We start from the raw sequence: 57,310 nt of genomic DNA, 5'->3' as shown, positions 1-57,310 counted from the left end.
GAACACCTGCTTCCAAAAGTTGTTTCATTGAAATAACGCTCATGTTTTTTCCTCCATTTGTTTGTGGTTTTACTTCCGCATGTTTCTGCCTCCCGGAACCGGATGAAACCTGGCACCGCCGGAAGTAACCGCATGCGTGTTTTTTTGCAACATTCGTAGTATAACATAGAAAAAACGGCTATGCAAGCCGTTTTTTCATCAAACTCAATATTTGAGTAACGATTCAGCCACAAGAACAGATTTAACTATGAAGCTACAGCTCTGATCTGTATGGATGAATTGTTGAATATTGTAACTTTCTTTTACCAGTATCTTCTGTACCACGGTGTACCGCAGGAATAAACACTTGAAATCTTAACAACGTCTCCCGGCTGAGGAGCATGAATCATCTGTCCGCCTCCGATATAGATACCAACATGTCCAGGATAGCACACTACATCTCCCGGCTGCGGACTGGATACTGCCCTGCCGCCTGCTCCTAACGCGGAAGAAGTCCTATCCACGCTGATTCCCGCAACGCTGTGACAATATTTTACAAGTCCGGAACAATCAAGCCCTACACCTGGTGTGTTTCCTGCCCATACATACGGTGTACCAAGACAGCTTCTTGCCGCGCTGACGATCCTGCTCGCCGCACTGGTATTTCCTGTACTTGTGGAAGTATTCGAGCCGGAACCTGTGCTCGGCTTAGATGCGCTTGGCTTGGATGTACTTGGCTTCTCAGCAGTATCGTTCTTATTCGTATTCGATGTTCCACCGCCTGACGGCCGATTGGTAGTATTACCGGAAGCCGTATTCCCACTCGTCTGATTGCCGGACGTACTTCCCTGACCGGATGTCGTATTAGAATTCGACGCGCTCTCCTTGGATGCCGCTTCTTCCTCAGCCTTTCTCTGAGCCTCTTCGGCAGCCTTTCTTCTTGCCTCTTCTTCCGCCGCAGCCTGTGCGATCGCTGCCTGAAGCTCCTGGTCAAGGTTTGCAACCTCTGCCTGCTTCTGCGTCAGCGTCTCACTCAGCGCTTCCTTCTGACTTTCAAAGGAAGCCTGCATCTTCTCAAGCTTCTCCAGATCTTTTTCCAGCGACTCTTTCAAACTGGCAATCTGCTCTTTTGTCTCTACATATTCTTCTAATTTTTCTCTGTCATAGTTATGTACCGTCTCGATATAGTCTGCCTGATTCAGAAAATCAGCGATACTATTCGATGTAAACAGGTCTTCCAAAGCCTTGGTGTCCCCCTGCTCGTACATATATTTAATCCGGACTTTCATCGATTCATACTGCTGTTCCTGCTTCTTTTCCGCCTCGGCAAGATCTTCCTTTGCTTTCTGAATCTCTTCACCTTTGGTGATCAGCTTTTCTTCTGTCTCGGAAATTTTGGAAACCATCGTCTGTAACTGTGCCTGTACAGACTGTACTTCTTTTTCTTTCTGTTCTTTCTCAGCTTGAATTTCATCAGTATTCGGTGCCGCATAAACCGGAGTCGCAAGCATTGAAGCAGCCATCAACGCTACCACCAGTCTCTTCCCAAATTTGTTCATTCTATTCTCTCCTGTCTAAAACTGCATGTCCGAACTCTTTCGGTCCTTCTTTTTTATACTACATGGTCTAGTATATCTTATTCTTTTTTATTTTGCAATGATTTTTAATAGTTTTGTAACATTTTTTTAGAATTCTCTAAATTCCGGATAAGGACAAAGAAAACGGAAGCCGTAAACGCACAGATTACAGTAACCATTCCCATCCGAAGCGGGGTATGGAAAATCCATCCATATCCGTTCCCCTCCGTCAAAAGGACGGAACCTAGATTAGCTGAGGCGTGAAGAATGATCGGCGCTTTGATGCTTTCAAAACTTTCGTATACATAGGACAGAAGAAGTCCGAATACAAGGGCATACAGAAACTGTACGATGTTTCCGTGGATAATCGCAAAGATCACAGCCGAAAAGAGGATCGCTTTCTTTGCCGGCATCAGATCCCGCAGTCTCCTGAAAATCACACCCCGGTACAGACATTCTTCCAGAACCGGTACAATCACTCCCAATCCGATGATCTCTATGATCACCGGAGCAGCATAAAGTCCCGCGGACGTCGTTTGGTAGGAAACGCTGATACTGCCAAGATTACTCAGAATAAGAATATTGTTCAGTGCAATCCCTGCTGTCACCCCAAGCAGTACCGTATACACATAACTGACCGCAGGAGCTTTCCATGGCGTCTTATGTTCCTCCGGTTCAACAAACATCTTCCGGTATCTTTCGTCTTTCCGCATCATATAAATATAGAACGGAAGTGCAAGCAACGCTGACGCTGATGTGATCTCTGTGGAATGACCCAGGATAAAAGTCATTGTCTCTTCCATAAATGTCTGAAGTGCGCTCTGGCTTTCATACGCCTGCATCAGCTCCTGACCGTGGGCGGTCAAATATGCCGCGACAACCACCATATCCACCAGAAAGCTGATGCCCCAGTAGATCAAAATCGGAACAATAATTCCCACAATCGGATTTCCCGGTCTTCTGTTTGACTGATTATTGAACATTGATTATCTCCTCAAAATATGCTTTGATTGTCTTTTCTTCTCCAGTTAAGGATCCCTGGATCATGGCAGGCTTACCGCCTCCCCGTCCATGGAATCTCACATTGAGCTTCTTCCCCAGTTCCCGGATGTCCCGATCCCGGCTCCCGATCACATACTGGTACTGCTCTCCCCGTTTCAGAAATACCCCGCAAATCGGAACCCCCCGTTCCAGTACCTTGTTCATCAGATCCCGCATCCCGTTCTGATTCAGGTTCGTCTCAAATAGACACTGATACCTGGAGTCCTCTGGAATCTGCTGGACTTTCAGTTCATTCATCCTTTTCTGAAGCTCGATGATCTGACACTTTCTGTCTTCATTCTCCTCCATCAGCCTTCTTACTGCTTCCGGAAGCTCATCCTCCTTTGCAGAAAGCATGGCCGAAATCTCTTTCATATCCCGTTCCCGTTTCTCATGATCTAAAAGTGCCCGGTCGCCGCTCACCATCGTCACACGGACGCCGCCCTTATAATTCATCATGGCAATCACCTTGATCTGTCCGATCTCTCCTGTGCTCCCCACATGGGTCGCACAGCAGGCACAGCGGTCATACCCAGGAACCCAGACGATCCGCACCTGACCATCGATCTCGATCTTACTGCGGTATTCCATCTTCTGTAATTCTTCCTCAGGCGGGTACAGAATGTGAACAGGAAGATCCTCGTAAACCGCCCGGTTGGCCTCCTGCTCGATCTCTTCCATCTCTTCTCTCGTGATCGGACCGTTAAAATCCATGGTACAGATATCGTCTCCCAGATGAAATCCGACGTTCTGATAGCCGAAACGGCCATGAACCAGACCAGAGAGAATATGCTCCGCCGTATGTTGCTGCATCCTGGAGAAACGGACCTTCCAGTCAATCTCTCCCTCGACTGTATCTCCCTCCTGAAGTGGTCCCTCAGTATAGTGTAGGACCTCTCCATCTCTTTCCTTGGTATCTCTCACACGGACGCCGCCAAGCGTTCCAATATCACCATACTGGCCGCCTCCCTCCGGGAAGAAAGCCGTGCGGTCCAGTATGACCTCATACCCTTCCTGCCCGGGCACCTCCGTACAAGAACGCACTGTCCCGGTAAAAGTCTTTGTATAGACGTCCTGATTATATAATCGTTCTGTCATGTTTCATTACATCCTTTCCGGCGCTTCAAAACCAAGCAGGCCAATAGAAGTCATAAGAATGTCTTTTACAAGATCCAGAAGAGCAAGATAACCTTGCTGTTTCTCCTTATCTTCTTCTCCAAGAATCCGGTTCTCGTGATAGAAACGGTTGAAGCTGTTGGCCAAATCAAAGATATATCCGCAGATCTTGTGTGGAGCCAGCTCTTCGTAAGCCTGTTCCATTACCGCGGTAAATTTTGCTGCTTCCAACATCAGTCCCCGCTCAGATTCTGAATGTGGCTCACTGATTCTGCATTCTGCCATGTCTCCGCCATTTTCTTTATATTTATTGAGAATGGATTTGATCCGCACAATCGTATAAAGGATATATGGACCAGTATTTCCCTCAAAGGAAGCGAATTTGTCCAGGTCAAAAACATAATCCTTGGCTGCCTGATTGGATAGGTCTCCATATTTTAGTGCCGCAAGACCTACCATTTGCGCCGTCTTCTCGGCTTCCTCCGGTGCAACGGTTCGGTTTTCCGCGATCTTTTTATACATTTCCTCATTAATTCCATGAATCAGATCAGACAGACGCATCACCCCACCGGCTCTTGTCTTAAACGGCTTTCCGTCCTTTCCATTCATCGTTCCAAATCCGATAAATGTCAACTTCGTATCTTCCGGAACAATTCCCGTTTTCTTTGCACATCGGAATACTTGTACGAAATGCAGCTCCTGACGTTTATCTGTCATATAAATGACCTCATCTGGATGATAAAGCTTTTCTCTCTCTACCAGAGTTGCAAGATCTGTTGTATCATAAAGTGCCGCTCCATCTGACTTCAGGATCATGCAAGGAGGAATCTCTTTTGTATCCGTCTCCTCTTTGACGTCCACAACCAGAGCGCCCTGATCCAGATAAGCAAATCCCTTTTCTTTCATCATCTTTACCATATCCGGAATATATGGCTGTGCATCCGCTTCCCCTTTCCAGAGATCAAACGTTACATTCAGATTCTCATAGTTACGTTTCAGATCGGCGATAGATACACGCATAATATGCTTCCAAAGGGCACGATAGCCTTTTCTGCCATTTTGTAATTCAAAAGTCGCCGCAAGCGCTTCTTCCTTATAATCCTCATGCTCCTTTGCATATGCGCTCGCATATGGATAGATCTCCTCCAGATCATTAATTGTAAACGGAGCTTCTTCTGGATACTCTCCTTCATACTGCTCATCAAAGTAAACAAGTTCTGGATTACGCTTGCGAAGCTCTGTGATAACAAGACCCATCTGATAGCCCCAGTCCCCCAGATGCACATCCCCAATCACCTCGTGTCCTTTAAAACGAAGAATCCGTTTTAAACATTCACCGATGATTGCCGAGCGTAAATGGCCTACATGAAGCGGCTTTGCTACATTGGCCCCACCATAATCTAAAATAATACATCTTTTCTGAGAATCATGCTCTACACCGAGTTGATTTGCCTCTCTCATTTCCTGAGTATAAGATCCCAGGAACTCTTTTTTTACTTTCATATTGATAAATCCCGGATTTACTGCCTGCACATCTTCAAGGGCTTCACTTCCTTCTAAATGAACTGCCACATCGCCTGCAATGATCATCGGAGCCTTATGATAGGTCTTCGCCGCCGCCATCGCTCCATTGCACTGATATTCGCATAAATCCGGACGATTGGAAACAGTCACCTTTGCAAAGTTCGGGTCATATCCTGCTTTTTCAAATGCTGCTTTCATTTCTTCTTCCAGAAAATCTACCAGTTTTTTCATCTCATTTGTCCTTCTTTCATCTAAATAAAATTACATATATTTCTTATTCTAGCATACGAGAGAAAGGCCAACAACTATATTTTTATGGTCTTGCGCTTTTTTTATTTTTCATATATAATAATAGAAATTATTACTGTTTCGAGAGGATTGATTATGACAAAAGAAAAAAGGACCGCTCCGCTGCTTGGCTCCCATGTAGGAATGAGCGGAAAAGATATGCTTCTTGGCTCTGCCAGGGAGGCAGTCTCCTACCATGCTGAGACTTTTATGTTTTATACCGGAGCACCGCAAAACACGCGCCGGAAGGAAATCAGTGAACTCCGGATTCCGGAAGCATGGGACTATATGAATACCCATCACATTTCACAGATCGTCGTCCACGCACCTTATATTATTAATCTGGGAAATTCGGTAAAGACAGAGACCTTTGATCTGGCCGTCCGGTTTCTTGCCTTGGAAATTGAGCGGACCGCTGCCTGTAACAGCAGCACCCTCATTCTTCATCCGGGCGCCCATGTGGGAGCTGGCACAGATGCCGGGATTTCCCAGATCATCAAAGGGTTAAATGAAGTTCTGACTCAAGATACCCCTTGCCATATCGCTCTGGAGACGATGGCCGGGAAAGGTTCGGAACTTGGCAGCTCTTTTGAGGAGCTGGCGAGGATTTATGATGGCGTCACCTGCAATGACAAGCTCCGGGTCTGCTTTGATACTTGTCATACCCATGACAGCGGTTACCCTGTACGAGACGACTTTGACGGTGTCATAGAGGAGTTTGACCGGATTCTTGGAAAAGACCAGATCGCTGTCTTTCACATCAACGACAGCAAAAATCCACAGGGAGCCAAAAAGGACCGACATGCCAATATTGGGCAGGGTGAGATCGGCTTTGACGCTCTGGCATACATCGTCCATCATCCGGATTTTATGGAAATCCCGAAAATTCTGGAAACTCCTTATCTGCCATCTGTGGATGACCCTAAAAAGACGCTTCCGCCGTACCGGCATGAGATCGAAATGCTGCGGAAATATAGAGAAAAAACAGTTCTGTAAAACAAAAACCTGCCGGAATTTCCGACAGGTTTTCTACACACCTAGGCGGATTCGAACCGCCGCACCCGCCTCCGGAGGGCGGTGCTCTATCCCCTGAGCTATAGGTGTATCCTACGTCTTGTGAACGCGTAAATTATAATACCATATCTTTCTGAAATTGTAAAGAGAAAAAAATCGACAATTTTCCGGATATTTTTCAGTTTATCATTGAAATTTTATCTCTGATTCAGTATGATAGATGATAAATAAAATCTTGTAAGGAAGGATTTATCATGCAGCTTCTTAAAGAACGTATTTTAAAAGACGGGGTTGTCAAGCCGGGAAATGTATTGAAAGTTGACAGTTTCCTCAATCACCAAATGGACATTGACTTAATAAATGAAATCGGAAAGGAATTCCGCAGACGGTTTCCTTCTGAAAAGATTACGAAGATATTGACGATTGAAGCTTCCGGAATCGGGATTGCCTGCATTGCGGCACAGTATTTTCATGTTCCGGTTGTATTTGCGAAGAAAGCACAGAGCATCAATATCGACGGAGAGGTCTATCACTCTAAAGTAGAGTCTTTCACACACAAACGTACATACGATGTGATTCTCTCCAAAAAGTTTCTGGGGCCGGAAGATCACGTTCTCATTATCGATGATTTCCTTGCCAATGGCTGTGCCCTTATGGGACTGATCTCCATCGTCAAAGATGCGGGCGCTACGATCGAGGGCGCCGGGATTGTCATTGAGAAAGGGTTCCAGCAAGGCGGCGATCAGATCCGCAAGCTTGGCGTACATCTGGAGTCTCTGGCAATCATCTCTTCCATGACCGATACGTCACTGACATTTAAAGAATAGACGAAAGGGCCGGACTCCGGCCCTTTTTGCTTCGATATCTTTTCTGTTACTGTCTATTTACTCCTGCTTCCATCAGCACCCTGACTTGTCCACCGCACACAAGGCCTTCCTCTGCCGCGTCCCGGTTGTTCAAATCAGAAGATTCTATCCGGATCCTTTCTCCGTGGGTTATCATTTCCATCGCTGCCTGCACGATGTCTGCTTCCAATTTGCCTCCGCCGATCGTTCCAAAACACTGTCCGGATTCTCCCACGATGAAATGGGTGCCTTCCTTTCTTGGCGCCGAGCCCTGTCTCTCCAAAATTGTGGCAAGAACAAATCTCTCTCCCTCTTTCAGACACGTAAGCGCCTGACGAAACACCTCGTACCCGGCACGGAGGGGATTTCCTACCCTGCTTCTCTCGGAAAGAATCTGCGCCAGCACAGCAACTGCTATTTCCTCCGGCGTCTGGGCGCCAATAGAAAGTCCGATCGGTGCGTGAAGCCGGTTGATCCATTCTGCGCTCACTCCTGCCAAACGAAGTTCCTCCCGCATCATGGCAGACCTCGTCTTGCTTCCCATCATGCCGACATAGTAGGATTCTTTCTTTGCGATCTCCAGCAGACATTTCTCATCGTAAGCATGGCCTCTTGTCATAACGACATAGGCCGTATTCGCCTCCTCAGTCAGATCCCGAATCGCCTTGTCAAAGGGGCGGCAGATGATCTCCTGAGCGCCGGTCTCTTTGGCACGGTCGGCAAAGTCCTTCCGATCCTCCAGAAGAATCGTATGGATCCCCGCAAAAACAGAAAGCTTTGCAAGGGCGGATCCGACATAGCCTGCTCCGCAGATCACCATCCGATCTTCCTTTCCCACTGTCTCCAAAAACAACATCTCTCCCGATCCTCTTTTTCGCAACGCGGTCCCCCTCGCCCATGCCTCTTTTGCAAGATCACAGATTTCTTCTTTCATTCTCTGATCATCAGAACCTACAATCGAATCCTTGCCTTCTTCCTGCTCCCAAATCCAAGTTCGGATCTGTTGTTTCCTATCAAGCAGACGGACAATCAGCCCGCCCTCCTTTTCATATAATGCCTTCATCCGGCATAAAAACGCTCTGTCTGTCATCGCTTCGCTCCCATACAAATGCAGGAACACCCTGCTGCCCTATTAACAGAAATTCTTTTCGGTATCGTGCAAAAAAGCACCGTCCCTCTCCCATCGCAAACCCACTTACAAGTGCGACCTTTTTCGCCTGACAGTTCTGGAAAATCCCATCTCTTTTGCAAAACAATACCACAAGATCAAACATATCCACCAGATCTTCCTGATTTTTTCCCAGACTGCCCGCACAAATCTGTGGGCGGTGCGCCACTTCTGAAAAAGGATGCCCTACTGCTTTTTGGTTCAGGATACCCACTACCGTCTCCGCAAAGTCCGGAACGACCGGTTCGTTTGCTCCTGGTCTCTTGATCCATTTCCCTTTGGCCCCATCCGCCTCCACAAAAAGCCGGATCCCGGCTTCAGCCAACCGGGCGAGTATCTGCTCCGGGACGGGGCCAATCTTCCCATTTCCGAAATCTGTTCCGATGGTAAGAGGAAGTGTCCCGCAGCCCCTGATCTTTTTCCGGATCTCGTCGACAGAATCTCCTGCTTTCCATTCCACAAATCCTTTCTTAGGCTTCCACATCTTCGTCGTCGTTACAGCCGCCGCCAGAAGTCCTTTCTGGAGGCTTTCCCCGACGCAGGTGTAGACTGCCGTCGTCTTGCCTCCGGCTCCGACAAACGCTGTACAGCGATTCTCCTCCAGACCTAATTCTCCAAGCATCTTCTCTCCCATTCTTCCAGAGCCCTGCACACACTGCCTCCGATGGCAAGCGCCTTATCGGAGATCAGGAAACAGCGTGCGTTGCTGTCTGTCCTCGGCTCAATATCCATAATCTTTAATCCTGTCGTGACCGGATAGCCTTCCCGGATGGCTCCCCGCAGCAATCCCGTCAGGGTCGCACATACTGTCTGTCCGTCGATCACCGCCAAAGGTTCCCCCTTTTTTACCAGATCGCCCACCTGTCTCAGATATCGAATCTCGCCGGAACACGGCGCATAAATCACCCTTTCTGAGGCATAACCGTCAATAACACCCGGTACTCCCGTATTCGGCAGCGCAGTTCCGCTTTGATAAACCCTTGCAAGGCTCTCTCCCCGCATCGTTTCAATAACCAGATCCGTATCCACTCCAGCCGTAAATCCAGGTCCCAGCCCGATCGTAAGCGGAGCCATATCAATACGAGTACCCAGATTTTTCTTGGCCAGAATCCCGTCTACCAGCGCCAATGGCTGAAGCCAGGAAAGACAGGTACAGCCCGGATCTACGAGCACAGGTATCTCCCCACGTTCCCAGGCACGAATCGTCTTTTCTCGGTTTGTCACCTTTCTTGCAGTGATTCCTTCTACCTCACAGCGGCCTTCATAGACGGCCTCGCAAAACGCCACCTGACGGCGAATACAGGCTGGATGCTCTGTCTCCAGCACAAGAACACGATAACCCCGTTTCGCCAGAAGATAGGACGTCCCTGTGGCAAGATCTCCTCCGCCCCGCACAATCACAGTCCGTTTCTCGTCCATATCCCAGACTTCCTCTTTTTCCGCCTTCTGTCGATAGACGTCCTCCGGATGCCGGCACAGCACCTTTTTTCCACCAACGTCTCCGGAAAGACTGCGAAGCTCTGGAAAATACTGTTCTCCAAAAACGCATGGATTCTTCGGACCGCCCCGGTCAATACATCCAATGCCTTTCCCACTTTTCAGATAGCCTTCCAGCATGTTCTCCAGTGTACCCTGTTTTAAAAAAGGTTGATCACACACACAGAAACAGACTGCATCCCCTGGCATCCAGTGGGGACTGTTCTGAACCACGTCCAGTGCCAACTGTATCGAGTGGGAAATCCCCCTCTTTGGATCCCCATTGACCACACAGATCTCCGGTCCATCCGTGCACAGCTTGGCAAGTTCCCTGGAAACGACCAGCACGGTGCATCCTTTCCAAGGTGCGGAAATTCTCTGTATTTTCTCGAGCAGGATGGTAAGGAGGCTTTTTCCTCCCACCTGCTCTGACAGTTTGTCCTCACTGCCATAGCGCAGACTTTGCCCTGCGGCAAGAATCGCAACATGTATCCTCATCATTTCGTATGTTTCATTCCCATATAGACTTTTTCGGCTGTAATCGGAAGCTCGCGGATATGAACTCCGGTTGCGTTTGCTACCGCAGCCGCAAGAGCCGGTGACGGTGTATTGATGACAATCTCTCCGATGGACTTCGCGCCAAACGGCCCGGTCGGTTCATAGCTGCTTTCAAATTCCACCCTGATTTCTCCGGTATCCTGTCTGGTCGGAATCTTGTACTGCATAAACGAATTACTGAAATTCCTTCCCTGTTCATTGTAGACAATATCCTCATAGAGCGCCATTCCGATTCCTTGGACGATTCCCCCCTCGGTCTGGACTCTCGCCAGACTTGGATTGACGACTGTTCCACAGTCCACGACAGCCACGTAATCGATCGGAGTCACTTTTCCGGTCTCCACATCGACTTCTACTTCCGCCATGCCAACCATAAACGGTGGCGGAGACGTCGGAGAATAATGCGCCTCCGAAGCCATCAGCGCCTCCTCATTCGCACACATCACCCGGTTTCCGATATCTTTTAACGAGATCTCCTTTCCATCCTTCGGGCACCAGACGCGCTTACCATCAAACTCTACATCCTCTGTCCGGCATCCGAGATACTCGGCCCCTTTCAAAAGGATCTTTTCTTTCAATTTTTCACAGGTCTTTACAACGGCCATACCTGTCACATAAGTCGTACTGGAAGCATAGGATCCGGTGTCATATGGAGAGGTATCTGTGTCTACACCGGATACGATAATATCCTCCATCTCACAGTCCATGCAGTCTGCTGCCATCTGCGCCAAAATCGTATCACATCCGGTTCCCATGTCCGAGGCTCCGATCATCAGACTGTAGAATCCATCATCATTCACCTTCATCGCCACAGACGCTGTATCCACACCGGAAATTCCGGACCCCTGCATTGCCATGGCAACGCCGATGCCATGCACTTTGCCGTTTCCCATATCTTTTGCCGGATATTTTTCATCCCATCCGATCATTTCCTTCGCACGCTGCATACAGCGATCCAGGGCACAACTCTTGACCGTCTCTCCATAATATGCAGGCATGATCTGGCCTTCTTTTACCATGTTGAGTTCCCGTAAACGTACCGGATCCATCTTCATCTGCTCCGCCAGCTCATTAACAGCGGACTCTACCGCAAAAATCCCCTGGGTCGCTCCGTAGCCACGGTAAGCTCCGGCTGACATCACGTTCGTATAAACCACATCGTACTGAAAACGGAAAGCGTCTGTCTTTCCATAAAGCGGGATGGACTTGTGTCCGGAAAGTCCTACGGTTGTCGGGCCATGTTCTCCGAAAGCTCCTGTATTAGAAAGTGTGTAAACGTCAATCGCCCGAATCCGACCGGCCTCATCTGCCCCTGCCCGCACATGGACTTCCATCTCATGGCGCGGAGAGGAAGCAATCTGTGACTCCTCTCTTGTGTAGATAATCTTAGATGGCCTCCCGGTCTTCCAGGTCACAAACGCCGGGTAGACCTCAGACACTATCGTCTGTTTCGCCCCGAATCCTCCTCCAATCCGTGGCTTTATAACACGAATCTTTGATTTTGGAATTCCAAGGGCATGGGAAAGAATCCGTCTGGCATGAAATGTCACCTGGGTGGACGAAACAACATTGAGCCGTCCATAGACATCCATATAACAATAGGTACGAAAGGTCTCCATCATTGTCTGCTGATTGGCCTTCGTATGGTAAGTCTGATCTACCACATACCGGCACTCAGAAAGTACCTGATCAACATCGCCGTTCTCTTCTTTTCCGCTGGCACATAAGTTCCTCTTATTATCCGCCCCCACATTGCAGAGACTTCGCCAGCTTTCCTCCGGATGAACAAGGATCGCATTGTCTTTTGCCTTTCTGAAATCCAGAAGAGGCTTCAATACTTCGTATTCCACTTTTATCATTTTCATCGCCCGATCCACTGCTTCCGCCGTCTCTCCCGCAACAATCGCCACAGCATCCCCAATGAATCGAACTCTCTGATCCAGAATCAGTCTGTCATAAGGACTTGGCTCCGGATACGTCTGTCCTGCCATCGTGAATCGCTCCTTCGGACAGTCCTCATATGTGTAGATCGCTACGATCCCCGGTACTTTCCTTGCTCTGGAGCTGTCGATATTACGAATCAGGGCGTGGGCGTGAGGACTTCTCAGTACTTTGACGATGAGGCAGTCCTTCGGCGCCAGATCATCAGTATAGACCGGTTTCCCCGTCACCAGCGCCTTGGCATCAATCTTTGGTATCGCCTGATTTACCTTTTTCATACGTCTATCCTCTTCTTTCTCTCAGATACTTTTCCACTGCCCGGAGTTGTCCGGCATATCCCGTACACCGACAGAGATTTCCTGCCAGGTACTCCCGGATCTCTTCCCGGTTTGGTGTCTTGCCGTCCGTACAGAGCTCCCGCTCCATGGCCAGCACATTCATAATAAATCCAGGAGAACAGTACCCACACTGCTCTGCTCCTTCTGCCGCCAGATAAGCCCCAAATCTTGCCGCTTCCTCCTGAACACCTTCAAGTGTCGTGATCTTGCAGCCTGCCGCTCTTGCCGCCAGGATGGAGCAGGACAGCCTCGGTGTCCCGTCCACCCAGACGGTGCAAAGCCCGCAGTTTGTCGTCTCACATCCACATTTCACACTGTAGCATCCGAGGCTTCTCAGTATATCGAAGAGCACGGCTCCCGGTTCTATTTCTGTACAAACTGGTTTCCCATTTAATTCAAACTGTACTTCCATCTACACATTCCCCTCTTCCAATGCTTTTTTTGCACGGCACAGCAAAACCTCAGCCAGGTGCTTCCGGTACTCTCTGCTGCCCCGCATATTGCTTCCATAGTCGAAGGCGTCTGCTATATGCTCCATTTCATCTAGTGTCGTCTCTGTCACCGTTGCCCGCATCGGTCTCGCTCCGATGGACACCAGTACAATCCCCTCATAACAGGACGCCGCACAGGTCAGCACCGGGAAGTCCGTCTGACTTCTGCGCTCCGACAGATAGACGGCACGTCTTCCGTCCTTTGCCACAATGATCTCTTCCAGAATATCTCTGTCCCGGTCCATCGTGATAAATTCAGAGAGCGGAATGATCCCCTTTTTGTACAACTTCACCTTGGTATCAAACACAAGAAACGCGGTCAGAATATCGGAAAATCCGTATCTTCCGAAAATACTGCCTCCTACCGTGGCTCCATTTCGGAACTGCACTCCCACAATATGTCTCGTACATTCTTTCCAAACCGATCCGAATGACTTTGCAAGTCCCGGATGGGTTTCCAACTGGCGCAAGGTACACATACTGCCGATGTGAAAGTCTGTGTCCGTCTCTGTGATCTCTCCAGATAAAAGCCCGGAGAGGTCGATGGCCGTAAGGATATTCCCCTTGCCCATACGAAGCCACATCATTCCCCCTATAATCCGGTTGGCCCGTTTCTGATTCAGCTCGTAAGCCGCCTCCAGCGTATCAGGCTTTATATAGTTTTTCACTGTTATCAAAATGTTTCTCCTCCCGTCCTCTGAAAGTATCCATAGTTCTTTTTATTTTAACATAATCGTACTTTAATATCTACATACAAAGCTCCTTTTTCCTGCAATTATAGTAATATACAGTGTCGGAGAGGAACTCTTCTTTTGTCAGTTCTGTCCTGTTAATACTAAATACTGCTTCCTTCAGCTCGGAAAGCCCTGGATTTTTGCTCTCCGGTACCAAAAGTACTTCATGGATACTGCTTGGGAGAATATAAAAATTTTCCTTCCACTCCTCTCCGATCATCTCAAGCAGTCCTGGATACAGCAAGACTGCCGCCCCATAATTTCTCTGCATGTTTGTCAGCACATACATAAGCCCATGAAGCAGTTCACTCCTTCCGTATCCCGGAAACATTTCCAAAACCAAATTCTGAACATCCGCAATCTCCGCCGGAAGCAAACGCGGCGTGTTCCACCTGGCAGCCTGAATGATCTCTTCCTTTGCAATCCCCCAGAGTGATAAATGTCCGTTTGTAATCAGCATTGAGATAGCGCTGTACTTTTGCACGGAAAACTGCACATAAAATACGACGCTCAAATCCAGATATGGCAGATGCGGCACCTGGGTCAAAATCTTCCGATTTCTCTCTGTGTTGATAATCCGATAGACGATCTTTTTCCTTATCCTCTCAAAGTCTCTCAGATGCTCTGCCTCCATCACCGGATCAGGAATCTGACGGGCGTGTTCATACCAGTTGATTAAACTGTCTATTACCCGTTCCATTTCCATCCCGTGAAAATAACGTTCGTAGTACTCTTCCATATAGATAACCGGGGAAATTCCCTCCTTCTCTGTCTGAAATACAAAGCCCTGCCGCTCTTCTCCATTGTTCTTGAGCGTCCTGTAATCCTCCACACGGACTTGACCATGTAATTCCTCTTTCAATCTTTCTTTGACATTTGCTAAAAATACCTGATACTCCATCGAAACTCCTTTCGAGCCCGCGAAGTTTTCCATGATCTGATAAAGTTCTGATAAAAATGAGTTTATGAATTGTATTTTGATTGGTATTAGGTACATTATACGTGCCAAACAGGCGCAATGCAACTGTTTTCGACAAAAATACAGGACACAGGTTAAATTTCTGTGTCCTGTAAGTCTTCTGATTCTAATAGATCGTCACCTTATACTCTGGATAAGTACTCTCCTGTACGTGTGTCAATCTTTAATACATCACCTTCGTTTACAAACAACGGTACCATAACGGTAGCTCCCGTCTCAACGGTGGCCGGCTTTGTAGCGCCTGTTGCTGTATCACCCTTTACTCCTGGCTCAGTCTCTGTTACAACGAGCTCTGCGAATAACGGCGGCTCTACCGCAAATACTTCTCCTTGGTAGGAGCAGACCTTCACTTCTTCGTTTTCTTTGACGAACTTCAGCGCATCCCCAATTGTCTCCTCGTTAAGTGCAATCTGATCATATGTCTCGCCGTCCATGAAATGGTACAGATCTCCATCGGAATACAGATACTGCATGGACTTTCTTTCAATATGTGCTTTCGGAAATTTCTCGGTTGGTCGGAATGTCTTTTCAACCACACCGCCGCTGATTACATTTTTTAATTTTGTTCTGACGAACGCTGCTCCTTTTCCTGGTTTTACATGCTGGAATTCCAGAATCTGGTAAACGTTTCCGTCAATCTCGACGGTTAAGCCGTTTCTAAATTCGCCTGCTGAAATCATCTTTAAATCCTCCTTAAACGAATACAACCGTATTCTTTTCTAAATTCTTATCTTTCATTATGTCTTATTTTATATGATTCCTGCCCTTTTTTCAACTGTAAGTTACGAAAAATACTGTCATCTTACAAATTTCTCTGTACTAAATAGAGCTAACCATGAAGTTTCCCCAGGATCTCATACAGCTCTTCCACTGAAATCTGACCTGGCGCAGACGCCTTATCATAAGCTCCAAATGTCACACAGGAACCAAAAAGCTCTCCGCCCAGCCGACTTAATGCTCCCTTCTTCCCCATGGAAATCGAAATCACCGGAGTATCCGGATGCCGGATTTTCATCTCCCAAGTCACTTTTAAAAGCTCCACCACGTCTTCGTCACACTTTGGCATTACCGCAAGCTTTATAAGATCCGCCCCTGCCTGCTGCATGGAGCATAATCTCTGTATCATCTCTTTTCCGTCCGGCGTCTTTTCAAAATCATGACTTGAGAGTACCGTCTGCACTCCCTTTACTTTTGCCGACCGAAGTAGTCCGTCACGAACACTTTTCCCTTTGAGATACTCAATATCGACCAAATCGATATAGCCGGAGGCGATCAATGCCTCATTCATCTCACAATAGAGTTTTGGGGAAACAGCCATGTTTCCACCCTCCTCCTTCGTGCGAATAGTAAAAAGCAGAGGCATCTCTCCCAAAATGTCCCGCAACGCTCTTGCTGTCTTTAAGGTTTTCTCCACACATTCTGCCTCCGGGTCTGTATCAATACGCCACTCCACGAGATCGGCATGGGTTTTCTTTACCTTGTCTGCTGCCGCAAGCACCCCTGTTGCATCCCCCATCAGAGGAACACAGATTTTCGGTATTCCTTCTCCGATCACAAGATTTCTGACTGTGACTGTTTTCATGTCTGTCCGATTTCCTTTCTTACCAGAGTCTCTCAAAATCGAGCCTTGTAAACACACAACTCCCATACTGACCGTCCCGGATACAGATCAGATCCAAACCGTTTTTCTGGAAAGAACTGACCACGCGATCCATCTGATCCAGATCCTCCTCAAACAAGATGACGACACTGTACCGCCCGCTGTTTTTGCGGATCTTTTCAATCACTTTCTCAATGGCACATTCCTTCTGAAAGAAAATAAGCACCAGTTCCGGCTCTCTATCTATTTTATCCAGACACTGTATCTTTGTGATCTGATATCTATTCTTCAACTGTTTTTCTATAAACTCCAGTAGTTCCATTTTCTTCTGCCCTCTTTTGTTACATTTTCTTCTCATTATACCCCCCCCCCCCGAAAATTTTCGTCAAGCAATTTTCAGGGACGGTTTTCCAATGAGCTTCCCCGGGGCAGGTTTTTATACAAGTTTCTTTTTCTTCTTCAGATAAAAATGAAGTACGATTTTCTCCAGATATCGCTTCAGAACAATCTGGATTTCCTCTTTCGGATGAATCGGCCGGACGAGGATATTGTGGATACCTGACCGCTTTGCCCCCCATACATCCGTAAATAACTGATCACCCACGAACAGTGTCGTATTCCGGTCCGTCCCCATAAGCTGCATGGCTCTGCGGTAATTCTTTCCGGCCGGTTTGTGTGCATTAAAAATGTAAGGTACACCGATTTCTTCATTGAACATCTTTACACGCAGCTCCTGATTGTTGGAAAGAAGACAGCACGAATATCCCAGCTCTTTCAGATCGCGAAAGAGCTGCTTTGCCCTCTCGTCTGCTGGGGCCCCGTGGGGAACGAGGGTATTGTCAATATCGAAAATGATTCCTCTGTATCCCTCCTCGTACAATCTGTCAAAAGGAATCGCATAGGTTGACGATATATACTCATCCGGGAAAAAGCGCTCTAGCATGTTCTCTCCTCCGCCCTCTTAATCAACGCATTTACCTCTTCTTTCTCCGGCATAGAACGAATTGCGCCTTTTCTCGTCGTTATGAGTGCCGCAGCTGCATTGGCAAAGGTCAGCATCTCTTTTAAATTTTCATCCGTGAGATGTTTGATCCCATGCTCCGAAAGATAATTTAACACACTCCCGCAGAACGTATCTCCTGCTCCCGTCGTCTCAATCGTCTCGCAGGAAAAGCCTTTGCAGTCCACTCTTCTGCCTTGATAGTATGCACGGCTTCCCTCTGATCCCAGAGTTAAAAGCACAAGCGGAATCGGATACTGGCTTGTCAGCCATTGAATTCCCTCATCATAGTCCTCCTTTCCAGAGAGGAACTGGATCTCATTGTCGGAAATCTTTAAGATATCACAGTATCCGAGTCCGTAATGGATCTGCTCCTTCGCACTCTCCAGACTGTTCCAGAGCGGCGGACGTAAGTTCGGATCAAAAGAGATCAGCACCCCTGCTTCCTTTGCCGCTTGTAATGCCTTTTTCGTTGCCTTGCGAACTCCCTCATGTGTCATAGAAAGCGTGCCGAAATGAAAGATTTTCGCTTTTTTTAGGAAATCTGGTTCCACTTCCTCTTCCGTCAGCATCATGTCAGCTCCTGGATTACGGTAGAAAGAAAAATCGCGGTCTCCATTTTCCAGTGTATGGACAAAAGCCAATGTCGTATGAATGTCCGGATCCAGATACAGATACTCTGTACAGATCCCTGCATTTTCCAGTGTTTGCTTCAAAAGCAGTCCAAACTGGTCCTGTCCCACTTTTCCGATAAATGCCGTCTTCTTTCCAAGTTTATTGAGCATGGCAAGAACGTTGCATGGTGCCCCGCCGGGACACGCCTCAAACACCTGATTCCCCTGACTGCTCGTTCCGTTCATTGTAAAGTCAATCAGTAATTCACCTAATGCAATCACGTCAAATTCTGTTTTCATATCTATCGATCTCCTTCGTCCACTTGTGGTTCCTTTTTCGCCTTTCTTTATCATAACCAGTTTACCGCATTTTTTCAAGCATTTTCCCGACATCAGCCTGAAACTGTGTCCATTTTTCCGGGTAGTCCACGAAATATTTCGGGCAGATTTTTCCTGTGACGTCATAGTGTCGAATCAGATCGTTTTCCGTCAGGTTGAATTTCAGGCACAACCATGCTGAAAGCCTCACCATGGAATCATATGTTTTCTGATTGAAAGATCCCGATTCATCTGGGTGGCAGCACTCAATAGATACAGTATCTCCATTCCGGTTATTGGAAGCATAGGCTACTTCCCAAGTAGGGATACACTGAACAATCTCCCCGTCCAGCCCGACAATAAAATGGCTGCTCGCTTTCGTCAAGTGGGTGTCTTTGAGTCCCTCAAAGTAATCCCGGTTCTGCTTAGCTGTGGCGCCTGGATTAGCCGTATAGTGAAGTACAATATTACGGATCCGGGATGTCCCCGTCTCCGGACGGGAGTAAGAATTCGGTGTCAGAAGATCCACTGTCATATCCGGCCGAAAGGCGTCCACCGCCTCCCCCTCCATCTCCCGGTATCCATCAAAAAACGGGCCCGCCCCCGCAAGCTTCATTCCACCCAGTACAAATACCAGGATCATCAGAACTAAGAGACCTGCTTTCATCAGTCCTCCTCTTCCATTTCCTCTTCTTCTCTGTCTTGTCTTTCGCACGTCATTATTCCCTTTCTCGTCTTGTAGCTTCCTTCTATTATAATCAAAAAAACGGGTCTGTTTTTTAAAAAAACTTCCCAAATTTCTTAAACTTTTCTTATCCAGAGTGAGGAACAAAGCGGACAAGTCCTCCTCCAACTCTCTAAATTGTTCCATCCTTGAAAGACTTTCCTATGATATAAAATGCCCCTGCTCTTCCCCATCCAAGGAAAAGCAGGAGCTCGTACATACATTCTTATTCGTCTACACTGTAGTTCGGCGCTTCCTTTGTAATATGAATATCGTGCGGATGACTCTCTTTCAGAGACGCGGCAGAAATCTTGACAAATCTACCGTTTTCTTTGAGCTCTTCGATCGTATGAGTTCCACAGTAACCCATACCAGAGCGAAGGCCGCCCATCAACTGAAATACTGTGTCTTCCACAGTACCTTTATATGCAACACGTCCTTCCACGCCTTCCGGAACAAGCTTCTTCGCGTCCGACTGGAAGTAACGATCCTTGCTGCCGTTTTCCATAGCGGCAATGGATCCCATACCACGATATACCTTGTACTTTCTTCCCTGGAATAACTCGAACGTTCCCGGACTCTCATCGCATCCGGCGAAGATACTTCCCATCATACATACATTTGCTCCGGCAGCAATCGCCTTGGTCATATCTCCCGAATACTTGATGCCTCCGTCGGCGATAATTGGGATACTATATTCCTTTGCCATCTCGTAGCAGTCCATCACAGCGCTTACCTGTGGCACACCGATTCCGGCAACGACACGGGTCGTACAAATGGATCCTGGTCCGATTCCAACCTTGACCGCATCTGCTCCAGCCTCAATCAGTGCCTTTGTCGCCTCTGCTGTAGCGACATTTCCCGCAATCACCTGAAGATCCGGATACTGCTCCTTAATCATACGTACGCAACGCAGTACATTCGCAGAATGTCCATGTGCGGAGTCAAGAACAACAACGTCCACTTTTGCGCGGACAAGTGCCTCCACTCTTTCCAGGCAGTTTGCTGTGATACCGACTGCCGCGCCGCAGAGCAGACGTCCCTGCTCGTCCTTTGCTGAAAGCGGATACTTGATCTGCTTTTCAATATCCTTGATGGTAATCAATCCCTTGAGATTAAAATCCTTATCTACAATCGGGAGTTTCTCCTTTCTGGCCTTGGCAAGAATGTTCTTTGCCTCCTCCAAAGTGATCCCTTCCTGAGCTGTGATCAATCCTTCTGAAGTCATGGATTCTTTGATCTTCTTTGAGAAATCCGTTTCGAATTTCAGATCCCGGTTGGTGATGATCCCCACCAGCTTACCATTCTCGGTAATCGGCACACCGGAAATTCGGAATTTAGCCATCAGATTGTTCGCGTCTTCCAGTGTGTGTTCCGGCGACAGATAAAATGGATCTGTGATGACGCCGTTCTCTGAGCGTTTCACCTTGTCCACCTCTTCTGCCTGAGCCTCAATCGACATATTCTTATGGATGATTCCGATACCACCCTGGCGTGCCATCGCAATCGCCATCCGATGTTCGGTAACTGTATCCATCCCAGCACTCATCATCGGAATATTTAAGCGAATCTTTTTTGTCAAATGTGTAGACAGGTCGACCTGGTTCGGAATCACTTCCGAATAAGCCGGTACCAGTAATACATCGTCAAACGTAATACCTTCTCCAATAATCTTACCCATGACTTCATTTCCTCTCTTTCTCTGACTGTTTTTAGTTTAAAAGATATGATACATAAAAAAAATTGCGATGTCAACTCTTTCTTTTTTCTTACAAGATGACTTTTCTTGGAGCAAGCATCCGGATCCCGTCGAGAATCACCTGCTCCGGCTCAAAGATCACCTTGATTTGCTGTCCATTCTTAGAAATCACCATCACATAGCAACGGGTATTCGGCATATGAGAACTGTAATCCAGCACTTTGCCCCCCTGATAGTGATTCAGCTCTCCTGCTCCTCTTGGCGCAAGTAGTTCCAGATCGTTGACATTCATGGAAAATACACGCTTTCTCTTCTGCTTTCCCATGATCTTATCGATATCCAGATCCCCGTTCACATACAGATACTCGTATTCCAGGTCCAGTCTGCGGAACAAAAACACGTCCAGCACGATCAGAAGGACCGGAAGAATCATTAAAAACGGCATCAACAAAACGAGGAAAAAGGAAAAGACTGTGCAGAAAATCAGCAGAATCTTAATCACAATATCTTTCCCATCCGCTTTCTTTTTCACTAATTGTTCTGTGTAGTAATCGCTCATACACGTTTCCTCCATCTGTTTATTCCTATCCAGTATATCATTTTACGAACAAAAAGAAAACTCCCCTTGCGAGGAGTTTTCTTTTTTTTTAGATTTACATCATTCCCATACCTGGATTTCCTGCCGGTACCGGTGTTTCTTCTTTGATATTCGCAACGACGGATTCGGTTGTCAGAAGAGTAGATGCCACGCTGGTTGCATTCTGTAATGCGCTTCTTGTTACCTTGGCCGGATCAAGAATACCTGCCTCTACCATGTCCACGTACTCTTCTTTGTACGCATCAAATCCGACGCCCGGTTCAGACTCTCTGACTTTGTTGATGATAACAGATCCTTCCAGCCCTGCATTTGCCGCAATTCTGAATAACGGAGCTTCCAGTGCCTTTACGATAATGCGGGCACCTGTCTTTTCATCGCCTTCCAATTCGTTTACAAGGTCTTCCAGAGCTTTGGTTGCATGTACATATGCGGATCCGCCGCCTGCTATGATTCCCTCTTCTACTGCTGCTCTTGTCGCTGCCAATGCGTCTTCCATACGAAGCTTTGCTTCTTTCATTTCTGTTTCTGTCGCTGCTCCGACACGAATTACTGCCACTCCGCCTGCAAGTTTTGCAAGTCTTTCCTGCAGCTTCTCTCTGTCAAAGTCAGATGTCGTTTCCTCAATCTGAGCCTTGATCTGAGCAATCCGTGCATCGATTGCGGATTTTTCTCCCATACCGTCTACGATGGTAGTGTTTTCTTTCTGAACCTTTACGGACTTTGCACGTCCAAGCTGATCCAGTGTCGTCTCTTTCAGATCCAGTCCCAGTTCCTCAGATATCACTTCACCACCTGTCAGGATCGCAATGTCACGCAGCATTTCTTTTCTTCTGTCACCATATCCCGGTGCCTTTACCGCAACGACATTGAACGTACCACGCAGTTTGTTGACAATGAGTGTGGTGAGAGCTTCGCCTTCTACGTCCTCTGCGATAATTAAAAGTCTTGCTCCTGCCTGAACAACCTGCTCCAGAAGTGGAAGGAGTTCCTGAATGTTGGAGATCTTTTTATCTGTGATCAAAATGTACGGATCTTCCAGATTTGCCTCCATCTTATCCATATCTGTTGCCATATATGCGGAAATGTATCCGCGGTCAAACTGCATACCTTCTACCAGGTCAAGCTCTGTCTTCATAGTCTTGGATTCTTCGATGGTGATGACACCGTCGTTAGATACTTTTTCCATTGCGTCGGCAACCATATTTCCAACTTCATCATCACTGGATGATACAGCCGCTACTCTTGCGATCTGTGCTTTATCTTTTACCTTGCTGCTCATCTTTGCGATTTCTTCTACAGCTAGATCTGTCGCCTTTTTCATACCCTTTCTCAGTACGATCGGGTTTGCGCCTGCTGCCAGGTTTCTCATACCTTCGTGAACCATTGCCTGAGCAAGAACGGTTGCCGTTGTCGTTCCATCTCCTGCCACGTCGTTTGTCTTAGATGCAACTTCACGAATAAGCTGTGCGCCCATGTTTTCAAATGCATCTTCCAGCTCGATCTCCTTTGCGATTGTCACACCATCATTTGTAATCAGCGGCGCACCGAATGATTTGTCCAATACAACATTTCTTCCTTTTGGTCCAAGTGTCACTCTGACTGTATCAGCAAGCTTATTCACACCTGTTTCCAGCGCTGTTCTGGCTTCTGCTCCATATTTGATTTCTTTTGCCATTTCTAATCCCTCCATAATGATATTTCAAATTATTTTCTGTCTGATTTAGGCTTCAATCACTGCGAGAATATCGCTCTGTCTTACGATGATATATTCTACATCGTCAAGCTCTACTTCTGTACCTGCATATTTTGAATAAATGACTTTATCTCCTACAGACACTTTCATTTCCACTTCTTTTCCGTCTACCAATCCGCCCGGTCCTACAGCGACAACTTCTGCCTGCTGCGGTTTCTCTTTATTCTGCCCTGGAAGTACAATTCCGGATTTGGTGGTTTCTTCTGCTTCCATCTGTTTTAATACAACTCTGTCACTTAATGGTACTAATTTCATGCTTGTTCCTCCTTCACTTTCTATCACTTATCAGCACTCGTTGTATTGGAGTGCTAAAACGCTCTAGTAATAAAATAGCACTCTCCATTTTATTTGTCAACATCCATTCTTATTCTTTATAATTCGTTTATAATTCTGTCCGTAACAGTCCAGCTATACACAAAGTCACAAAAGCTCAAGCTGTCATGGCCAAACTGCTCTATTCCATCCGGTTATACTTTATAAAAGCCGTTCTGGATCCGAAAGACGATCTGATCTTTCTCCTGGTCGCGGAAACGTTTCAGAATCACACCCTCACATCCAAACCGTCCTTCCTTCACCTCGAAGATACATTCATAGACGGCGTCTAGTGAAATTTCATTTACATCACCCCTGCTTGTGTAAAGTGTCATCTCCTCCGCCTCCTTGTCAAAGGAACGAATTCTTGTCATATATTTTTTTCGATTATATTTTTCCGCCTTTAAAAACACACGCTTCATCTGCAGAACTGCTGCTCCGTCCTCGTACATCTTTTGTTTCTCCTTTCCCAAAAGGGAGCCTCAGAATACTGACGCTCCCTTTCCTTTTGCATATCCTACTGTTCCAATGCCTTTTATTTTTGCTTTTCCTTTTTTATCTTCTCAAGCTCAGTGAACACATAGTCGTTTACGACTTTAATATATGTTCCTTTCATTCCGGAAGACCTGGATTCGATAACACCCGCACTTTCAAACTTCCGCAGTGCGTTTACAATCACAGATCTTGTGATTCCTACCCTATCAGCAATCTTGCTTGCGACCAGAATTCCTTCCATTCCGTCAAGCTCATCAAAAATATGAATGATAGCTTCTAATTCCGAGAAGGACAGGGTACTGATTGCCGACTGGACAATGTGCTCTTTTCTCGTCTCTTCCGCATTTTCTTCATTGACTGAACGGAGCATCTCCAGCCCTACTACCGTCGTCCCGTACTCGCTGAGAATGATATCGTCGATCTCATACTCTTCATCCTGCTTGTAAATAAACAGGGTTCCCAATCTCTCCCCCGCAATTTCGATCGGAGAAATAATCGCCTGATATCCTTTTGCCGTCGCGGCATCAAATCCCAATGTCTGAAGATTGACATTCTCCTTCGTTGATAATACGCTCAGAAGCCGTTCGTTCAGCATAGTATCAATATGTCCGCCCACTTCACCTTCGATCAGCTCTGTCAGCGGACGGATCGCTTCTTGCTTGCTGATTCCCAGAACTTTTCCCTTTTTACTCACTACAAGGATATTTGAATTCAGAATTTCTGTAAGCACTTCACAGATATCGTTGAAAACAACTTTGCTGGAACTATTATTGTGAAGCAATTTGTTTATCTTCCTTGTCTTATCCAATAATTGTACACTCATAATTTTCCTCCATTCAAATTCACGACGTTGTCCCATGTAATTGTACGAACAAATTATAGAATATGCGGATCATATTTTAATATTATCATACAATTCCAGTATTATCAATGAATTTCGGAAATTAATTTTTTTCTTTCTTTTCCACATAACCGCAGGTGCTGTCAGAACAAACCAGCCTGTTCCCCTTTTCTACCATATAGCTGCCGCATTTGGGACATTTCTGGTCGGATGGCTTCTGCCAGGACATAAAATCACACTCCGGATTATCCTCACACCCATAGTAACGTCTTCCCTTTTTCGTCTTGCGGATCACCACGTCTTTACCGCATTTCGGGCAGGATACTCCTGCCTTTTCCAGGTACGGCTTCGTATTGCGACATTCTGGAAAACCCGGACACGCCAAAAACTTTCCGTGGGGGCCGTATTTAATTACCATATTTCTGCCACATTCTTCACAGATGACGTCGGTCACTTCATCCTCGATCTTGACTTCCTCCAGTTCCTTCTCCGCCACTTCCACGGCATCTTCCAGATCCGGATAAAAATTACTGATGACCGATTTCCACTGCACCTTCCCTTCTGCTACCTTATCCAGTAAACCTTCCATGTTTGCCGTGAAGTTCACATCCACAATGCTTGGGAAGGACTGCAGCATCATATGATTGACTACCTCTCCCAATTCTGTCAGATAGAGGTTCTTATTTTCCTTTGCCACATAGCGTCTGGCGATGATGGTGGAGATGGTCGGTGCATACGTACTCGGGCGTCCGATGCCCAGCTCCTCCAACGCCTTTACAAGGGACGCCTCCGTGTAGTGCGCCGGTGGCTGTGTAAAATGCTGCTTGCTGTCAAACTCTTCTTTTGTCAGAACAGAATGTTCATCCAGTCCTTTTAAAAGGACATTATTCTCCGCCTTCTCCTCATCCGGCTGTACATAAACAGAACGGAACCCATCAAAAGCAATCTTGGAAGCCGCTACCGTAAAGCGGTATTCTCCTGCGTCGATCTTGACAGATGTCGTCTCAAATCTGGCCGCCTGCATCTGACTCGCTACAAAACGTTTCCAGATCAACTGATAAAGACGGAACTGATCTCTGGAGAGAGACTCTTTCACCATAGCAGGTGTTCTGGATATATCCGTCGGACGGATCGCCTCATGGGCATCCTGGATCTTCTTTCCACCGTCCTTTTTCTTCTCCGCGTCCGCCACGTATTCCGGGCCATAGGTTCCTGCGATATAATCTCTTGCCGAAGCTTCCGCCTCCTCGGAAATACGCGTGGAATCCGTACGCAGGTAGGTGATGATACCGATAGTGCCCTGCCCCTTGATATCGATCCCTTCATAGAGTTGCTGTGCGATACGCATGGTCTTCTGCGTGGCAAAGTTCAGGACCTTGGACGCCTCCTGCTGCAGAGTACTGGTTGTAAATGGAAGTGGGGACTTCTGAGTCCGCTCCCCTTTTCTTATTTCGGCAACCTGGAATTGGGCATCCTCGAGCGCCTTTCTGATCTTTTCTTCCTCCTCGGCAGAATGAATCACCAGCTTCTCCTGTTTCGTCCCATAAAACTTGGCGCGCAGAGGCTTTTTCTCTCCCTGTACTTTCAGAATCGCATCCAGCGTCCAGTACTCTTCCGGAATAAAGGCGTCGATCTCCGCCTCCCGATCCGCAATGATACGAAGAGCAACAGACTGAACACGACCGGCGCTTAATCCTCGCTTTACTTTCTTCCACAGAAGCGGACTGATCCGGTATCCTACGATCCGGTCAAGAGCTCTTCGCGCCTGCTGCGCGTCCACCAGGTTCATATCAATCTCTCTGGCATTCTTGATGGATTCTTTGACCGCATTTTTCGTGATCTCGTTAAAGCTGATCCGGTACACCTTTTTGCCCTCAAGCTTCAAAGCCATGGTCAGATGCCACGAAATCGCTTCCCCTTCCCGGTCGGGGTCAGTCGCAAGATAAATCTTGTCCGCCTTTTTGACCTCTTTGCGAAGCTGTGCGAGAATATCTCCCTTACCCCGGATCGTAATATATTTCGGCTCAAAATCATGCTCTACATCGATACCAAGCTGACTTTTTGGCAGATCCCGCACATGTCCCTGGGACGCCATTACCACATAATTGCTGCCCAGAAATTTTTTGATTGTCTTCACTTTCGCAGGTGACTCTACGATCACCAGATATCGTGCCATAATTCCTATTCCTCCATCCAACATCCATTTTTATTTCAATCGGATATAATCATTTTTTGAAACTTCCTGGATCCATCCATTCATCTCCAGATTCAGCAGACCCTCCATGATCTCGCCTCTTGTGAGGGAAAGCTCCTCCTCGATCTTTTGGATATTTTTTGGCTCCAAACTCAGAACACTATACAACAATTTTTCAGGACTTTCAAGCATTATTTCATTTTCATTGGATTTCTCACTGAATTTTATGAGTAATTTCTGTAATTTATACGGCAAATCCGAGAGGAATTCTTCCGGGGAAATGAGAATACCTGCTCCCTGCCGAATGAGCTGGTGACATCCCTGGCTTAACGAACTGGTGACAGGTCCTGGAAGGGCGTAGACGTCGATCCCTTGTTCCAAGGCAAAATCCGCCGTAATCAAAGAGCCACTTCTTTTCCTGGCCTCCATCACAAGTACCACATCTGAAAGTGCGCTGATAATCCGATTTCGGGGTGGAAAATTTCCTGCCAGGGGCGGCGTTCCGGGTACATACTCAGACAGCAGCGCCCCCTTTCTCTGGAGTTTCTGATAGAGCATCCGGTTTTCCTTAGGGTAACAGAGATCCACTCCGCATCCAAGGACCGCACAATGTCTGCCTCCCGCCGCAAAAGCACCCTCCAGACCTTTTGCATCGATTCCTCTTGCCATTCCGCTTACGATCTCCATCCCTGCTTTTGCAAGCTCCCTGCCAAACTCATATGCCATCTGCCTGCCATAGGCTGTCGCGTCTCTTGCGCCGACGATGGCCGCTGTCACCTTTGAAAATGAAAAACAGTCCGTCCCTGTACCAAAGAAAGCGTAAGGGGGCTTGGCGATCCCGATCAGCTTTTCCGGGTAATCCAGATCACCCCAGCAGGTAAGACAGATCCCTTGTTTCCTCGCCCGCTCCCAAGCTCTGCACTTATCATCCAGAATCGCCTCTTTTTGCTGGGCTTTCAGAGTTTCCTTCTCCGTTTCCGTCAAAAACCAGCAGGATGTTCGTGCCGTTTCTTCTATATTAAACACTGCCCTGGCTGAATGAAAGATCTCCTTTAATAAACGCTTTTTTGCAGAGGAAAGCCCATGTAAAGACGCAAGCCAATATTCATACTCTTTCTCTGTTTTCATCGTTTCTGATTCCCCCATATCTTCTGATCTACCATGCGGTAGCTGATGGCCTCCGCCAAATGACACCCCCGTATCTGTTCGCTCTCCTCCAGATCCGCAATCGTTCTTGCCACTCTCAATGTCCGGAAGTACGTCCTGGCGGTCAGCCCAAGCATCTCAAACGCACGTTCCATCATCCGCTGTGCTTTTTCTTCCAGACAGCAGAAGCGGCGGATCTCATCCAGATTCATTCCGCTGTTTGTGGCATACATTCTCCCCTGATAGCGTTCCCGCTGGATTTCCCTGGCTTGGATCACTTTTTTTAAGATGCTTTCCGAAGTCACATTTTGATTGTCCGACATCAGTTCCCGGTAGGAGACTTTGGGCGTCTCCACGCAGAGATCCATCCGATCCAGAAACGGCTGGCTCACCTTGCTGAGATACCGGTGGATTTCCCCGGGCGTACAACGACACCGGTCCAGGTCAGGATAGTTGCCGCAAGGACAGGGGTTCATGGCTGCTGCCACCAGCACATTAGCCGGAAAAAGATAAGTGCCTTGCTTTCTCGTAATCCGCACCTGCTTTGTCTCCAGCGGTTCCCGAAGCGCATCCAGTACCGGTCTTTGAAATTCCGAGAGTTCATCCAGAAAGAGGACACCGCCGTTTGCCAGACTGAGCTCTCCAGGCGATGGATATCTGCCGCCGCCAAGCAATGCCGCCTTTGTCACCGTGTGATGGACTTCCCTGCATGGCGGGCGCACAACAAGTGGGGACGTTTCATCGAGAAGCCCCGCCGCACTGTAGATCGTTGTCGTCTCCATACTGGTACGCTCATCCAAATCCGGAAGAATCGTCCCAAGTCTCTGTGCTGCCATCGTCTTCCCGGAACCCGGAGGCCCGATATAGAGAATATTATGCCCGCCGGCTGCCGCTACCTCCGAGGCCCGTTTTAAAACACTCTGTCCTTTTATATCCGCATAGTTCAGTCTGCCTGCCGTTCTTTTCTCTTTCCTAACCGAAACAGAAACCCAATGAGGCTTTTTCCCCTCTTCCAGAAACTCCCATACTTCGGAAAGGGTGGAGACTCCGATCACCTCAATACCGGGGACGAGATGCCCCTCTGCTTCATTTTCCCGTGGAATCACACAGATCTCAAACCCGTGCTTCCTGGCAAAAGAGACGGTAGGAAGGATGCCTTTGACTTTCCGCACTTTAGCGTCCAGACTGAGTTCCCCGATCATCAATACCTTGTTTTGGCACCTGTTCTCGATACTTCCCGATGCCAGTACCAGCGCCGCCGCAATCGGCAGGTCAAAGGATGCTCCTTTCTTGCGGATATCCGCCGGTGAAAGATTGACCACCATCCTCTGTGGCTGGAGGCGTACTTTTGTATGCCGAATCGCCGTCCGCACCCGCTCTCCTGCCTCCTTGACTTCGGAGGACAGATATCCCACCATATGAAAGACAGGCAAACCATTTCCTATGTCTGCCTCCACACAGACTTCTCTTACCTCAAGTCCGTCTATCACTGCTGATTTAACCATTGCAAATCCCATATTCTTTTTCTGATTTTCCCTGGAAATACCGGTGATTTTCCGGTCCGCCAGAACGGCAGATGAATTCAGATCTGATTTTATGGTAGTCTCTCTGTCCCTAAATGTCAATTCTTATTTAGGAAAAGCACAAAAATTCTCGCGTTTTCATAGACTGATAGCAAACATGTTAAGAGGTGCGTATTCCCTTGAAATCATTTCCACAACCCCTCACGGCCGACGAAGAACAATACTATATGCAGAAATACACTGAGGGAGATCTGGAAGCAAAATACATCCTGATTGAACATAATCTGCGCCTTGTAGCACATGTGGTCAAAAAATACCAGCATCTTTCCGAAGATACGGAGGATCTTATCTCTATCGGAACGATCGGCCTGATCAAAGCTGTAATGACCTTTAACCCGGACAAAGGCGTGCGGCTTGCCACTTATGCGGCACGCTGTATCGAAAATGAACTGCTGATGCTGATGCGTTCCCGGAAAAAGCTCTCCGGTGAAGTCTCTCTTTACGAACCTATCGGAACCGATAAAGAGGGAAATGAAATCCGGCTCTTTGATATCATGGAATCGGACGCCAAAGAGGTAGATGAACAAATTTCACTCCAGGATGATATCGGGAAACTCTATCAGAAAGTGGAATCAGAACTGTCAAAGCGGGAACGCCTTGTCCTGAAACTCCGTTACGGGCTTTACAACGAGGAGATCCTGACGCAGCGGGAAATTGCAAAGCAGCTTGGTATTTCCAGATCTTATGTCTCTAGGATTGAGAAAAGCGCCATTGAAAAGCTCCGCACCTTTTTTGACTCCTGAAAAACGAAAAACACGGCGTCTGCTGCCGTGTTTTACATAATCGTTTCTTCTTTTATTCTTCCCTTTTTCTCAGAAGATCGTATCGGGACGCTTCTCTGTCAAGCTTTACCCAGAGAATCTGCCTTGCATGTGGAGCCGAATCCTGCGCCTGCCGCTCACTGTCATAGATTGCAAGAACCTTTGTCGTCACATCCGTCCCATCCGGTTTCATAATCTCGATTTCCTCACCTACTGAAAATTTATTTTTTTGCTCCAGACGAATCAGGTCATCTTTTGTTTCCTCCACAATACCAAGGTAGGTGTAATTCTTCAGGTACGTATTATTGTCGTAAATCTGAGTTTCCTCGCTTGGCTTTCCAAAAAAGAATCCGGTAGTAAATTTCCGGTATGTGCAGTTTGCAATCTGCTCTTTGTACCATTCCATATGCCCCCCATAACATTCCGGGCTCTCCTTATAATCGTCGATGGCTTTCCGGTACGTTCTTGCTACCGTAGCCACATAAAGGGCCGTCTTCATCCTTCCTTCGATTTTGAAACTGTCAATCCCAGATTCCATCAGTTCCGGAATATGTTCAATCATACAGAGATCTTTAGAGTTGAAGATATAAGTTCCCCGCTCATTTTCAAAGACCGGCATATACTCTCCCGGCCTTGTCTCCTCGACGATAGAATATTTCCATCGACACGGGTGAGTACATGCTCCTTGATTGGCGTCCCGGCCGGTCAGGTAATTGCTCAGAAGACATCTGCCCGAATAAGAAATACACATCGCTCCATGGATAAAAGTCTCGATCTCCATATCCTTCGGAATCTGTCTTCTGATCTCCCGAATCTCTGCCAGGGAAAGCTCCCTTGCCGTCACAACACGCTCCGCTCCCTGGCGGTACCAGAACAGGTATGTTCCATAATTCGTGTTGTTTGCCTGAGTACTGATATGGCGCGGAATCTCCGGGCAGACTTCTTTTGCAATGTCAAAGACACCCGGATCCGCGATAATCAGCGCGTCCGGACCAATTTCCTTTAACTCCTGAAAATACTCCCGCACCCCATTCAAATCCGTATTATGTGCAAGAATATTCGCAGTCACATAGACCTTTACCTGGCGCTCATGGGCGAAAGCAATCCCTTCTTTCATCTCCTCCATGGAAAAATTCTTCGCTTTCGCCCGAAGGCCGAAAGCTTCTCCACCAATATAAACGGCGTCTGCTCCGAAAATCACTGCGGTCTTTAACACTTCCAGACTGCTGGCCGGTACTAATAATTCCGGATAGCGCATCTTATTCACTCCTTCTTGATACTGACAGACGCCCCGTCCCCGATCGGTACGACGGCTGTCTCCAGTCGTTTGTCATGTTTGATCAGATAGAGATACTCTCTCATTCGACTGTGAATGGTTCGATCACGGCGTTCCACGGCAAACCGTGACTCCATGATCCCTCCCTCCTGCAGTACATTATCCGAGATCAGCATCCCGCCTTTTTTCAAAAGACGTATCACCTCTGTAAAATAGGAAAGATACTGAGCCTTTGCCGCATCGACAAAAATAGCGTCGTAAGGCCCGGACAGCTTTCGCATCCACTCCATGGCGTCCCCTTCTAATAGGTGAATCCGCCCTTCCTTCCCGGCACAGCGGATATTTTCCTTTGCCTTTTGAATTCGTTTCTCATAATTTTCAATCGTATCGATGATACAGTCTTCTTCTGTATATTCACTCATCAGAATCGCGGAAAACGCAACAGCGGTTCCGATCTCCAGAATCCGCTTTGGCCTTTTCAAAAGCAGAAGCACTTTTAAAAAGCTCTGCATTTCCTTTCTGATAATCGGAACCCGCTCTTTTAGTGCTTCCTGCTCAATCGTCTCCAGTATATCACTGTTTCGCGTTTCCAGTGAATGAATATAATCGACGATCCTCTCATCCACTATCATCGTTCATTTCCTCTTTATACATTCACATCCATAATGATCGGAAGGATCATCGGTCTTCTCTTCGTCCGTTTCCAGATGAACTCATTCATCGTATCCCGGATCACCAGCTTGATCTTGCTCCAGTCCGCGTTTCTGCTGTTTAAGCAGCCCTCAAGAGCTACGTTTAAGACTTCCTTTGCTTCTTCCATCAGTCCCTCGGACTCCCGCACATAGACAAATCCTCTTGATACAATGTCCGGTCCTGCAAGAAGATGGTTCGTACCCTTGGCAAGAGTCAGCACAACGATCAGGATGCCATCCTCCGCCAGATGCTGACGGTCTCTGAGAACGATATTCCCAACGTCTCCCACTCCCAGTCCGTCTACCAGGATCGCTCCGGTCTGCACATGACCGGCTACTCTTGCACCCTTGTCATCAAGTTCCAGCACATCTCCTGCCTGAAGAATGAAAATATTTTCTTTCGGAATTCCAAGCTGCTCCGCAATGCCCGCGTTTGCTTTCATATGGCGGTACTCTCCGTGTACCGGAATCGCATATTTCGGCTTCACGAGGGAATAAATCAACTTTAATTCCTCTTGGCAGGCATGTCCGGATACATGGGCATCCTGGAAAATGACATTCGCCCCTTTGGCAGAAAGCTCATTGATGACCTTGGATACAGACTTTTCATTGCCCGGAATCGGGTTGGAACTGAAAATAACGGTGTCTCCCGGCATAATGGTCACTTTCTTATGGATATCCGCCGCCATCCGGGAAAGAGCCGCCATGGACTCACCTTGGCTTCCGGTCGTAATCAATACCGTCTTCTCTGGCGGATAGTTCTTCAGTTTGTCGATCTCGATAAGCGTGTTCTTCGGAATATCCAGGTAGCCAAGCTCCGCCGCGGTGGAGATGATATTGACCATGCTCCGTCCTTCCACGACTACCTTTCTGCCGTACTTATAGGCAGAATTGATAATCTGTTGCACCCGATCCACATTAGACGCAAAGGTGGCTATGATAATTCTCGTATTGCTGTGCTCCGCAAACAGGTGGTCAAAGGTTCGTCCCACCGTACGCTCCGACTGGGTAAACCCTGCACGCTCCGCATTCGTACTGTCAGACATCAGGGCAAGCACACCTTTCTTTCCGATCTCCGCAAACCGCTGCAGATCGATAGCATCCCCGAACACCGGAGTATAATCCACCTTAAAGTCTCCTGTGTGTACGACGATTCCCGCCGGGGAATAGATCGCAAGGGCCGATGCGTCCTGAATACTATGGTTTGTTTTAATAAACTCAATGCGGAATTTTCCAAGATTAATAGACTGTCCGTGCCGTACGACTTTGCGCTTCGTACTTCTCATCAGATTGTGTTCTCTTAACTTATTTTCGATAATGCCCATCGTAAGTTTTGTCGTATAAATGGGAAGATTCATCTCTTTCAAGATATACGGCAGCGCTCCGATATGGTCCTCGTGTCCGTGGGTGATGACAAACCCTTTCACTTTTGAGATATGATCCCGTAAATAGGTGACATCCGGTATGACAAGATCAATCCCGAGCATGTCGTCCTCCGGGAAAGCCAAACCGCAGTCCACCACAATAATACTGTCTTCGTATTCAAAGGCAGTAATGTTCATTCCGATCTGCTCCAGTCCGCCTATCGGAATAATACGCAATTTTGAATTGTTCGTTCTTTTCAACTTTACACCTCCATTATTTTTTCGTCCGCTCATTCTCTGACTGGTATTTAAGATCCGCAAAAGCTTACAGCTCGATCCCTACATCTTCCAGAAGCTCTTCAAACACCTTCGATACGGCCTGAAGTTCCACTTCGTCCTCTACGATCTCATACAGGGCGTCTTCCCCTTCGCTTTTACTCTTCTCTTTTAAAATCAGACACTCGGCATCTCCTTCTTCTCTGTCTGTCACAAGAATATAGGAAAACCCTCTGATTTTCGTCTGCTCCAACACATAGAATGATGCCGGCTTATCCGAACCTTCCGGCATAAACATAATTTTTTCCATTCTAAACTCCTCTCATACCAACGGAATCCAGATATCCCTGCAGTATGAATACTGCCGCAATTTTATCTATATAGCGTTTCCTCTCTTCCCGGCGCACACCACTCTCCATCAGCACTCTCTCGGCAGACACTGTCGTAAGTCTCTCGTCCCACAGATCCACTTCAAGGCCCGTCCTTCTCTCCAGCATCTCTTTAAAAGAGAGCGTCTTTTGGGCACGCTCGCCGACGTCATTATTCATATGCTTCGGGAATCCAAGGACAATTTTTTCCACCTCAAATTTGCCGGCAAGAGTCTCGATCCTCGCCAGTGTCTTCCTCAGCTTATTTTCCTGCGTCCGTGTAATCGTCTCGACTCCCTGAGCAGTCAGACCTAAGGGATCGCTGATCGCGACTCCTACGGTCTTTGCTCCAAAGTCCAGTCCCATAACCCTCATACTTACTCCCAGCCGTTATGCTCAATATATGCCTTGAGCATCTCTTCGACCAGCTCATCTCTTTCCATCTTCATCACAAGACTTCTTGCACCATTATGGCTCGTGATATATGTCGGATCTCCGGACATGATATATCCGACCATCTGATTTACCGGATTGTATCCTTTCTCACGCAGCGCCTTATAAACGATCTCAAGAATATCTCTTGCCTGAATCTGCGGGCCCTGGCCCACCTGGAAAAATTGTGTGTTTGATAAATCTTTCATCGTTGCGACCTCCAATACTACTACTCTATTCTAATATAATCCCACCTAAAATTCAATCCAAAATTTGTAACTCAACCATTATTCAGCCATACGGCCGAAAAACAATAAGGTCTGAAGCAAATTTGCTTGCTGAACCGTTACTCATTCCCCATGGTGAGTTCTACGATCTGATTTTCCCGTGTACCATCGGCCGTTACCTCAACTTTGACGTATTCTTTTGTAAAGCCTGTCCGGTAAAGAATTCCCTCCCTTTCAACGGTCTCTTCCAACAAAACTTCTACCTTTCTTCCGATCATACCGTCTTCAAATTCTTTCTTCTTCCGCTGGCAGAGATCCAGCAGGATCTGACTTCTTTTAGCCTTCTCCTGATCCGGCACCTGATGCGGCATCTGGGCCGCTTTCGTCCCGTTTCTCCTGGAATATTTAAAGACATGTGTCTCATAAAAGCCCACTTTTTCTATAAATGCCCGGGTGGTCTCAAATTCTTCATCTGTTTCCCCCGGAAATCCGACAATCACGTCTGTTGTAATAGCCGGATATGCAAAATACTTTCTTAGCATCTGACACTTTTCAAAGTACTCTCCGCTTGTATAATGGCGGTTCATCCTCCTCAGAGTAGTGTCGCATCCGCTCTGCATGGAGAGGTGAAAATGCGGACAGACCTTCGGAAGCTCAGACAGTGATTTTGCAAAGTTCTCTGTGATGATACGCGGTTCAATGGAGCTTAAACGGATTCGCCGGATCCCGTCCACTTTATGGATCTGTCGGATCAGATAGAGCAAGTCCCATTTCTCTCCCTCCATGCCAACCCACGTCTCCAGATTCATCTTCGGGTTTACAAAGTCCATTCCGTAGGAACTTGCGTGGATCCCGGTCAGAACCACCTCCTGATAGCCGGCCTTAGCAAGCCGTTCTACCTCTTTTACGATCTCCTCCGGCTTGCGGCTACGGATTCTTCCCCGTACATACGGGATAATACAATAGGTACAGAACTGGTTGCACCCATCCTGGATTTTGATGTAGGCTCTTGTATGATCCCCGGCAGAATCCACATAGAGCTCTTCAAACTCTCCGGTGTGATTGATATCAATCACAGCTTTTACATCCTCATGCTGTTCATAGTCATGGAGCAGTGCGATGAGATTCTTCTTCTGGTTGTTGCCGATCAGGATATCAATTCCTTCGATCTTTGTCCCCGCCTCCTCCTGGGCCTGGACATAGCATCCCGCCGCTACAATCACGGCGTCCGGATTGAGTTTTCTGGCCCTGTGAAGCATCTGCCTGGATTTTCTGTCTGCAATATTCGTTACGGTACACGTATTGATCACATACACGTCCGCTTTTTCATGGAATGAGACGATTTCATACCCGTCCTCCTCCAAAAGCTTCTGCATGGCTTCTGTCTCATATCCGTTGACCTTACATCCGAGATTATGCAGCGCTGCTTTTTTCATTTTTTTCCTCCGTCCTTTTCTAAGTTTTATAAAATATGACGAAATTTCTTCCCATTCTTTGGCAAGTTGTTTCTTGACTTTTTAATTGTACTATCATAAGATATTCATATAAACAAAGAGAGAGGAGTGTGTTTCCAATGAAAACAGTCAAGATTTCATTAAACTCGATTGACAAAGTAAAATCATTCGTAAACGACATTACAAAATTCGATTATGATTTCGATTTAGTATCCGGCAGATACGTGATCGATGCAAAATCCATCATGGGTATCTTCAGTCTGGATTTATCTAAACCGATTGATTTAAACATTCACGCTGACGCAGGCGCTGATGAAGTTTTAGAAGTTTTAAAACCTTATCTTGTTTAGATGAAATCGAATCCCCCACGGAGAACGCGGGGGATTTTTTCATAGGAAACTACATTACCTAAGGTTCCCCTCTTCTATCCTTCGACCTCGATAATTTCTGTCGTCTCAAGCGCCGCTTCCACAAGGTGGTCGATATCTTCCGAAAGGTGGTCGATATCTTCCGAAAGGCGCTGTTCGGAACGCTGAATCACATCCAGTTTCGGCTTTGTCACCGGATGTTTGGCAACAAAGATCGTACAACAGTCCTCATACGGAAGAATCGATGTCTCAAACGTATCAATCTTTTCCGAAATCTCCACAATCTCCTGTTTATCAAATCCGATCAGCGGACGATACACCGGAAGGGTGCAGACCTCGTTTGTCACAAGGAGACTCTGCATCGTCTGGCTTGCAACCTGTCCGATACTCTCTCCTGTAATCAGTCCGAGGCACCCGCACTTTTTCGCAAGCGTCTCCGCAATCCGCATCATATATCTCCGCATGATGATCGTCAATTCATCGTGCGGACATTTGTCATAAATAGAAAGCTGGATATCTGTAAAGTTCACCACATGAAGCCGGATCGGCCCGGTATACGCAGCCACCTTTTTTGCCAGATCCACGACCTTTTGCTTAGCACGCTCGCTCGTATACGGCGGCGCATGAAAATAAACCGCATCCAGCCCGACGCCACGTTTTGCTACCATATACCCTGCGACCGGACTGTCAATTCCGCCGGAAAGAAGCAGCATAGCTGTTCCGTTCGTACCAATCGGCATTCCTCCCGGTCCCGGAATAATGTGGGAATAGATGTATACCTCTTCCCGTACTTCGACATTCAAAAGGACATCCGGATGATGTACGTCTACCCGCATCTCCGGAAATGCGTCAAGGATTGCTTCTCCCAGATCACAGTTCATCTCCATGGAGTTGACAGGGTAGGTCTTCTTTGCACGCCGCGATTCTACCTTAAAGGTCAGGTTCTTATCCGGATACGCTTTCTCTACATAAGCGACAATGTCCTTTTTCAGCTCCTCAAATTCCTTCACCTCTGTCCGTACGACCGGGCAGATGCCGACAATGCCAAACACTTTTTTCAGTGCCTCCACCGTCTCCTCATAGTCATAATATCCATCACAGTCTACGTAGATGCGTCCCTGACATTTGTGGACACGAAACGTACCTTCCGCACTCCGGAGAGCAAAACGGATCTGACGCACCAGTGCGTCTTCAAACATGTATCGGTTTTTTCCTTTGATCGCAATCTCCCCGTACTTTATCAAAAAAGTCTGATATGTCATTCTAATCTCCTTTATCTCCGTCTGTATCTTCTAAGCATCGGTATACAATTATATAATGTTTTAAGCGTATAGTCAATTTCTTCTTCTGTTGTAAATTCCGAAAGACTGAACCGAAGTGTCGCATCCAGATATTCCCGTTCCACTCCGATTCCTTTTAATACGCCGCTGATTCCAGGATGATTCGAGGAACATGCGGATCCTGAAGATACATAAATTCCTTTTTCTTCCAGCGTATGAAGAAGCACTTCACTTCGGACGCCCGCGATCCCGACGCTTACAATATGCGGTGCGCTGGTCTCGTCTGCCAGACCGTGTACGGACACGTGTTCCATCTTAGTCACGCCCTGAATGAACCGCTCTTTTAAGTTTCGCATCCGCATCGTCTTTTCTTCCAGATTAGTGTAGGCCATTTTGGCCGCCAGGGCAAACCCTGCGATTCCCGGCACATTTTCCGTCCCGGAGCGGATATTCTTCTGTTGTTCCCCACCGAAGACAATGGGACGGATCTTCACCCGGTCACTGATATACAGTGCTCCCATCCCTTTCGGGCCGTGGATCTTATGACTGCTGATAGTCAGAAGATCAATTCCCTCTCTCTTTGGGAAGATCCGGTATTTTCCAAAGCCTTGTACCGCATCGGAATGGAAAATGATCTCCCGGTTGTATGCCTTGACAATGCTGGAAGCTTCCTTGATTGGCTGGACACTTCCCACCTCGTTATTGACGTACATAATAGAAACAAGAATCGTCTCCTTACAAAGTGCCTCACGCAGAGCCGATAGCTTCACTCTTCCATAACGGTCAACCGGAAGGTAGGTGACACGAAATCCCTCTTCCTCCTCCAAATACCGCATGGTATTCAGGATAGCCGGATGCTCGATCACTGTCGTAATCAGATGATTGCCTCGTCTTTTGTACGCTCTTGCCGTCCCGATCAGTGCAAGGTTATCGCTTTCTGTCCCACCGGAAGTAAAGAAAATCTCTTTCTCCTGCACTTTCAGAATCCTTGCGAAAGTCTCCCTGGCGCCGCGTACATACCACTCCGCCTCCATTCCTTTTCTGTGCAGGGAGGATGGATTCCCATAATCTTCACACATGACTTTGCGAACCAGATCGCCCACCTCGTCAAATGCTTTTGTCGTTGCTGAATTGTCCAAATATACTTCCATCAGTTCTTACCTTTCCACCTTTTTTATTACCATATGTTTTCCACCGGGTTCTTGACACCTGGTTTTACGGTTCCATTAGATATGAGAGGACTGAAAGTACAAATAATCCGGCTGTCTCCGTTCTGAGAATCCGTTTTCCAAGAGTGACTGGAACAGCTCTTGCCATCTCCATAGCCTTTTCCACTTCCTCCACCTCAAATCCCCCCTCCGGGCCGATCAAAATCCCGATGGACCCCCCGGCTCTCAGAGAGGAAAACTGCCGTCTCGTCTCTTCCATTCCCTCAGCAAGCTCGTAAGGAATCAGGACGTGATCCAGTGTGCCGGCGTAGGTGAGAGCCTCTGAAAAGCCCATGACCTGCTTTACTTCCGGAATCTTACCCCTGCCAGCTTGCTTGGCCGCGCTCTCAGAGACTGCCTGCCAACGCTCCGTCTTCTTCTTTGCCTTTTTTTCGTCCAGCTTCACTACTGCCCTTGCTGTTGCCATCGGTACGATCTCCGAAACACCGAGCTCCACCGATTTCTGAACAATCCAGTCCATCTTATCGCTCTTTGGTAACCCCTGGAAAAGTACGATCCGACAAGATGATTCCGTATCCGTACAGAAAGTTTCCAAAATCTTGACCCTGACGCTCTCCTTCGTCATCTCTTCCACCGCACAGAGATAATTTTGATTGTTCCCGTCGCTGATTTTCAACTCTTCTCCGATTTTCATGCGAAGGACATTGCAAATATGATTCACATCCGCTCCGGTGATCCAAATCTCCTTGTCACCCACCTGGTTCGGAGTCACAAAAAAATGCTGCATCGTAGATTCTCTCCTATCTGTTACTCAGACTTTCTGGCCGTAACACAGACCCACTCTCCCTGGTAAGTCACATCTAAAAGCTCCAGGCCAGCATCTGCTACCGCCTGTTTTACAACTTCTTCCTTGTCGTCGATGATTCCACTCGTAATGTAAATGCCACCTGGCTTTAACTGGCTGACAATGACCGGAGTCAGCATAACCAGAACATCCGCCAGAATATTGGCTGCCACGATATCATAACATGCGTATCCAACCTGATCCTGAATGGCCTTATCATCTATGATATTGCCGATCATCACCTCATACTGTTCTTTTGGTACGCCGTTTTCTTTCATATTTTCGTGGGTTGCGTCGATCGCGCATGGATCCAGGTCCGTCCCAACCGCATAGGCGGCACCAAATTTTAATGCTAACATTCCAAGGATTCCGCTTCCGCATCCCACATCCAGAATCCGCGTCGTATCTGTCACATACTTTTTGATCTGACGGATGCAAAGCTGTGTCGTTTCATGCATTCCGGTCCCGAAAGCAGTGCCCGGATCGATGTGGATAATCATCTTCCCCTCATCCTCCGGTTTCACCTGCTCCCAGGACGGAATAATCAGGATATCATCCACATAGAACTGATGGAAATACTGCTTCCAGTTGTTGACCCAATCTACGTCCTCAGTCTGGGATTCCTCAATAGTACATGGACCCAAATCCACAAATTCCCGCATCCCGGCAAGTTCCTCCAAAACCTTGGCAAGAACAGCGTCCTTATCCTCCCCTTCTTCCAGATAGAAATTGATAAATGCCGTCCCATCATCCGGTATTGTCTCCGGAAGAATATCGACAAACATCTGCTCCTTTTCCTTCTGTGTAAGCGGAACCTTGTCCTCAATCTCCACTCCCTCGATTCCAAGGTCCGAAAGAATACTGCTAACAATATCCTCTGCCGCAGTAGTCGTCTTTAATCTGAATTTATTCCATTTCATCTTGTTTTTGTCTCCTTATTCTCGTGCTGCACACTTCATCCTGTCACACAGTTTCCGGCAGGCCAAAAGTAGGATGGAGGCATGATCGGACGCCAACCCGCCTCGGTTCTTAATCTCAATCCGTTGTTCCCGGATCAGCGTCCCGTTCGTCAAAACTGTCAGCTTAGGACGCAATATCACACCATTTTGCTCGTTTTGAAGCTCTATCTGATACCGAAGCTTTTCCCCTTCTTTTTGCCTGTTCATCGTGATTGTAAACCACGCCGCGTCACTGGCATCATCTCCGGCCTTCGCCTCCACCTCATCGAGGCAGACAAGCGACATAAAGGCAGTTGTAATCACCCTTGCTCTTGGATCCCGTCTCACTTCTCCAAAGACACCGATCTGCTCTGCACAGACGTTCCGAATATTCGTTTCCTCAAAAAGCTCCCGTTTAGCGGATACTTCCAGATCTTCTTTTAACTCAATAAACCCTCCCGGCAGGGCCCAGTCCCCGATGCTAGGATGATTCTTCCGACGAATCAGAAGGATCCTGAGATCCTCCAGATTCTCAGGATCTTTCCCGGAATAACCAAACACCGCCATATCAACCGTGCAGCATGGATTTTTATATCGGTATGGATCGTAGTTCTCCAAAAATTCCTCCAGTGTCTCTCCTTTTTCGTTTCTGCTTCCGTCTCCCCGGAACACTTCGATGTCCTGAAAAAAGGCCGGCATCTTCTCACCTGCTTTCTCTGTCTCCTGGCTTTTTATCATTCTGCTATTCTTTTCATCTTTTCTAGCGGCATCCTTCACCAACCATGATATCGATGATCTCCACGTTGGTCTCTCTCATCCCTTCTTTCCCCAGACGTCCGATATTTTTGATCGTCTCATCTACTCCCTTGGTCACGATACCGTCTCCGGCGTAGAACTGCTGTCCGCACTTGTACATATTATATCCAAGGATTCCGGCCTCTACAGAGGACGCGATCTTGGCCGCACAGGATGCTTTCGCTCCATCACAAACAATGCCGGATACAATCGCCAACGCATTGACAACGGTGTGGGCAATCTCTTCATATCCTCCACCGTACAGGTAGGCAATTCCAGCTCCTGCAGCCGCCCCCGCACAGACAGCGCCGCAGTACGCAGAGAGCCTCCCGATCCCGGTCTTCTGATGGATCGCTACCAGGTTCGAAAGGGTCAGCGCCCGGTAGAGCTGTTCCTCGCTTGCGTTCAGTTCTTTTGCATATTCAATAACCGGAAGCGAACAGGTCATCCCCTGATTTCCGCTTCCAGAATTGATGATAACCGGAAGTTCACAGCCATTCATTCTGGCATCTGATCCTGCAGCCGCCATCGCTTTTGCACGGACACGAATATTGTCTCCCTCCATCATTAAGAGAACGCTTCCGATATTGGCACCGTAGTCTCCTTCCAGACCTTCTTTGGCGATTGCCGTATTGTAGGCGATCTGACGTCCAATCACTTCTTTGACATCTTCTACATCCACTGTCCGGGCAAAATCCAAAATGTCTTTCATATTTAAAAGGGAGCGGTCCGTAAGCCCTTCTTCTTTCTCGCCCTCTACCTTTTCTTCCATGAGAATCTTACCGTTTTTCTCAATCAGGACTATATTCGTGTGGTAGTTTGCGATCCGTACAGTCGCACTGGATTCCCCTTTACTTTCTGTTACAATAATGTCAAATGTAATTCCGTTATCTACATATTCCACTGTGATCTCTGTATTCTGGAGGAAGTCTTTCATCTCCTCAATCTCTGTCATGGAGACATCCGCAATGACTTCGAGTTCTTTCTCCGGACGTCCGGCAATGATGCCCGCGGCGGCTGCCGCCGGAATCCCTTTCAGATGATCCGTGTTTGGCACAATCACAGATTTAACGTTCTTAATAATACTTCCACTTGCGCCGATCCGCACTTTATCCGGCTTTTCCCCAAGAACTTCCCTCGCCTTCGCCGCCGCATAGGCCAGTGCGATCGGCTCGGTACATCCCATGGCCGGAACCAGTTCCTCCTTTAAAATCTGTACATACGCCCCATACTTTACATCTTCTTTTTTCATTCCATTCATCCTCTCTTTTCTTTTGGATTATATGTGATTTCAGGCCTTCCCCAATAAGTAATCGATAAACTGCTGTGCTGTCCTACCGGATCTGCCGCCATGGGTCATCTCCCACTGATTCGCTTGTAGCAGAAGCTCACTTTTCTCCATCTGGATCTGATTACGCTTTGCTAACTCCAACACAATTTTCTGAAATTCCTTTTTATCTGGACCGACAAAGAAAATCGATACTCCAAATCTTGCCACAAGAGACAGTTTCTCCTGTACCGTATCCGATGTATGAAGGTCGTCGTCTCTTCTGTCGTTCTTATCACTCCACTGTTCTCTTACAAGATGCCTCCGGTTGGAAGTCGCATAGATCAGGACATTTTCCGGTTTGCGCTCTAAACCACCCTCAATCACAGCTTTCAAATATTTATATTCAATCTCAAACTCCTCAAAGGACAGATCGTCCATATAAATAATAAATTTATAATTCCGGTTTTTCACTTGGGCAATGATATCGTTAAGATCCTGGAACTGATGCTTATACACCTCAATCATCCGAAGTCCTTCCTCATAGTACTGATTCAGGATCGCCTTAATAGATGTGGATTTTCCAGTGCCTGCATCTCCGAAAAGCAGACAATTATTCGCCTTTCTTCCCCGAACAAAGGCTTCCGTATTTTCGATCAGCTTCTTCTTCGGAATTTCATAACCCACCAGATCATCAAGCCTTACATGGGCAATCTTTGTAATCGGCACAATCTTCGCCCCCTCCTCCGTGTGCTCTACACGAAATGCCTTGTGAAGTCCGAACTTTCCGACGCCGAATTCCTTATAGAACTGGGTCATCACCTCCTTAAAATCCCGAGGCGTTTTTGTTTCGGCAAGATGAACTGCCAATGTACAAATCCGGTCTCGGATTCTGCGGTTGTAGACATGCCCTTCCTGTTTGGTCCCTTTGTAATCAAAAAGAAGCTCGTGTGCTGTCGCACCAAGGTTCCTTCCAAGCTCCTGTACATCGTAGTCGAACAGCTCTTTCATAATTACGAAATCATGGAGCGCTACCTCATTGATACTGCCCTCGATCATGCCACGGATCTCACAGGCCGTACTGTAGGCATTCTCATCATTCACCAGCAGAAAGGTCAGGTATGTGTGCCAGAGATTCCCCTCCAGGCCATGCTGTTCCGAAAGTTCCAAAATCCCGTTGACACATTCAAAAAACAGTGTCCTTAAATCTTCCTGATTGTAATAGCCACTCCCCTCATGCTCTATCAGAAAGGTCATGTCCCGCAGAATCTTCCCATAATCCAGATTCCGGTATATCATCAGTTCGTTTGTATGCATCTTCTCTTCCTTCTTTTTCTAATTCTAATAATTTCCCAGTATCTTCATGCTGGTCGTCTCCTCGCGCAGTCCCCGGATGGCGCTTTTAACTCCTCCGTCGGCAAGATTTCCTTCAAAGTCCACAAAAAACCGATATTCCCACGGCCGGTCTTCGATCGGTCTGGACTCAATCTTGGTAAGGTTCAGGTTATTGAAGATAAAGTGGGACAACATCTGATACAAAGATCCGCTCTTATGTGGAAGCTCAAAGCAGATACTGATCTTGTCCGCGTTTTTTAGAAAAATCTTCTGATTTGTCACAATGATAAAGCGGGTGGAGTTGTGCCTGCTGTCATTGATCTGTTCACGCAAAACTTCCAGCCCGTTTAACGATGCCGCATAGGCGCTGCAGATGGCCGCATGACTTTTGTCCTGCTCCTCCACGACCTTGCAGGCCGCAACCGCAGTATTTGGCACGCTGACCTTCTCCATCGCCGGATGATCGTATAAATATTTCTCACACTGCATCAGTCCCTGTGGGTGGGAATAGACCCTCGTAATCTCCTCCTCACCGCTTCCCGGCAGTCCCGCAAGCACATGATTCACCGGAAGCACCGTCTCCCCGACGATATAGTTCTCATACTCTACAAGCAGGTCATATACCTCACTGACCGCTCCTGCGGAGGAATTTTCAATCGGAAGCACGGCAAAATCCGCTGCCCCATCCTCGATCGCATCCATCGCATCCTTCCACGTACGGACATGGTAGCTGTTGACCGCATCCCCAAAGTACTGCTTTAAGGCCGCCTCGCTGTAAGCTCCCTCCACACCCTGGAATACGATCCTTGCTTTTTTCACTTCCAACTGATCTACTTCGATAAATGGAAGTCTCCCTGTCGTCCCGCACCGTGAAAGCTTCTGATACTGAAGCTTCCTGCTCAGTGACATGAGCAGGGTAAAAAGCTCCTGCACACCCTTTTTATTTTCCTCATGCTCTACCTGCGAAGCCGCCTTTGCAAGCTTCTCCTGCTCCCGCTGCCGATCGTAGACTTTCCGTCCGTTTTTAATCTTATAATCTGCCACACAAGAACAAACTTCCATCCTTCTTTCATATAAAGCGATGATCTGCTCATCCAGTCGATCCAGCTCACCGCGAAGTTCCTCTAACGATGCCATCTGCGTCCTCCTTCGCTTAAACTCTTCCATATTATAATACATTTCTGTTACAAAATCTACGTTCATATTGGAATTGACTGTTGAAAACAGAATCATTTTATTATATTATTAGAAGAGCTAGGTAGGAAGAGGAGGATGTAATATGAGACATTTAATGAGTCCGCTGGATTTCTCAGTGGAAGAACTGGATAAGCTTTTGGATCTCGCCAATGATATCGAAAAGTATCCGGAAAAATATGCACATGCCTGTGCAGGGAAAAAATTAGCCACATTGTTTTATGAGCCAAGTACCCGTACCCGTTTAAGCCATGAAGCTGCCATGTTAAACCTGGGCGGAAGTGTTCTTGGCTTTTCTTCTGCCGATTCGAGTTCTGCCGCAAAGGGGGAGAGCGTATCGGATACAATCCGTACAGTTGCATGCTATGCAGATATCGTTGCGATGAGGCATCCAAAGGAAGGTGCCCCGATGGTTGCTGCCGCCCACTCTTCGATTCCAATTATTAATGCCGGAGATGGCGGACATCAGCACCCGACCCAGACACTGACCGATCTTCTGACAATCCGTTCCCTGAAAGGCCGACTTGGTAATCTGACCATCGGACTTTGCGGAGACCTGAAATTCGGCCGTACCGTTCATTCCCTGATCCAGGCTCTGGTTCGCTATGACAATCTGAATTTTGTTCTGATCTCTCCGGAGGAGCTGCGTCTCCCGACTTACATCCGCCACGATGTACTCAGACGCAACCATGTCCCTTATAAGGAGGTTGTACGGATGGAGGAGGCGCTTCCGGAACTGGACATCCTCTACATGACCCGTGTACAGAAAGAGCGTTTCTTCAATGAAGAGGATTACGTCCGCATGAAGGACTTCTACATTCTGGACAAAAAGAAAATGGAGCTTGCAGGAAAAGACATGCTCGTTCTTCACCCGCTTCCAAGGGTCAATGAGATTTCTGTGGAAGTCGACGACGACCCGCGTGCAGTATACTTCAAACAGGCTAAATATGGTGTCTATGTGCGTATGGCCCTGATCCTAACTCTTCTGGGCATCCACGTCGACTGATCTGTGTATTTGAAAGGAGCTATTGAAAATGAATAATACATTGAATATCGGGCGCATCTCTGAGGGCTTTGTGCTGGACCACATCCAGGCCGGAAAAAGTATGGACATTTACAAATACCTACGTCTGGACAAGCTGGACTGCTGTGTAGCCATCATCAAGAATGCCAAAAGTAATAAGATGGGAAAAAAGGACATCATCAAAATCGAATGTCCGCTGGAAAAGATTGACCTGGATATTCTGGGCTTTATTGATCACAACATCACCGTCAATATCATTGAAAATGAGGAGATTGTAAATAAGAAATCTCTGACACTTCCGAAGGAGATCACCAATGTAATCCGCTGTAAAAATCCACGGTGCATCACTTCCATCGAGCAGGAACTGGATCATGTATTCATTCTGACCGATCCGGAGAAGGAAGAATATCGCTGCAAGTACTGTGAAGAGAAATATCACAGAAAATAGACATCCGTTCAGAATTCGCGAAACAGGGAGGGATTACCTCCCTGTTTTTTTGCAATGGCTATGAGCTAAATTCCGTGCCTAGAGGAGCCCTTGGTGTTCGCTTCTATTCTCGGAATTTGCATTTTTTAGGTTCATTTATTCAGTTTTGTTTTAAAATGCTACAATTTGTATCATATCTTGACTTTCTTTTTCCTCCACTTTTTATATAAAGATTATGTAAGCTTCCGGTTCATACAAGGAGGAAAATAAACATGGCAAAAGAAGAAACAAAACTGGTACTGTTCTTGAAATCTATCGGAATATCAGGACGTTACAAAGGATTCTATTACCTGAAGGAGGCTGTCTTTCTCGTGCTTCAGGATGAGCACTGTCTGTGCAAGGTCCAAGAAAATATCTACCGGCCCATTGCCGAGCGCAATCATGTCTCTCTATCCAGCGTGGCAAGGGCAATCCGTACCGTCTGTCTCACAGCATCGACAAATGAAACGCAGCTCCGGAAGTTCTTCCCGAATTATTCCTTTCACGGTACGCTCTATCCAAAAGAGCTGATTGAACTTGCGGCTGACTATGTCCGCTATCACTAAAACAGAACACAAAAAACGAATGATTACAATGTAAGATCGACAATTCTGCCAGGAAGCTTATTAAAAAGGTGTGGTTTGCACCGCACCTTTTGCTTTCTGTATATATGACAGGCAGGACGATAAGCCGGGTTATGTCTTGAACAGTCATCTATCTAGCTCCATCGTCGCCGAAGGAGTCCATCAACCTACCTAAAACACGACGGGCCGCCGTATCGTTTTCATTCGGTCTTTCTTCAGATGGGGTTTACATATGCCTTTCCTGTTACCAGGGAAGCGGTAGTCTCTTACACTGCCTTTCCACCCTTACCGCAAAAGCGGCGGTTTATTTCTGTTGCACTTTCCTTGGAGTTACCTCCACCGGACGTTATCCGGCATCCTGCCCTGTGAAGCCCGGACTTTCCTCGTCTGCTCCCTTTCGGGCTCTGCAGCCGCGACTGTTTATCCTACCTGCCTGTAATACCTTATCACAATCTGCCCTCTCTTGCAAGCCCTTCATCTGCAATCCTTCCTGACCCGTCTGCCGCCGATGTGGCAAGTACGTCGCATCGTTCGTTCTGCGGATGGCCGTCATGACCTTTTACCCAGATAAAGGTCATCCGGTGGGGCTTGGCCGCCTCCAGAAGCCGCTTCCATAGATCCGTATTTTTAACAGTCTCATTCTTTCCCCGTTTCCAGCCCTTTTTGATCCAGTTGTCAATCCAGTGCTGGTTAAAAGCGTCCACTACATATTTGGAATCGGAATAGATTTCTACTTCACAAGGACGATTGAGCGCTTCCAATCCCGCGATGACCGCCATCAGCTCCATCCGGTTGTTGGTAGTCTTTTCGTAACCTTGGGAAAGCTCCCTTATATGCGTCTGCCCTTTCGAATCCGTATAGGAGAGGATCGTTCCGTATCCTCCCGGTCCATCCGGATTTCCTCTTGCCGCACCGTCCGTATAGATTTTTACAAGCATTTATGTTTCTCCCTTCTGTCCATGAATCTCCACGGTCTGTCCCTCTTCCCACACCCGGTGAATCCGGTTCCGGTAACTGGCAGAGATCTCAGAAGTAAGCAGACGATCCGTCAATCCATAATCTCTCCACATATGCATTGGGAACACATGGTTTACCCTGACGTTCCGCATAAAAAAATCGATACCGGAGAAGGCGGCGCCTCCCTGTCTGGGATCCAGTACGACAAAGGCAAGATCGATCTTCCTTCTTACAAGCTTTCTGATCTCTCTTTGATAATCTTTCCGCATCTGCCGGTTGTAATCGATACTCTCTTCCTCCCAGTGCCACCAGTTCAGATCTCCGGCATGGTAAATCCGCTTGTCCTTGCAGGTAACTAAAAATGCCACTCCCTCGTCCGTGGACCTTAGTGTCTCCACTTTCAGTTCTCCTGTCCGGATCTTCTGCTCCGGCTTTACAAAAATCCGATTAGGCGCCGACTCTGCCTCCACATCATCGGACAGGATGTACAGGATGTTCGGATGTTCCTTCTCCCAATCAAAAATCTCAGAATTATAGTGGTCTTTGTGTCTGTGACTTACAAAAACATACATCTGCTTTTCTTTTGCTATCACAGGCAGCTCTCCTTTATAATAGTCGAAGACATACAGCGCCTGCTCGTCCTCTATTGCAAATCCGCTATGATACAGGTATGTGACTTTCATTTGGGCCTTCTCTCTCCTTTCAGCAGATTCTGTATCCTTTTTCGTAACTCTTTCACCTTCTTATGGTTGCTTGCATCCCCGGCGATCCCGATAACCATCTCTTCCTCGCATATGATCGACGGGAAGAAAAAGTCGCATTGCGCGGCGTCCGACGCATTGTTAACCAAGATCCCTTTTCTTTGGCAGATCCTCGCAATCTCGCCATTCACTTCAGGATCATTGGTGGCGGCAAAAACAAGAAACTCCTTTCCAGAGATAAGCTCCTGAGAAAACCTCCTGCTCTCGTACCGGATCTGCCTCTCCAGGATCCAACGCCGCATCTCTTTCGGAAGTTCCTCCTCCCTCTGCAGCGCACATATCCGGATCCTGCCCCCAAAAGGAAGCAAGACTCTGGCTCTTCGAGCAGCGATCCTTCCGGCTCCGATGATCAGGATTTCTCTGCCTTCCAGGCTCAAAAACAGGGGAAAACGTAACCTTCTCTTCTCTCTCATTTGATGCGAATCCCGATCCCGGACATGACCCGGTACACTTCCACGGCTGATTCGGCGATCTTACAGCCGGCTCTTCCCACTGCTTCCCGCCAGATCCGCTCCTCCTGATTCATTGGTACGATCCCGCTTCCAATTTCATCTATCACGACGACGGAGTCCGGATGCTCTTTTACCAATCTCTCTGTCTGACAGATCGGATCGAGCCCTTCCCGAATCCAGTCTCGTACCTGCTCTTCAAAATGTACGATCCGTTCCCGCTCCGGAAATCTCATCACTGCAAATTCTGTCTTCCCCTGAAAACTTCCGCCTGTAATCAAAATCATGTCCGATCCCCCTCTTTCTCTGACAGAACAAGTATACCACAAAGAAGCCTGTACGTTCACCAAGTTTTTCAACTTTTTTGTACAGGCTTCTTTTCTCTTGTCAGATGATAATACAGACAATCCCGCCGTTGCTGTCGTTTACAATCTTCTGCATGGTGTTCTGGAGCTTTCCCTGACATTCGTCGTTGATCATTGTAATCTTGTGCTTCATTCCGTCCATTACCAATTCCTCGATCGTCTTTCCGAAGATATTGGTCTCCCAGACGCCGCCCTCCTTCTCCTTTGCCTCCCGGATATAACGGATAATATCCTGGGCCTGCTGTTCGTTTCCGACAATCGGAGCGATTTCCGTCTCGATATTGGCACGGATCATATGGATGGACGGTGCTTCCGAATGGATTTTCACTCCGTACTTGCTTCCCTGCTTTATGATCTCCGGGTCTGTAAGAGAGATTTCCTCCTTCTTCGGGCTGACGACTCCATATCCCCTGGCCCTGACACTTTCCATGGCGTCTTTTACATTGGCATATTCAGACTTAAGAAGCGACATCTCTTTCATAGCTTCCAGAAGCTCATACTCATTTTGAATCTGCATCCCGGTCATCTCACTGAGCATTTCATAATAGTATTTCTCATACACACGGATTTCCATTCGGACGCACCCCGTGTCCATGGCGATTCCGTCCACGCGGACCGTCTCAATATATGTATTCTCTGGCTGTTCCATCCCACCGATAAAGTCCCTGATCTCTGTCTTTTCCTCCATCACCCCACGGATATAGGCGATCATCTCCGCCTTGATCCGGTGGTCTCTTGGAAGCATCTCCACCCATTTCGGGATGAAAAACTCCATCTCTGACACTGGAAATTCAAAGAGAATCTCCTCCATCATTCGGTGAATGTCTTCTTCTTTTAACTGCTCGCAGTTGACCGGCATCGCCGCTACCTGATACGCCTCCTGAATCTCCTTGACTGTCTGGGCTGCCTCGTTTCCGTACGGTCTTGCGGAATTAACAAGAACAAGAAACGGCTTACCAATTTCCTTTAATTCCCGAATCGTCTTCCCCTCCGGCTCACGGTATGCCTCTCTTGGAATCTCCCCGATCGTTCCGTCTGTCGTCACAACAATCCCGATGGTAGCATGGTCATGGATAACCTTTCTCGTCCCTATTCCAGCCGCCTTTGTAAATGGGATCTCATAGTCAAACCACGGCGTCTTGACTTTCCTCTCCTCACCGTCCTCGATGTGGCCTTTCGCTCCCTCCGTCATATAGCCGACACAGTCGATCAGACGGACTTTCACCCGTACATCGTCTGACAGTACGATCTCCGCCGCTTCTTTCGGAATAAATTTTGGCTCCGTTGTCATAATGGTCTTCCCCGAAGAAGACTGCGGAAGTTCATCCAGCGTCCTTGCCCTCTGATTTTCATCCCCCATATGCGGAAGCACTAAAAGATCCATGAACCGCTTAATAAAAGTCGATTTCCCGGTACGTACCGGACCCACGACGCCAAGATAGATCTCTCCATTTGTTCTGACCTGCATATCGTGATAAAGTTGAAATTTCTCCATGAAAATACCCCCTTGCAATGCTGATACCAATGTATGCCTGCAAGGGGGTATTTAGACCTGTTTTATTTTGTATCACTTACTTCATTATCCCAAGGGAGGGCGCCGTGCTCATCTTTGCGATCTCGCAGCATCAGCTCTTTCACTGCCTCCGCCGCACTCTTTCCCTCAAAAAGTACTGCATTGACCTGCTCCACAATCGGCATGGAAACCTGGTACTGCAAGGCCAATCGTTTGGCTGCCTTTGCTGAATAGACGCCTTCTACTACCATCTTGACCTCGTCCATGGCCTCCTGCATTGTCCTGCCCTGTCCGATCAGATAGCCTGCTCTGCGGTTCCGGCTGTGGACACTTGCACAGGTCACGATCAGATCCCCGATCCCCGTCAATCCGGTGAATGTCTCGATCTTTCCGCCCATACGGACTCCCAGTCTTGCGATCTCCGCAATGCCCCGTGTAATGAGGGCTGCTTTTGTATTGTCCCCATAGCCAAGTCCGTCTGCAATTCCTGCTGCCAGAGCAATGACATTCTTTAAGGATCCGCCAAGCTCAATGCCCCGGATATCCGGGCTTGTGTATACACGGAAGACTTCACTCATAAAGGCTTTCTGAAGGTATTCGGCCGTCTTTCTCGTCCGTGCTCCTACGACACAGGTGGTCGGCAGACCCTTTCCTACCTCTTCAGCGTGGCTTGGCCCCGAGAGCACAGCTACATCTGCCTGTGGGATTTCCTCTTCGATCTGCTCGCTTAATGTCATCAGCGTCGTCTCCTCGATCCCCTTTGCCACATTGACAAGGATCTGTCTGTCTGAAACATACGGCCGCATCTTCTGTGCCGTGGATCTCGTAAACGGCGACGGAACAGCGAGAACAACAAAGTCCCTGCCTTGAATCGCCTGGTCAATCACATTGGTAAACCGGATCGTATCCTGGAGCCTGACACCTGGAAGCTTTGTCTTATGCTCCCGCTCCTGATCAAGCATCTCCACCTCTCTTGCGTCGATGGACCAGACAGTCACTTCATGTCCATTGTTTGTCAGGAGCCAGGAAATCGCCGTTCCCCAACTTCCGGCTCCCATAATTCCAACTTTTGCCATACTGCGCCTCCTATTTTTTCTTTCCAAAGCTGATTTTATTTTCCGTGCCGTTCATCAGTCTCTGAATATTGGCTCTGTGTTTCCAGATCGCAAGAAGCGCCAGGAATCCGGCCACCGCATACATCTCATAGAGGTACACAGACTCCATCCCGTAGCTTCCCGTCTGCCCCCGAAACACCACACCAGCAAAGAAAATCAGAACGACCGCAATCGAACCAACGGAAACGTATTTCGTTACTGCTACTATTGTAACAAATACTACAAGTGCTATCAAGGTAATCCAAAGATTCGTAAGCGCTGCCAGAAGCCCCGCCATAGCCGCGATTCCCTTTCCGCCTTTGAATCCCAGATAAAACGGAAAATTATGTCCAAGTACTGCTCCAAGCCCCGCATAGATGGAAAGAAGCGGTAAGATCTCCCCGTAATTGCCTCCAAAAATAAGGCGCACCGCCAGTACGGCAAAAATACACTTAAAAGAATCTCCCAGAAACGTACATACCCCTGCCTTCACTCCGAGTGTCCGAAGTGCATTGGTGGAGCCTGCGTTGCCGCTTCCCATCTTCCGGATATCCACATGATTCATCCTTCCATAAAGATATCCTGTCTGGAAAAGGCCAAATATATACCCGATCAAAATACAAACGATCCGTTCCATGATTTATTTCTCCTTTTCCTTTCTTTCCCTGATAAAAAATTTCAGTGAGGTTCCTCTAAAGCCAAAGGCCTCGCGGATTTTATTTTCCAGATACCTGGTGTAGGAAAAGTGCATCAGCTCCTTATCGTTGACAAAAATGACAAAAGTCGGCGGCTTTACGGATACTTGTGTAATATAGTAAAGCTTCAGGCGCTTTCCCTTGTCTGACGGTGGTTGCTGCATTGCGACTGCCTCCGTCATAATCTCGTTGAGCACTCCGGTAGCAATGCGAAGAGACTGATTCTCAATCACCATGTCGATCATCTCAAAAAGCTTATGGATCCGCTGTCCTGTCTTTGCAGATATGTACATGATCTCCGCATACGGCATATAGGAAAGGACATTTCTGATTTTGCCTTCGTACTCTCGCATTGTCTTATCGTTCTTTTCAATGGCGTCCCACTTATTGACAACAATAATCACACCTTTCCCACGTTCGTGGGCAATCCCCGCGATCTTAGCGTCCTGCTCAGTCACGCCTTCCACCGCGTCGATCACCATCAACACAACGTCCGCCCGCTCCACTGCCGTCACCGTGCGAATAATGCTGTAACGCTCCAGCTCTTCTTTGATCTTGCTCTTTCTGCGAAGTCCTGCCGTATCAATGAATACATATTCTCTTCCGTCATGGACAATCTCCGTGTCAATGGCGTCTCTCGTCGTACCGGCAATATCTGATACGATCACCCGGTTCTCCCCGAGTAGCTTATTGATGATGGAAGACTTACCTACGTTTGGCTTTCCGACAATAGCGACCCGCGGCCGTTCATCCTCCTCCTCTTCCTCGGTTTTTTCCGGGAAATAGGACACAACTGCATCAAGAAGATCCCCGATTCCCAGTCTTGATGACGCGGAAACCGGATTCGGATCCCCGATTCCCAAATTATAAAACTCATATACGTCCGGCATGAACTTGTCAAAATTATCTACCTTGTTGACTGCAAGGATCACCGGCTTTCTGGCGCGGCGGAGCATATCCGCAACCTTGGAATCCGCATCCACAAGCCCCTGGCGCACGTCGGTAATAAAAATAATAACGTCCGCCGTATCGATGGCAATCTGTGCCTGCTCTCTCATCTGTGAGAGAATAATATCCGAGCTCTCCGGCTCGATTCCCCCGGTATCAATGAGGGTAAAATCCTGATCCAGCCAGGACACGTCCGCATAGATCCGGTCTCTTGTCACTCCCGGCGTGTCTTTTACAATAGAGATCATCTCCCCGGCCAGAACATTAAATAACGTAGACTTCCCGACGTTCGGTCGTCCTACGATTGCAACTACTGGTTTACTCATTCTATCTCTCCTTTAACACTGCGTCTATAAAATCCTGTCCGCTTGATTTTACAATATCTACTTTCACTTGTAAAGCTTCTTCTAGTTCAGAGACCGTCACATCATCGAGGAACACCTCTTCCCCGCTCCGCAGCATATTGCACGGAAGAAGCAGACAATCCCCAAGAGGCCGTCCCTGTAACTGTGAAATCAGATCCTGTCCGGTAATCAACCCGGACACCGTGATACTCTCTCCAAAAAAATCATTGCGGATCCGGTACAGATGGACGTAGCAGTTCGGACATTTTACTCGCATCTGCTTTATAAACTCTGCCAGATAGTCATAGGCCAGATAGCCTGTCGCCATGGACAGAGAGATTTCCCTATCTGTCGGTTCCAATTTCTCATAACTCTCGGCAAATTCATTCTGTAGAAGCCGGATCATGCCAACACCGTTTTCTAATTGAAGGTACCCGTCGTAACGCTCCTCCTCCGGCATCTCATATCCCGCAAGAATATACCATTCATCTCCTGCATGAATAAAATGATAGCCATATTCCTCATAAACCTTTTTCTGCCATTTATGGATTGTCTCAAGTACTTCTTTTGCATCCTCCCTCGTGAACGGCTCCAGAGGATACAATCCGTCCCGAAAACGGCTAAGCCCCACCGGTACCACCGATACGCTCTGCAGCTTCGGAAGGTAAGCTGTCAGATCCCGAATGGTGCGTTCTAACTCCTCTTTGTCATTGAGTCCCTTGCAAAGTACGATCTGTCCATTCATGGTAATCCCGGCTTCAAAAAGCCTGTCCACTTTCTTTAGCGCTTCCCCCGCAAAACGGTTATGAAGCATCTTGCAACGAAGTTCTGGATTTGTCGTCTGAAAAGATACATTGATCGGCTCCAGATGATAACGGATAATCCGGTCAATATCATGGTCACTCATATTTGTCAGCGTCACATAATTGCCCTGTAAAAAAGACAGCCGTGAATCATCATCCCTAAAATACAGCGTATCCCTCATCCCCTTTGGCATCTGATCAATAAAACAGAATACGCATTTGTTCCGACAGGACCGATACTCGTCCATCAGCCCCTGCTCAAAGTGAAGTCCCAAGTCTTCCTCATAGTCCTTTTCTATTTCCAGCTCCCACTGTTCTCCGTCCGGCTTTTCAATCAGGACAAGCAGCTCTTCATCATTGACGTAATAATGGTAGTCAAACACATCCTCGATCTCCTGTCCGTTGATGGAAAGGAGCTTATCTCCCGGCTCGATCCCCATCTCCATAGCAATACTTCCATCTTCTACAGCCGAAATCAGATGTTCATGTCTCTTCCGCTGTTTTTCCATTGCTGTTCTCCTTTATCTTCATTTCTTCAATTTCCTGCCTTTTTCATAATACTAAATTCCACATCAAAATGCAATTTTTTCTATTCCTTTCTTGCCATCCCCGGTGAAAATGGTATAGAATGGATAAAAGAGACAACGTTTTGTCTCTGAAATCCATGTCTTTTTACATAGGAGGGTTTATGAACATACAGAAATTAGAGCAGGTGCTGCCGGCAGCTCCTCTAAAAATCGCCGCTTTAAAAAGCTGTGAATCTATGGGGCAAAAGGTCAATGACTACATTGTCTCTTTTCGTAAGGAATCTCTGAATAAATACGTTGATTCCGCACTTTTTGCATCTTACAAATGTGAGAATTATCTGATTGAGCACAGTTGCCCGCGCTTTGGCTCAGGTGAGGCCAAGGGCTCTCTTGGTGAATCTGTCCGTGGAAAGGATCTCTTTGTGATGGTCGACGTCTGCAACTACAGCCTGACCTACACAGTCAACGGTCATCTCAATCATATGTCGCCGGACGATCATTATCAAGATCTGAAGCGTATTATCTCGGCCGCAAACGGTAAGGCTCACCGGGTCAATGTCATCATGCCGTTTCTCTACGAAAGCCGGCAGCATAAGCGTTCCAAGCGTGAGTCTCTGGACTGCGCTCAGGCGTTAGAAGAGCTGATCGATATGGGCGTTTCTAATATTATCACCTTCGACGCCCACGATCCAAGAGTGCAGAACGCAATCCCGCTGAAAGGATTTGACAATTTCAATCCGCCGTATCAGTTTATCAAAGCACTATTAAAGGCAGAGCCGGACTTAAAGCTTGAC

Annotated in this window: 59 protein-coding genes, 1 tRNA gene and 1 other RNA gene (2 of these 61 running past the window's edge); 8 read left to right on the top strand and 53 right to left on the bottom strand. The window is 47.4% G+C overall.

Annotated features, from left to right (window positions below):
• The 5 genes from rpsB to argS all read right to left on the bottom strand — a co-directional run.
• Positions 1-43, bottom strand: partial view of a 30S ribosomal protein S2 gene (gene rpsB, locus AOA56_RS02850; protein WP_024732732.1) — the beginning only. 713 nt of this gene lie to the left of the window's left edge; the window shows 43 of its 756 coding nt (coding positions 1-43); it begins with the start codon at positions 41-43; its stop codon lies off the left edge, out of view.
• Positions 44-302: 259 nt separating this feature from the next.
• Positions 303-1,538 (bottom strand): C40 family peptidase, encoded by a 1,236-nt coding sequence (locus AOA56_RS02845; protein WP_024732733.1) that lies wholly within the window; start codon positions 1,536-1,538, stop codon positions 303-305.
• Positions 1,539-1,642: 104 nt separating this feature from the next.
• Positions 1,643-2,539 carry a CPBP family intramembrane glutamic endopeptidase gene (locus AOA56_RS02840; protein ID WP_048621940.1) on the bottom strand — a complete coding sequence of 299 codons (897 nt, stop codon included), beginning with the start codon at positions 2,537-2,539 and terminating at the stop codon, positions 1,643-1,645.
• Positions 2,529-3,695, bottom strand: a complete 1,167-nt coding sequence (locus tag AOA56_RS02835; RefSeq protein WP_053768899.1) for a serine-tRNA(Ala) deacylase AlaX — start codon at positions 3,693-3,695, stop codon at positions 2,529-2,531. The genes AOA56_RS02840 and AOA56_RS02835 overlap by 11 nt, the downstream gene beginning before the upstream one ends.
• Before the next feature lie 6 nt (positions 3,696-3,701).
• Positions 3,702-5,468 carry an arginine--tRNA ligase gene (gene argS, locus AOA56_RS02830; RefSeq protein ID WP_048621942.1) on the bottom strand — a complete coding sequence of 589 codons (1,767 nt, stop codon included), beginning with the start codon at positions 5,466-5,468 and terminating at the stop codon, positions 3,702-3,704.
• A 153-nt stretch (positions 5,469-5,621) separates the two neighbouring features.
• On the opposite strand from argS, the gene AOA56_RS02825 reads away from it, so the two are divergent.
• Entirely contained in the window at positions 5,622-6,521 is a 900-nt protein-coding gene (locus tag AOA56_RS02825) for a deoxyribonuclease IV (protein ID WP_053768898.1), read from the top strand.
• Positions 6,522-6,557: 36 nt separating this feature from the next.
• Here AOA56_RS02825 and AOA56_RS02820 read toward each other — a convergent pair.
• Positions 6,558-6,629: transfer RNA gene (locus tag AOA56_RS02820), tRNA-Arg, on the bottom strand.
• A gap of 164 nt (positions 6,630-6,793) precedes the next feature.
• On the opposite strand from AOA56_RS02820, the gene AOA56_RS02815 reads away from it, so the two are divergent.
• The gene (locus AOA56_RS02815; RefSeq protein WP_024732736.1) at positions 6,794-7,366 is read left to right on the top strand and encodes a xanthine phosphoribosyltransferase; all 573 of its coding nucleotides are present in this window, start codon (positions 6,794-6,796) and stop codon (positions 7,364-7,366) included.
• A 46-nt stretch (positions 7,367-7,412) separates the two neighbouring features.
• Here AOA56_RS02815 and AOA56_RS02810 read toward each other — a convergent pair whose 3' ends face one another.
• From AOA56_RS02810 to AOA56_RS02705, 22 genes are all read right to left on the bottom strand, one after another.
• Positions 7,413-8,474 carry an XdhC family protein gene (locus tag AOA56_RS02810; RefSeq protein WP_053768897.1) on the bottom strand — a complete coding sequence of 354 codons (1,062 nt, stop codon included), beginning with the start codon at positions 8,472-8,474 and terminating at the stop codon, positions 7,413-7,415.
• Entirely contained in the window at positions 8,431-9,174 is a 744-nt protein-coding gene (gene yqeC, locus AOA56_RS02805) for a selenium cofactor biosynthesis protein YqeC (protein WP_162224686.1), read from the bottom strand. The genes AOA56_RS02810 and yqeC overlap by 44 nt, the downstream gene beginning before the upstream one ends.
• Positions 9,159-10,529 (bottom strand): selenium-dependent molybdenum cofactor biosynthesis protein YqeB, encoded by a 1,371-nt coding sequence (gene yqeB / locus AOA56_RS16585; protein WP_082349830.1) that lies wholly within the window; start codon positions 10,527-10,529, stop codon positions 9,159-9,161. Before yqeB ends, yqeC begins: the two co-directional genes overlap by 16 nt.
• A complete protein-coding gene (locus AOA56_RS02795) occupies positions 10,526-12,805 on the bottom strand; it encodes a xanthine dehydrogenase family protein molybdopterin-binding subunit (RefSeq protein WP_053768895.1) in 2,280 nt (759 codons plus the stop codon). The genes yqeB and AOA56_RS02795 overlap by 4 nt, the downstream gene beginning before the upstream one ends.
• Before the next feature lie 4 nt (positions 12,806-12,809).
• Positions 12,810-13,277 carry a (2Fe-2S)-binding protein gene (locus AOA56_RS02790; RefSeq protein WP_024732741.1) on the bottom strand — a complete coding sequence of 156 codons (468 nt, stop codon included), beginning with the start codon at positions 13,275-13,277 and terminating at the stop codon, positions 12,810-12,812.
• Entirely contained in the window at positions 13,278-14,033 is a 756-nt protein-coding gene (locus AOA56_RS02785; RefSeq protein ID WP_024732742.1) for an FAD binding domain-containing protein, read from the bottom strand. It abuts the gene before it with no gap.
• A 70-nt stretch (positions 14,034-14,103) separates the two neighbouring features.
• Complete coding sequence (locus tag AOA56_RS02780; protein ID WP_053768894.1) at positions 14,104-14,991, bottom strand: DUF5688 family protein; 888 nt, start codon at positions 14,989-14,991, stop codon at positions 14,104-14,106.
• 200 nt (positions 14,992-15,191) lie between these two features.
• On the bottom strand, positions 15,192-15,749 hold the full coding sequence (gene efp, locus AOA56_RS02775; RefSeq protein ID WP_024732744.1) for an elongation factor P: 558 nt from the start codon (positions 15,747-15,749) through the stop codon (positions 15,192-15,194).
• A 149-nt stretch (positions 15,750-15,898) separates the two neighbouring features.
• Positions 15,899-16,651, bottom strand: a complete 753-nt coding sequence (gene aroD / locus AOA56_RS02770; protein WP_024732745.1) for a type I 3-dehydroquinate dehydratase — start codon at positions 16,649-16,651, stop codon at positions 15,899-15,901.
• A gap of 19 nt (positions 16,652-16,670) precedes the next feature.
• Positions 16,671-17,027: a hypothetical protein gene (locus tag AOA56_RS02765; protein WP_024732746.1), complete on the bottom strand. Its 357-nt coding sequence runs from the start codon at positions 17,025-17,027 to the stop codon at positions 16,671-16,673.
• 78 nt (positions 17,028-17,105) lie between these two features.
• Positions 17,106-17,612: a YqeG family HAD IIIA-type phosphatase gene (locus AOA56_RS02760; protein ID WP_053768893.1), complete on the bottom strand. Its 507-nt coding sequence runs from the start codon at positions 17,610-17,612 to the stop codon at positions 17,106-17,108.
• Complete coding sequence (locus AOA56_RS02755) at positions 17,606-18,583, bottom strand: carbohydrate kinase family protein (protein ID WP_053768892.1); 978 nt, start codon at positions 18,581-18,583, stop codon at positions 17,606-17,608. Before AOA56_RS02755 ends, AOA56_RS02760 begins: the two co-directional genes overlap by 7 nt.
• 61 nt (positions 18,584-18,644) lie before the next feature.
• On the bottom strand, positions 18,645-19,268 hold the full coding sequence (locus AOA56_RS02750; RefSeq protein ID WP_051411890.1) for a peptidoglycan recognition protein family protein: 624 nt from the start codon (positions 19,266-19,268) through the stop codon (positions 18,645-18,647).
• Positions 19,269-19,551: 283 nt separating this feature from the next.
• Positions 19,552-21,006: an IMP dehydrogenase gene (gene guaB, locus AOA56_RS02745; protein ID WP_024732749.1), complete on the bottom strand. Its 1,455-nt coding sequence runs from the start codon at positions 21,004-21,006 to the stop codon at positions 19,552-19,554.
• 88 nt (positions 21,007-21,094) lie between these two features.
• Positions 21,095-21,583 carry a DUF6106 family protein gene (locus AOA56_RS02740; protein WP_024732750.1) on the bottom strand — a complete coding sequence of 163 codons (489 nt, stop codon included), beginning with the start codon at positions 21,581-21,583 and terminating at the stop codon, positions 21,095-21,097.
• A gap of 94 nt (positions 21,584-21,677) precedes the next feature.
• The gene (gene groL / locus AOA56_RS02735) at positions 21,678-23,297 is read right to left on the bottom strand and encodes a chaperonin GroEL (protein ID WP_024732751.1); all 1,620 of its coding nucleotides are present in this window, start codon (positions 23,295-23,297) and stop codon (positions 21,678-21,680) included.
• Between the two features lie 45 nt (positions 23,298-23,342).
• Positions 23,343-23,630: a co-chaperone GroES gene (locus tag AOA56_RS02730; protein ID WP_024732752.1), complete on the bottom strand. Its 288-nt coding sequence runs from the start codon at positions 23,628-23,630 to the stop codon at positions 23,343-23,345.
• A gap of 212 nt (positions 23,631-23,842) precedes the next feature.
• Positions 23,843-24,139 carry a hypothetical protein gene (locus AOA56_RS02725; protein WP_024732753.1) on the bottom strand — a complete coding sequence of 99 codons (297 nt, stop codon included), beginning with the start codon at positions 24,137-24,139 and terminating at the stop codon, positions 23,843-23,845.
• An 83-nt stretch (positions 24,140-24,222) separates the two neighbouring features.
• Complete coding sequence (gene codY / locus AOA56_RS02720; RefSeq protein ID WP_024732754.1) at positions 24,223-25,005, bottom strand: GTP-sensing pleiotropic transcriptional regulator CodY; 783 nt, start codon at positions 25,003-25,005, stop codon at positions 24,223-24,225.
• Positions 25,006-25,126: 121 nt separating this feature from the next.
• On the bottom strand, positions 25,127-27,199 hold the full coding sequence (gene topA, locus AOA56_RS02715; RefSeq protein WP_024732755.1) for a type I DNA topoisomerase: 2,073 nt from the start codon (positions 27,197-27,199) through the stop codon (positions 25,127-25,129).
• Positions 27,200-27,229: 30 nt separating this feature from the next.
• Positions 27,230-28,345 (bottom strand): DNA-processing protein DprA, encoded by a 1,116-nt coding sequence (dprA, locus tag AOA56_RS02710; RefSeq protein WP_053769089.1) that lies wholly within the window; start codon positions 28,343-28,345, stop codon positions 27,230-27,232.
• A complete protein-coding gene (locus AOA56_RS02705; RefSeq protein ID WP_053769088.1) occupies positions 28,342-29,880 on the bottom strand; it encodes a YifB family Mg chelatase-like AAA ATPase in 1,539 nt (512 codons plus the stop codon). The genes dprA and AOA56_RS02705 overlap by 4 nt, the downstream gene beginning before the upstream one ends.
• A 185-nt stretch (positions 29,881-30,065) precedes the next feature.
• On the opposite strand from AOA56_RS02705, the gene sigK reads away from it, so the two are divergent.
• Complete coding sequence (gene sigK / locus AOA56_RS02700; protein WP_024732758.1) at positions 30,066-30,689, top strand: RNA polymerase sporulation sigma factor SigK; 624 nt, start codon at positions 30,066-30,068, stop codon at positions 30,687-30,689.
• A 52-nt stretch (positions 30,690-30,741) separates the two neighbouring features.
• Here the strand turns inward: sigK and AOA56_RS02695 are convergent, their stop codons facing one another.
• The 7 genes from AOA56_RS02695 to mtaB form a co-directional block, all read right to left on the bottom strand.
• Complete coding sequence (locus AOA56_RS02695) at positions 30,742-31,965, bottom strand: peptidase U32 family protein (protein ID WP_024732759.1); 1,224 nt, start codon at positions 31,963-31,965, stop codon at positions 30,742-30,744.
• Between the two features lie 5 nt (positions 31,966-31,970).
• The gene (locus AOA56_RS02690) at positions 31,971-32,615 is read right to left on the bottom strand and encodes an O-methyltransferase (protein ID WP_053768891.1); all 645 of its coding nucleotides are present in this window, start codon (positions 32,613-32,615) and stop codon (positions 31,971-31,973) included.
• 14 nt (positions 32,616-32,629) lie between these two features.
• Complete coding sequence (locus AOA56_RS02685; protein ID WP_053768890.1) at positions 32,630-34,300, bottom strand: ribonuclease J; 1,671 nt, start codon at positions 34,298-34,300, stop codon at positions 32,630-32,632.
• A 64-nt stretch (positions 34,301-34,364) separates the two neighbouring features.
• Positions 34,365-34,625 carry a DUF1292 domain-containing protein gene (locus AOA56_RS02680; protein ID WP_024732761.1) on the bottom strand — a complete coding sequence of 87 codons (261 nt, stop codon included), beginning with the start codon at positions 34,623-34,625 and terminating at the stop codon, positions 34,365-34,367.
• 1 nt (position 34,626) lies between these two features.
• A complete protein-coding gene (gene ruvX, locus AOA56_RS02675) occupies positions 34,627-35,058 on the bottom strand; it encodes a Holliday junction resolvase RuvX (protein WP_024732762.1) in 432 nt (143 codons plus the stop codon).
• A gap of 2 nt (positions 35,059-35,060) precedes the next feature.
• Entirely contained in the window at positions 35,061-35,324 is a 264-nt protein-coding gene (locus tag AOA56_RS02670; RefSeq protein ID WP_024732763.1) for an IreB family regulatory phosphoprotein, read from the bottom strand.
• A 137-nt stretch (positions 35,325-35,461) separates the two neighbouring features.
• Positions 35,462-36,778, bottom strand: a complete 1,317-nt coding sequence (gene mtaB, locus AOA56_RS02665; RefSeq protein ID WP_053768889.1) for a tRNA (N(6)-L-threonylcarbamoyladenosine(37)-C(2))-methylthiotransferase MtaB — start codon at positions 36,776-36,778, stop codon at positions 35,462-35,464.
• 137 nt (positions 36,779-36,915) lie between these two features.
• On the opposite strand from mtaB, the gene AOA56_RS02660 reads away from it, so the two are divergent.
• Positions 36,916-37,146, top strand: a complete 231-nt coding sequence (locus tag AOA56_RS02660; protein ID WP_024732764.1) for an HPr family phosphocarrier protein — start codon at positions 36,916-36,918, stop codon at positions 37,144-37,146.
• Between the two features lie 74 nt (positions 37,147-37,220).
• Here AOA56_RS02660 and thiI read toward each other — a convergent pair whose 3' ends face one another.
• From thiI to pheA, 8 genes are all read right to left on the bottom strand, one after another.
• Entirely contained in the window at positions 37,221-38,426 is a 1,206-nt protein-coding gene (gene thiI / locus AOA56_RS02655) for a tRNA uracil 4-sulfurtransferase ThiI (RefSeq protein ID WP_053768888.1), read from the bottom strand.
• A gap of 11 nt (positions 38,427-38,437) precedes the next feature.
• Positions 38,438-39,595: a cysteine desulfurase family protein gene (locus tag AOA56_RS02650; RefSeq protein WP_024732765.1), complete on the bottom strand. Its 1,158-nt coding sequence runs from the start codon at positions 39,593-39,595 to the stop codon at positions 38,438-38,440.
• Positions 39,596-39,659: 64 nt separating this feature from the next.
• The gene (locus tag AOA56_RS02645) at positions 39,660-40,400 is read right to left on the bottom strand and encodes a 16S rRNA (uracil(1498)-N(3))-methyltransferase (RefSeq protein WP_053768887.1); all 741 of its coding nucleotides are present in this window, start codon (positions 40,398-40,400) and stop codon (positions 39,660-39,662) included.
• Between the two features lie 20 nt (positions 40,401-40,420).
• Positions 40,421-41,377, bottom strand: coding sequence for a 50S ribosomal protein L11 methyltransferase (prmA, locus tag AOA56_RS02640; RefSeq protein ID WP_024732767.1), 957 nt, complete (start codon positions 41,375-41,377; stop codon positions 40,421-40,423).
• A gap of 15 nt (positions 41,378-41,392) precedes the next feature.
• A complete protein-coding gene (locus tag AOA56_RS02635; protein WP_242843429.1) occupies positions 41,393-42,133 on the bottom strand; it encodes an NUDIX domain-containing protein in 741 nt (246 codons plus the stop codon).
• 22 nt (positions 42,134-42,155) lie between these two features.
• Positions 42,156-43,442 (bottom strand): L-cysteine desulfidase family protein, encoded by a 1,287-nt coding sequence (locus AOA56_RS02630; protein WP_024732769.1) that lies wholly within the window; start codon positions 43,440-43,442, stop codon positions 42,156-42,158.
• Between the two features lie 39 nt (positions 43,443-43,481).
• Positions 43,482-44,774, bottom strand: a complete 1,293-nt coding sequence (locus AOA56_RS02625; RefSeq protein ID WP_024732770.1) for an ATP-binding protein — start codon at positions 44,772-44,774, stop codon at positions 43,482-43,484.
• Positions 44,775-44,798: 24 nt separating this feature from the next.
• Positions 44,799-45,929, bottom strand: a complete 1,131-nt coding sequence (gene pheA / locus AOA56_RS02620; RefSeq protein ID WP_024732771.1) for a prephenate dehydratase — start codon at positions 45,927-45,929, stop codon at positions 44,799-44,801.
• A 142-nt stretch (positions 45,930-46,071) separates the two neighbouring features.
• Between pheA and pyrB the strand changes: the two genes are divergently transcribed.
• The 3 genes from pyrB to AOA56_RS02605 all read left to right on the top strand — a co-directional run bounded on the left by pyrB (position 46,072) and on the right by AOA56_RS02605 (position 48,042).
• Entirely contained in the window at positions 46,072-46,992 is a 921-nt protein-coding gene (gene pyrB, locus AOA56_RS02615; RefSeq protein ID WP_048621961.1) for an aspartate carbamoyltransferase, read from the top strand.
• 28 nt (positions 46,993-47,020) lie between these two features.
• A complete protein-coding gene (locus AOA56_RS02610) occupies positions 47,021-47,458 on the top strand; it encodes an aspartate carbamoyltransferase regulatory subunit (RefSeq protein WP_048621962.1) in 438 nt (145 codons plus the stop codon).
• Positions 47,459-47,709: 251 nt separating this feature from the next.
• Positions 47,710-48,042 (top strand): sporulation initiation factor Spo0A C-terminal domain-containing protein, encoded by a 333-nt coding sequence (locus tag AOA56_RS02605; protein ID WP_024732773.1) that lies wholly within the window; start codon positions 47,710-47,712, stop codon positions 48,040-48,042.
• A 104-nt stretch (positions 48,043-48,146) separates the two neighbouring features.
• On the opposite strand, the gene rnpB is transcribed toward AOA56_RS02605, so the two are convergent.
• The 10 genes from rnpB to AOA56_RS02560 form a co-directional block, all read right to left on the bottom strand.
• Positions 48,147-48,492, bottom strand: an RNA gene (rnpB, locus tag AOA56_RS05040) — RNase P RNA component class A.
• 14 nt (positions 48,493-48,506) lie between these two features.
• Positions 48,507-48,998 carry a ribonuclease HI gene (rnhA, locus tag AOA56_RS02600; RefSeq protein ID WP_024732774.1) on the bottom strand — a complete coding sequence of 164 codons (492 nt, stop codon included), beginning with the start codon at positions 48,996-48,998 and terminating at the stop codon, positions 48,507-48,509.
• Entirely contained in the window at positions 48,999-49,700 is a 702-nt protein-coding gene (locus AOA56_RS02595; protein ID WP_053768886.1) for an MBL fold metallo-hydrolase, read from the bottom strand.
• Positions 49,697-50,191 (bottom strand): precorrin-2 dehydrogenase/sirohydrochlorin ferrochelatase family protein, encoded by a 495-nt coding sequence (locus AOA56_RS02590; RefSeq protein ID WP_024732776.1) that lies wholly within the window; start codon positions 50,189-50,191, stop codon positions 49,697-49,699. The genes AOA56_RS02595 and AOA56_RS02590 overlap by 4 nt, the downstream gene beginning before the upstream one ends.
• Positions 50,188-50,514 carry a bifunctional adenosylcobinamide kinase/adenosylcobinamide-phosphate guanylyltransferase gene (locus AOA56_RS02585; RefSeq protein WP_024732777.1) on the bottom strand — a complete coding sequence of 109 codons (327 nt, stop codon included), beginning with the start codon at positions 50,512-50,514 and terminating at the stop codon, positions 50,188-50,190. The genes AOA56_RS02590 and AOA56_RS02585 overlap by 4 nt, the downstream gene beginning before the upstream one ends.
• 100 nt (positions 50,515-50,614) lie before the next feature.
• On the bottom strand, positions 50,615-52,087 hold the full coding sequence (gene spoIVA / locus AOA56_RS02580) for a stage IV sporulation protein A (RefSeq protein ID WP_053768885.1): 1,473 nt from the start codon (positions 52,085-52,087) through the stop codon (positions 50,615-50,617).
• A gap of 62 nt (positions 52,088-52,149) precedes the next feature.
• Positions 52,150-53,181 (bottom strand): NAD(P)H-dependent glycerol-3-phosphate dehydrogenase, encoded by a 1,032-nt coding sequence (locus AOA56_RS02575; RefSeq protein ID WP_024732779.1) that lies wholly within the window; start codon positions 53,179-53,181, stop codon positions 52,150-52,152.
• Between the two features lie 10 nt (positions 53,182-53,191).
• On the bottom strand, positions 53,192-53,836 hold the full coding sequence (gene plsY, locus AOA56_RS02570; RefSeq protein WP_024732780.1) for a glycerol-3-phosphate 1-O-acyltransferase PlsY: 645 nt from the start codon (positions 53,834-53,836) through the stop codon (positions 53,192-53,194).
• 3 nt (positions 53,837-53,839) lie between these two features.
• Positions 53,840-55,168, bottom strand: a complete 1,329-nt coding sequence (der, locus tag AOA56_RS02565) for a ribosome biogenesis GTPase Der (RefSeq protein WP_024732781.1) — start codon at positions 55,166-55,168, stop codon at positions 53,840-53,842.
• A gap of 1 nt (position 55,169) precedes the next feature.
• Positions 55,170-56,498, bottom strand: coding sequence for a DUF512 domain-containing protein (locus AOA56_RS02560; protein ID WP_053768884.1), 1,329 nt, complete (start codon positions 56,496-56,498; stop codon positions 55,170-55,172).
• Between the two features lie 179 nt (positions 56,499-56,677).
• Here AOA56_RS02560 and AOA56_RS02555 point away from each other — a divergent pair, with 179 nt between their 5' ends.
• Positions 56,678-57,310: the 5' portion of a ribose-phosphate pyrophosphokinase gene (locus AOA56_RS02555; RefSeq protein WP_024732782.1), read on the top strand. 555 nt of this gene lie beyond the right edge of the window; 633 of the gene's 1,188 nt are visible here — the first part of the coding sequence; its start codon is at positions 56,678-56,680; its stop codon lies beyond the right edge, outside the window.

Origin of the sequence: Sellimonas intestinalis (assembly GCF_001280875.1) — a bacterium.
Classification (GTDB): domain Bacteria; phylum Bacillota; class Clostridia; order Lachnospirales; family Lachnospiraceae; genus Sellimonas; species Sellimonas intestinalis.
This window is presented reverse-complemented; position numbering and strand designations above follow the sequence as displayed.

Excerpts from the sequence above, each read along its gene's own strand:
- AOA56_RS02645 (WP_053768887.1), bottom strand. The coding sequence starts at position 40,400 with ATGCAGCATTTTTTTGTGACTCCGAACCAGGTGGGTGACAAGGAGATT.
- rnhA (WP_024732774.1), bottom strand. The coding sequence starts at position 48,998 with ATGCTTGTAAAAATCTATACGGACGGTGCGGCAAGAGGAAATCCGGAT.
- AOA56_RS02760 (WP_053768893.1), bottom strand. The coding sequence starts at position 17,612 with ATGCTAGAGCGCTTTTTCCCGGATGAGTATATATCGTCAACCTATGCG.
- AOA56_RS02740 (WP_024732750.1), bottom strand. The coding sequence starts at position 21,583 with ATGAGCGATTACTACACAGAACAATTAGTGAAAAAGAAAGCGGATGGG.
- yqeB (WP_082349830.1), bottom strand. The coding sequence starts at position 10,529 with ATGATGAGGATACATGTTGCGATTCTTGCCGCAGGGCAAAGTCTGCGC.
- AOA56_RS02560 (WP_053768884.1), bottom strand. The coding sequence starts at position 56,498 with ATGGAAAAACAGCGGAAGAGACATGAACATCTGATTTCGGCTGTAGAA.
- AOA56_RS02825 (WP_053768898.1), top strand. The coding sequence starts at position 5,622 with ATGACAAAAGAAAAAAGGACCGCTCCGCTGCTTGGCTCCCATGTAGGA.
- plsY (WP_024732780.1), bottom strand. The coding sequence starts at position 53,836 with ATGGAACGGATCGTTTGTATTTTGATCGGGTATATATTTGGCCTTTTC.
- AOA56_RS02610 (WP_048621962.1), top strand. The coding sequence starts at position 47,021 with ATGAATAATACATTGAATATCGGGCGCATCTCTGAGGGCTTTGTGCTG.
- efp (WP_024732744.1), bottom strand. The coding sequence starts at position 15,749 with ATGATTTCAGCAGGCGAATTTAGAAACGGCTTAACCGTCGAGATTGAC.
- AOA56_RS02810 (WP_053768897.1), bottom strand. The coding sequence starts at position 8,474 with ATGACAGACAGAGCGTTTTTATGCCGGATGAAGGCATTATATGAAAAG.
- yqeC (WP_162224686.1), bottom strand. The coding sequence starts at position 9,174 with ATGCTTGGAGAATTAGGTCTGGAGGAGAATCGCTGTACAGCGTTTGTC.
- spoIVA (WP_053768885.1), bottom strand. The coding sequence starts at position 52,087 with ATGGAGAAATTTCAACTTTATCACGATATGCAGGTCAGAACAAATGGA.
- AOA56_RS02585 (WP_024732777.1), bottom strand. The coding sequence starts at position 50,514 with ATGATTTTGATTACAGGCGGAAGTTTTCAGGGGAAGACAGAATTTGCA.
- AOA56_RS02690 (WP_053768891.1), bottom strand. The coding sequence starts at position 32,615 with ATGATAGTGGATGAGAGGATCGTCGATTATATTCATTCACTGGAAACG.
- AOA56_RS02625 (WP_024732770.1), bottom strand. The coding sequence starts at position 44,774 with ATGCATACAAACGAACTGATGATATACCGGAATCTGGATTATGGGAAG.
- guaB (WP_024732749.1), bottom strand. The coding sequence starts at position 21,006 with ATGGGTAAGATTATTGGAGAAGGTATTACGTTTGACGATGTATTACTG.
- AOA56_RS02705 (WP_053769088.1), bottom strand. The coding sequence starts at position 29,880 with ATGGGATTTGCAATGGTTAAATCAGCAGTGATAGACGGACTTGAGGTA.
- AOA56_RS02635 (WP_242843429.1), bottom strand. The coding sequence starts at position 42,133 with ATGATAAAAAGCCAGGAGACAGAGAAAGCAGGTGAGAAGATGCCGGCC.
- mtaB (WP_053768889.1), bottom strand. The coding sequence starts at position 36,778 with ATGAAAAAAGCAGCGCTGCATAATCTCGGATGTAAGGTCAACGGATAT.
- AOA56_RS02595 (WP_053768886.1), bottom strand. The coding sequence starts at position 49,700 with ATGAAAGTCACATACCTGTATCATAGCGGATTTGCAATAGAGGACGAG.
- aroD (WP_024732745.1), bottom strand. The coding sequence starts at position 16,651 with ATGAAAACAGTCACAGTCAGAAATCTTGTGATCGGAGAAGGAATACCG.
- pyrB (WP_048621961.1), top strand. The coding sequence starts at position 46,072 with ATGAGACATTTAATGAGTCCGCTGGATTTCTCAGTGGAAGAACTGGAT.
- groL (WP_024732751.1), bottom strand. The coding sequence starts at position 23,297 with ATGGCAAAAGAAATCAAATATGGAGCAGAAGCCAGAACAGCGCTGGAA.
- codY (WP_024732754.1), bottom strand. The coding sequence starts at position 25,005 with ATGAGTGTACAATTATTGGATAAGACAAGGAAGATAAACAAATTGCTT.
- AOA56_RS02795 (WP_053768895.1), bottom strand. The coding sequence starts at position 12,805 with ATGAAAAAGGTAAATCAGGCGATACCAAAGATTGATGCCAAGGCGCTG.
- prmA (WP_024732767.1), bottom strand. The coding sequence starts at position 41,377 with ATGAAATGGAATAAATTCAGATTAAAGACGACTACTGCGGCAGAGGAT.
- AOA56_RS02845 (WP_024732733.1), bottom strand. The coding sequence starts at position 1,538 with ATGAACAAATTTGGGAAGAGACTGGTGGTAGCGTTGATGGCTGCTTCA.
- topA (WP_024732755.1), bottom strand. The coding sequence starts at position 27,199 with ATGGCACGATATCTGGTGATCGTAGAGTCACCTGCGAAAGTGAAGACA.
- AOA56_RS02670 (WP_024732763.1), bottom strand. The coding sequence starts at position 35,324 with ATGAAAGATTTATCAAACACACAATTTTTCCAGGTGGGCCAGGGCCCG.
- AOA56_RS02815 (WP_024732736.1), top strand. The coding sequence starts at position 6,794 with ATGCAGCTTCTTAAAGAACGTATTTTAAAAGACGGGGTTGTCAAGCCG.
- pheA (WP_024732771.1), bottom strand. The coding sequence starts at position 45,929 with ATGGCATCGTTAGAGGAACTTCGCGGTGAGCTGGATCGACTGGATGAG.
- AOA56_RS02780 (WP_053768894.1), bottom strand. The coding sequence starts at position 14,991 with ATGGAGTATCAGGTATTTTTAGCAAATGTCAAAGAAAGATTGAAAGAG.
- ruvX (WP_024732762.1), bottom strand. The coding sequence starts at position 35,058 with ATGAGGGTTATGGGACTGGACTTTGGAGCAAAGACCGTAGGAGTCGCG.
- AOA56_RS02590 (WP_024732776.1), bottom strand. The coding sequence starts at position 50,191 with ATGAGAGAGAAGAGAAGGTTACGTTTTCCCCTGTTTTTGAGCCTGGAA.
- AOA56_RS02755 (WP_053768892.1), bottom strand. The coding sequence starts at position 18,583 with ATGAAAACAGAATTTGACGTGATTGCATTAGGTGAATTACTGATTGAC.
- AOA56_RS02840 (WP_048621940.1), bottom strand. The coding sequence starts at position 2,539 with ATGTTCAATAATCAGTCAAACAGAAGACCGGGAAATCCGATTGTGGGA.
- AOA56_RS02695 (WP_024732759.1), bottom strand. The coding sequence starts at position 31,965 with ATGCGCTATCCGGAATTATTAGTACCGGCCAGCAGTCTGGAAGTGTTA.
- AOA56_RS02750 (WP_051411890.1), bottom strand. The coding sequence starts at position 19,268 with ATGAAAGCAGGTCTCTTAGTTCTGATGATCCTGGTATTTGTACTGGGT.
- AOA56_RS02660 (WP_024732764.1), top strand. The coding sequence starts at position 36,916 with ATGAAAACAGTCAAGATTTCATTAAACTCGATTGACAAAGTAAAATCA.
- thiI (WP_053768888.1), bottom strand. The coding sequence starts at position 38,426 with ATGACATATCAGACTTTTTTGATAAAGTACGGGGAGATTGCGATCAAA.
- AOA56_RS02605 (WP_024732773.1), top strand. The coding sequence starts at position 47,710 with ATGGCAAAAGAAGAAACAAAACTGGTACTGTTCTTGAAATCTATCGGA.
- argS (WP_048621942.1), bottom strand. The coding sequence starts at position 5,468 with ATGAAAAAACTGGTAGATTTTCTGGAAGAAGAAATGAAAGCAGCATTT.
- AOA56_RS02575 (WP_024732779.1), bottom strand. The coding sequence starts at position 53,181 with ATGGCAAAAGTTGGAATTATGGGAGCCGGAAGTTGGGGAACGGCGATT.
- AOA56_RS02630 (WP_024732769.1), bottom strand. The coding sequence starts at position 43,442 with ATGAAAAAAGAAGATGTAAAGTATGGGGCGTATGTACAGATTTTAAAG.
- AOA56_RS02835 (WP_053768899.1), bottom strand. The coding sequence starts at position 3,695 with ATGACAGAACGATTATATAATCAGGACGTCTATACAAAGACTTTTACC.
- AOA56_RS02725 (WP_024732753.1), bottom strand. The coding sequence starts at position 24,139 with ATGTACGAGGACGGAGCAGCAGTTCTGCAGATGAAGCGTGTGTTTTTA.
- AOA56_RS02730 (WP_024732752.1), bottom strand. The coding sequence starts at position 23,630 with ATGAAATTAGTACCATTAAGTGACAGAGTTGTATTAAAACAGATGGAA.
- AOA56_RS02650 (WP_024732765.1), bottom strand. The coding sequence starts at position 39,595 with ATGGAAGTATATTTGGACAATTCAGCAACGACAAAAGCATTTGACGAG.
- AOA56_RS02765 (WP_024732746.1), bottom strand. The coding sequence starts at position 17,027 with ATGAGAAGAAAATGTAACAAAAGAGGGCAGAAGAAAATGGAACTACTG.
- der (WP_024732781.1), bottom strand. The coding sequence starts at position 55,168 with ATGAGTAAACCAGTAGTTGCAATCGTAGGACGACCGAACGTCGGGAAG.
- AOA56_RS02790 (WP_024732741.1), bottom strand. The coding sequence starts at position 13,277 with ATGGAAGTACAGTTTGAATTAAATGGGAAACCAGTTTGTACAGAAATA.
- AOA56_RS02680 (WP_024732761.1), bottom strand. The coding sequence starts at position 34,625 with ATGGAAAAAATTATGTTTATGCCGGAAGGTTCGGATAAGCCGGCATCA.
- dprA (WP_053769089.1), bottom strand. The coding sequence starts at position 28,345 with ATGAAAACAGAGAAAGAGTATGAATATTGGCTTGCGTCTTTACATGGG.